Below are 57,671 nucleotides of genomic sequence, written 5' to 3'. Positions count from 1 at the left end.
GCTGGCAGCCCCTGCTCTGGCGCCGGCTGGTTGAGGATGTGGGCGCAGACGCTCATACCAGCCGCTCGCAGATCCATACCCGGTTCATGGAACAGGGCCAGCGACTTCAGGCGCCGGCCAACCCGTTCCGGCTGCCGACCCGCATTGTCGTCTTTGGCGTCTCCTCATTGCCCCGGCAAGCGCTGGAAGCCCTGTACGTCCTGAGCCGGTTCAGTCAGGTGGTGCTGTGTGTTCACAACCCCTGCCAGTTCTACTGGGCCGACATCATCAGCGACCGGGAGCTGCTCACCGCCGAACGCAAACGTGGCAGGACCCATCCGGCACTTTCCGCCATTGAGGATCCGGACCAGCTGCACCAGCACGCCAATCCGCTGCTGGCCGCCTGGGGCAAGCAGGGCCGGGACTACATCCGGCTGCTGGACGAGTTCGACAACCCGGACCAGTACCGTGGCAGCTTCCAGACTCCGGACCAGAAAATCGATATTTTTTCGGACCATGGCAACGAGGACGCACCGCGCCTGCTGCATCAGCTGCAGAACGATATCCACAACCTGACGCCCCTCCAGGAAATCCGCCAGCAACAACGACAACTGGATATTCAGCGGGATCATTCCCTGGCGTTCCACGAGGCCCACAGCCCGCAGCGGGAAGTGGAAATTCTGCACGATCAGCTTCTCGCCGCCTTCAACGTCGATCCCACGCTGCGGCCCCGGGACGTCATCGTGATGGTGCCCGATATCAACGTGTACGCGCCCCACATCCAGGCCGTATTCGGCCGCTACCAGCCGGGCCGGAAGCGCCACATTCCCTTCACCATTTCCGACCAGGGCCAGCGCCACCACGAGCCGGTTCTGATTGCCCTGGAAACCCTGATGTCACTGCCCCGCAGCCGTTTTTCGGTGAGTGAGATCATCAGCCTGCTGGAAGTACCTGGCATACGGGACCGTTTCGGAATCAATGAAGACGAGATCCCCCTGGCTCGTCGCTGGGTCGAGGGCGCCAATATCCGCTGGGGTCTGCACGGCCAGCACCGGGAAAGCCTGGACCTGCCCTCCGAGCTGGAGCGCAACACCTGGCAATCCGGGCTGCGCTCAATGCTGCTGGGCTATGGTATGGGCGACGATGAGCCCTGGGCCGGTGTGGAACCCTTCGGCGAGATCGGCGGTCTGCAGGCCAGTCTTGCCGGCCGCCTGAACGACTTTGTGCATCAGCTGGAAACCCTCTGGCAGGCGCTTCAGACCCATCGCACACCGGGCGAATGGGAACGCCTGTTTTCAGAGATGCTCGGGCAGTTCTTCCACAAGGTCGAAGGCAGCGACCTGTTGCTGCTGAACCGTTTCCGCCGCCAGTTGGAGCAGTGGCTGGAAGACGCCCTGGCAGCAGGCCTTGAGGACCAGACCCTGCCCCTGAACATCGTCAAGGATGTGCTGCTGGAGGGGCTGGATGAAGGCGGCCTGAACCAGCGTTTCCTGGCCGGCAAGGTCAATTTCGCCACCCTGATGCCCATGCGTGCCATACCCTTCCGGAAAGTGTGCCTGCTGGGCATGAACGACGGCGACTATCCCCGCTCCGGGCCGCCGGTGGATTTCGATCTCATGGCCCAGGATTACCGCCCGGGGGACCGCTCCCGCCGGGAAGACGATCGCTACCTGTTCCTGGAAGCCCTGTTGTCTGCCCGGGAGCAGCTTTACATCAGCTGGGTCGGCCGCAGCATCAAGGACGATTCGGAACGGCCGCCGTCGGTTCTGGTGGGGCAGCTTCAGGATCATCTGGACAGTCTCTGGTCTGTGTCAGGGCAACCCGAAACCAGGGTCATCGAGGCACTGACGACCCAACACCCGTTGCAGCCGTTCAGCCGGAGCTATTTCCCGAAAGCCAACGGGCTGGAGGAGGGTGGAAAGGGGGAAAACAGTTCGCCCCATCCCCTGGCCGAGGTGTTGGAGGCACGCCGGTTATTCACCTACGAGCGGGAATGGCGCAGTGCCCATGGTGGTGAGGCTGCCGCGCAGACACAGTCGGCACTACCTTACCAGGCGCCCGAAGAGCCCATCAGTCTGAACGATCTGGCGGCTTTCCTGAAAAAGCCCATCGATACCTTTTACCAGCGCCGGCTGCAGGTGCGCTTCGAGGATGTCGAAGACGACGACACCGACAACGAGAATTTCGAGCTGGACGGCTTGGACCGCTGGCGCCTGGACAACGAGCTGATCCAGGACGGGCTATTGAAAGCCAGCAGCGAAGAGGAACTGCACGATCGGTTGCAGGCAACTCTGGACCGCATGGCGCGACGCGGCGACCTGGGTATGGGCGTGACCGAACACCGCCTGCGTTCCGAGCTGGCGGGGCGCTTGCCCGATCTGTTCGAGCGTTACCAGAACGCACTGGCTGACTGGCCGGAAGCGGTTGCTGAACCGCTGCCCTTTGATTACCGGTTTGAAAGCGCCCTGGGTTCGGTGGAAATCGCGGATCTGATCGACAACCTGCGCTGCAATGCCCAGGGAGAGCTGTGCCGGCTGGTGGTGGCGAGTTCCAGCCTGCTGACCGGTTCAGGATCCAGCAAGAAAGTACGCTATGCCAATCTGATGCGGGACTGGCTGATCCATCTGGCAGGCCAGCTCGGCGGTCAACCTTTTGAGACCCTGGTTCTGGGCAAGGAGGAGGGACGGAAATTCCGCTTTGCTCCATTGCATCCAGAGCGGGCCAGACCGTTGTTCGAAACGGTGCTCAGCGGATGGATGGACGCCACCACCCGGGCGCTGCCCATTCACTGCGAGGCCGGCTTTGCCTGGATCACCAGTTTCTACGGCAGCAAAAAGTACGTCGGTGACCATGAACGAGCCATATCAGAGGCGCAGCAGGCCTATTCCATTGCTCTGGAGCGGGATACGGGTTACCTGAGAGGAGCCTTTGAAACACCGGAGCTGCTGATGGCCAGCGGTGAATTCGAAGCCCTGCTGCATCAGCTCTACGTGCCGGTTTGGGAAGCCGAGCAGGACAAATCGGCTGCAGATCAGATCGGAGGCCTGGAATGACCGAGCAGATGACCAACCGGAATCCGAACCTGGATCCCCTGGCACTGGCCCTCAACGGCAGTGCTCTGATCGAGGCCAGTGCCGGCACCGGCAAAACCTTTACCATTGCTATTCTGTACGTACGCCTGGTGCTTGGCCACGGCCAGTCGCCCGACAGCCCTCTGCAGAACCTGCTGCCTCCCAACCTGCTGGTGGTCACTTTTACCGAGGCCGCCACCAAGGAACTGCGTGACCGTATCCGCACCCGGCTCACCCAGGCCGCCGAGGTGTTTTCTGACGCGCCCGACGAGCCCAATCCACCCGCGGAGACGGCACTGATCTACCAGCTACGGGATGAAAGCTACCCGGATCCGGCCAGCTGGCCGGAATGCCGAAAGAAGCTGCTATTGGCCGCCGAATGGATGGACGAGGCGGCGGTATCGACCATCCACAGTTTCTGCAACCGCATGCTCAGCGAGCACGCCTTCGACAGCGGCAGCCTGTTCAAACTCACCCTCGAAACCGACCAGAGCGAATTGCTGGACGAGGTCGCCCGGGATTACTGGCGCACCTTTGTCTATCCTCTGCCGCCGGCGCTGATGGACGAGGCCCTGAGCCACTGGAAAACCCCCGGGGACCTGCGCCAGGGTGTTCGCAATCTGATTGACGATCCCCTGAGCCTGGGCACACCCCCGGAGAGCGTTCATAAAGCCATCGATCAGGTGGTCCGCCGGCGTCTGGAACAGTCACAGTCTCTGAAAGCCCACCCCTGGAGCCAGTGGCGCGATGACGTCATCGAGCTGCTGAGCGATCTGAACAAGAGCAAGCGACTCCATGGCGCCAGCAAGAATGCCATGATCAAGGTCTGGGATTTGCTGGTTGCCTGGGCGGAATCGGACGACCTTTTGCCCGAAAAGATCGATAGCGCCGCGGGCTTCAAGAATCAGACGCCCGAAGGGCTCGACAAGATTCTCAAGGGCGATGATCCTGCCCCTCATCACCCGGCCTTTGATGCCATCGGAGCGCTGCTGGATTTCAGCCAGAACCAGCCCAACGCCAAATCCGACATTCTGCGCCACGCCAGCCACTGGATTGCCGAGCGGCTGGAGTCAGAAAAGCAGAAACGCTCGGAAATGGGCTTTGACGATCTGCTCACCCGGCTGGACGATGCGCTGCACGGCCCCCGGGGCGACCAGCTGGCCGCGACGATCCGTCGCCAGTTTCCCGTTGCTCTGATTGACGAATTCCAGGACACCGACCCGGTGCAGTACCGGATCTTCGACCGCATCTATGATGTGGCTGGCAGCGATTCCGGTACCTGCCTGCTGATGATCGGGGATCCCAAGCAGGCCATCTACGGCTTTCGGGGGGCCGATATCTACACCTACCTGCAGGCCCGGCAGGGTGTGAAAGAGCGCACCTACACACTGGGTAAAAACTTCCGCTCCGCCAAAACCATGGTGGCGGCGGTTAACCGGGTCTTTGAACACAGTGACCAGAACAGCCGGGACGGCGCCTTCCTGTTCGGCAAGGGCGATACGTCACCGCTGCCGTTCCAGGGTGTGGACGCCAATGGCACCAAACGAGTCTGGGCGATTAACGGGGAAGCGCAGCCCAGCCTGGTGTTCTGGACCCATGAATCCGGGGAAGAGGACAGGGATGGCAATCCGAAAGGTATGGCCAAGGGCACTGCCACGGCCGATGTGGTGGAAACCTGCGCCAGTGAGATCGCCCAATTGCTGACCCTGGGCCAGGCCGGGCAGGCGGGTTTTGCTTTGCACGATAATTCAGAGAATCTGGAGCCGGTTGCCCCCAAAGACATCGCGATACTGGTCAACAACCGCAACGAGGCCAGCGCAGTGCGGGACGCCCTGGGCCAGCGGCGTATCAAGAGTGTGTACCTGTCAGACCGCGATTCGGTGCTGACCTCCCGGGAATCACAGGAAATGCTCTGCTGGCTTCGGGCATTTGCCGAGCCCCGGCAGCTGGCCTATATCCGCGCGGCCCTGGCTACACCCACCCTCGGTCAGTCCTGGCATGCCATGAATCAGCTGCTGACCGACGAGCTCGTGCTGGAACGGGAAATCGAGCGCTTTATTGGTTACCAGCAGCAATGGCAGAAACAGGGTGTACTGCCCATGCTGCGAACCTTCCTGATGGATTTCGAGGTGCCAGGCCGGTTACTGCAACGCCCTGACGGCGAACGGCGGTTGACCGACATTCTGCACATTGCCGAATTGCTGCAGCAGGACAGCCTGCAACTGGACGGCGAACATGCCCTGGTGCACCACTACACCCAGATTCTGCGTGTAGCCGACGAGGAAGATGAACACCGTACCCTGCGGCTGGAGAGTGATGCCGGCCTGGTGAAGGTCATCACCGTGCACAAGTCCAAGGGCCTGGAGTACCCGCTGGTGTTTCTGCCCTTTGGCACAGCTTTTCGCGCCCAGAGTGAAAAGCAGGCCTTCGTGCGCTATCACAATGAGCAGGGCAGGCTGGTCACGGTATTCGACCCGTCGCCGGACGACGTGGCCAGGGCTGACCGGGAGCGCCTAGGTGAGGATATCCGCAAGTTCTACGTAGCCCTGACCCGGGCCCGCTTCGCCACCTGGGTCGGCACGGCGGCCCTGGACAACTGGCAGCAAAGCGGACTGGGCTACCTGATTGGAAGCGAAGGGCAAAGCCGTATCAGCGACTGCCTGGGGAAACTGGCAGAGGGCAGAGCAGAGATCCGGATAACCCCGTTACCGGATCCGGACGACACGCACTACCACGAACCGGCGCCGGAAGCGCTTGGCCCGGCCATGGTCTCTTCCCGCGAGGCCAGAGAGGACTGGTGGATTGCCAGCTACTCCTCCATCGAATACACCGGCATGACCGGCACCGGGATCGCGTTTACCGGTGAGGTGGAAGATGCCCAGACCCAGAACCTGCTGGAAGAAAGTACCCTGGACGAAGAGGAAAACCCGGCTCAAATGGCCAACCAGCGCAACCAGCATAACTTCCCGAAAGGCGCCGGACCCGGCACCTTCCTGCACGAATTGCTGGAATGGTGCACGCAGCAGGGGTTCCAGCGGGTTGTGGATAACCCGCCGCTGCTTCATGAGCAGCTGACCCGGCGCTGCGGCACTCGTGGTTGGAACGAATGGGTGGAGCCGCTGGTGCGCTGGTTGCTGGCATTGATCAGCAAACCATTGAGCCTCGACCGGGCCGGTGCAGAAACCGTCTGCCTGTCGGACCTGACCACCCTGCGCCCGGAACTGGAGTTCTGGTTTGAAAGCCGCAATGTCAGTATCCGGAAACTGGACCAGCTGGTAACCGCGCACACTCTGAATCGCGCGGACCGTCCCCGAGTCGAAGAGACCCGATTCAACGGGATGCTCAAGGGGTTTATCGATCTGGTGTTCGAACACAACGGGCGCTATTACGTGCTGGACTACAAATCCAATACCCTGGGCGAAGACAACAGCGCCTATACCGATCAGGCAATGGGCAACGCCATCCTGGATAAACGCTACGATCTGCAATACGTGCTCTACCTGCTGGCCCTGCACCGGCTGCTTAAAGCCCGTTTGCCGGATTACGACTACGACCGACACATTGGCGGCGCGGTGTATCTGTTCCTGCGAGGCATTGATTCCAGCACAGGTGGCGCCTTCACCGACAAACCGCCCAGAGCCCTGATTGAACAACTGGATGCCCTGTTTGATGGCGAGTCGGTTGCGGAGGTGGCCGCATGAGCCGTTCCCGCTCCCAAACCGGAAAGTCCGACCACCAGATTGATCTGTTCGCGGAGGACATCGCTGCGGAAACGCCGACCGTACCCGCTGCCGGTGATACCACCTTCGATATCAACGATCTGCTCTCGAGCCCGGATAGAACCGAGACCCTGCTGCTGCACTGGCAGCAGGCGGAGTGGATCCGCGCGCTGGATGTGGGGTTTGCCCGGCTGATCCGGGAGCTCTCGGAAGAGCAGGGCGAACGCCCGGACCCACTGCTCCTGCTGCTGGCGGCACTGGTCTCCCATCAGGTGGGGCGTGGCCATGTCTGCGTCGATCTGGGCAATCTCCTGGCCGATGCCGGGCATACCCTGTCACTGCCGCCAGAGGAGTCGGTCCAGGAGCCGCTCACCGATTCCGGCACCAGCGAGCCGGACCGGCCCAAGCCCGCCGACGTGCTTGCACTTGTAACGCTGCCGGAATGCTTGATCATACTGGAAGGCGCCTGCGCCGTAAGTGATGGCTCACATACAACACCCCTGGTGCTGAACGGAACCCGGCTCTATCTGCGCAGATTCTGGCGCTACGAACAACGCATTGCGGCGGGTATCCGGCACCGCCTGGCTTTGCCATCACCCCTGGCAGATCCGGAATCCGGTCCGGCCCGCACCCTGTCTCTCGCTCTGGATACGCTGTTCCGGTCGTCAGAACCGGTGGATTACCAGAAACTGGCCTGTGCCCTGGCGGCCCGCAACCATTTCGCCGTGATCACCGGCGGGCCGGGCTCCGGCAAGACCACCACCGTGGTCAACCTGCTGGCGGCCCTGCAGGCCGTCGCCGGGGAATCCCCCGAACGGGCCGGTCGGAAATACCGGATCCGCCTGGCAGCCCCGACCGGCAAGGCGGCAGCCCGACTGAACGAATCCATCGGTGGTGCGGTGAGCCGTTTACCCCTTGCCGAACTGCCGGGCAACGTGGACCTGAATGATATCCCCACCAGGGTCACTACCCTGCACCGGTTACTGGGCAGCCGGCCGGATACCCGCAAATTCCGCCATAACCGGGACAACCCTTTGCTGGTGGATATCCTGGTGATCGACGAGGCCTCGATGGTGGACGTGGATCTTATGGCGTCGGTGTTTGATGCCCTGCCCGCCAACGCCCAGCTGATCCTGTTGGGCGACAAGGACCAGCTGGCCTCGGTGGACGCCGGTGCGGTACTGGGGGAGCTGTGCCAGCGGGCGTTGCTGGCGCATTACACTCCGGAAACTGCCCGGTGGCTGGCCGCCTTGGCCGGAGGCGAGATACCGGAGTCACTGGTGGACGAAACCGGCCAACCCATGGATCAGGCCGTGGCCATGCTGCGCAAGAGCTACCGGTTCCGGGAGGACAGCGGTATCCGCGCCTTTGCCGAAGCTGTGAATACCAATGCGCTTGATAACGCCATGTTGCGCCAGATCCGGCAAGCAGAATTCGACGATGTCATTTTGCTTAACAGCCGGTCGAAAAGTGGGGATACGGAAGACACCCTGGACCTGGTGTGTCGACATGCCATCACCGGCTCACCAGAGGCATTCCGAAATGCCGGGCAGGGCCGGCAAGTGAATGGTCAGAGCCTGCCACCACCCGTTGGTTACCGCCATTACCTCGAACGCTTGCAGAATCATGGCCTGAACGAAAACAGCCCCCGCGAAGACTGGGATGCGATGGCGGTGCAGCTCCTTGAAGCCTTCAGTGACTTTCAGGTGCTCTGTGCCCTGCGCAAGGGCCCCTGGGGCGTAGAAGGCCTCAACGACCGGATCGCAAAGCAGTTACTGGCTGAAAAACTGATCCCGCGGGCCGAGGGCTGGTATGAGGGCCGGCCTGTGCTGATTACCGGCAACGACTACAACCTGGGCCTGATGAACGGCGACATTGGCATTGCCGTCAACGTGCCCTGGGATCGGACCGACACCGGTGAGCCCCGCTATACCCTGCGGGTGGCGTTTCCGGATAGCGACACCGCTGGCGGTATTCGCTGGATCTCGCCCAGTCGTCTACAGCAGCTGGAAACCGTGTACGCCATGACGGTGCACAAATCCCAGGGTTCGGAGTTCAACCACACCTGCCTGGTCTTGCCGGACCGTTTGAGCCCGGTCCTGACAAAAGAGCTGGTCTATACCGGCATCACCCGCGCCAGAAACTGGTTCAGCCTGATTGTTGGGGACATTCCGGTGCTCAGGGAGGCCGTCTCGCAGCAGGTCTCCAGGGCCTCAGGTTTGGCGCTCGCACTTGTGGAATCTACTGACTAATGGGTATCGCCTCCAGCTACATGTTCTTATATGATCGCCGGGAACTCTCTGACATGCAGTACGTGGAATGCCCTCTCATTCTTTTTATCTTCAGCAAGACGAAGCCTCACGTCTAAAAACCATTCTGGAAGGGACCGGCGCCGGAACCTGGGAATGGAACGTCCAGACGGGGGAGACGATTTTTAATGAGCGCTGGGCGGAAATCATCGGGTATTCGCTGGAAGAACTTCAACCGGTGTCCATTGACACCTGGATGAAGCACGCCCATCCGGACGATCTGGCTCTCTCAGAGCAGAAGTTAACGGCTCATTTCCGCGGCGACTCCGAGTATTACGAGTGTGAAGCCCGCATGCGTCATCGCGACGGCTATTGGGTTTGGGTCCGAGATTATGGTCGCCTCGTCAGTCGGACACTTGAAGGTGAGCCCGAGTGGATTTCCGGAACGCACATAGAGATCTCCAGCAGCAAGCAGTACGAACAGAGGCTGGAGCAAATCAAGGCTGAGCAACAGCAAACGATCCAGCGTTTTGAAAAAATGGCGTCGCTCTTGCCGGGTGTGGTGTTCCAGTTCGAGATCAAACCGGACGGAACCATGACGTTTCCCTATGCCAGTGCCGGCATTGAACGGGTCTATGGCGTGACGCCTGAGCAGGCGCTCGCCGATGGGACTATTGTATTCCAGGCCATTCATCCAGAAGACCGCGGCTTTGTTGAACAGACCATTAACCACTCGAAGAAAAGCGGCGAAAACTGGATCTGTGAATATCGGGTTATAAACGAGGGCGTGGTCAGCTGGGTTCTGGGCCGTTCCAAACCGGAATTCAAGCCGGACGGTACGGTCATCTGGCACGGCGCGATCCTGGATATCACCTCCCAGAAAACGCTTGAAGAAGAGCTCCGACAGACATCAACCACTGACGATCTCACAGGTGCAGCCAATCGGCGTCGCTTCACCGAGGTGCTGTCCTGGGAGTTTGAGAGGCTGAAACGGAACGGCGCCGGCTATGCGGTCGTACTCTTCGATTTTGACTGGTTCAAGAGAGTGAATGATCATTACGGGCACCACGTTGGTGACCTTGTCCTGAGGGAGACTGCCCACCGCATCAAAAATGAACTGCGTACGGGCGACACGCTGGGGCGAATCGGTGGCGAGGAGTTTGCCGTGCTCTTGCCTCAGTGCGACGAGAACAGTGCCAGGCAATTTGCAGAACGCCTTCGCCGATCCGTTGAACAATTGCGGTTCATTGGCTTTGATGAACTGCGGGGCACCATAACCTGCGGCGTTGCCATTTCCGACCGGACTGACGAAAAACCCAGCCAGATTCTGGTACGTGCGGACCAGGCGATGTACCGGGGCAAGGCTCAAGGCCGCAATCAAGTGGTCGTGTTTGACTACAACGATCAGGATTCCGGCTGAATTTCGGTATCCCCGCCATCAGACTGGTGTTGCTGGAACCACAGCCGGGCGTAGTGCCCGTTCCGGGCCAACAAATCCTGATGGTGTCCGCTCTCCACGATTTTTCCGCCCTCCATCACAAGGATGCTGTCCGCATCCATAACAGTCGACAGCCTGTGGGCAATCACCAGTGTTGTGCGCCTCTGGCTGACTTCCTTGAGCGCCGTAAGGATGGCCTGCTCCGAAAGTGAATCGAGGGAGGACGTGGCCTCATCCAGGATCAGCAACGGCGGGTTCTTCAGGATCACCCGGGCAATGGCCACCCGTTGTTTTTCACCACCGGAGAGCTTGAGGCCCCGTTCGCCGACTTTGGTTTCATAACCCTCCGGCAAGCTGTGGATAAAGTCTTCCAGGTGAGCCATTCGAGCTGCCCGGTACACCTCTTCTTCCGTGGCTTCCGGCCGGCCATAGGCCAGGTTCTGGTAAAGGGTATCGTTGAACAGCACCGTATCCTGAGGCACCACACCAATCGCCGAGCGCAGGCTGTCCTGGGTCACCTGCCGAATGTCCTGGCCGTCGATCCTTATGGCGCCCTGATCGACGTCGTAAAAGCGGAACAGCAGGCGGGCGAGGGTGGACTTGCCGGCGCCACTGGCTCCCACCACGGCAATCTTGTGGCCGGACGGGATGGAAAAATTCACATCCTTCAGAATCGGGCGGTCCGGTCGGTAAGCAAAGTGGATGTGGTCAAACTGCACTTCGCCCCTATTCACGGCCAGCTCGGTAGCATCCGGAGCATCTTCAATCGCCGGTTTGTCCGCCAGCAGTTTGAACAGGCGCTCGACATTCACCAGTGCCTGCCGGATTTCGCGATAGACAAACCCCAGGGCGTTCAGGGGAATGAACAACTGGAGCAGGTAGGCGTTGATCATGGTGAAGTCACCGAGGGTGATCTCACCACTGGCCACTTCCCGGACCGCCATGGCCATGATCACGATCATCGCCAAACCGATAATCAATGCCTGACCGGAGTTAAGCGCGGCCAGGGACAGGCGGTTTTTCAGACGGGCCTGTTCCCAGTCGTCCAGATCCCGATCATAAACCTCGGCCTCGTACCGCTCGTTATTGAAATATTTGACGGTTTCATAGTTCAACAGGCTGTCTATGGCCCGCGAGTTGGACTGGTTATCCCGGGCATTGGCTTCGCGCACGAATTTCGTCCGCCATTCCGTGATCTTGATGGAAAAGACCACATACACCACCACGGCTACCAGGATCGCCAGCACATAACTCACGTTAAACACCACGAAAAGAATGCCGGCGACCATCAGGATCTCCAGCAGGGTGGGCACAATGTTGAACAGGGTAAAACGCAGCAGGAAGCTGATGCCGTTGGTACCCCGCTCGATATCCCGGGCCAGGCCACCGGTCTTTCGATCCAGGTGGAAGGCCAGTTCCCTCTGGTGCAGGTTCTCGAACACTCGCAGGGACACCCGGCGCATGGCCCGTTCAGCTACCCGGGCAAATACCGCATCCCGAAGCTCATTGAACAGGGTGGCGCCAAAGCGCAACGCGCCGTAAGCCACCACAAGGATCACCGGGATCCAAAGCAGCATGTCCGCGCCGCGGTTCTGGTCGAGGTAGTCGACGATGTATTTCAGGGCAATGGGCGTGGCAACGGTCGCCAGCTTGGCCAACACCAGCAAAACCAGGGACAGGACTACCCGGCCGCGGAATTCGGCCAGATAGGGCCAGAGGCCTGAAATGATTTTCCAGTCCGGTTTATGATCTGCCGGGTAATCGTTGTCGGCGTAGGCTCTCAATTCATGTTCCTTCCGCTTCGGAGTAGTCGAGCGCGCGGGTGGAGCAGCTTGCCAGGACACGCTGTAAATACGTCCCTGTACGCTCGGCGAAAGCCATCCCTGGCTTTCGACGGTCCTGGCAAGCTGCTCCACCCGCACGCTCTTGCGTAGCTGTATGATAGGTCTTGTATGGAGTACAAACCGTATTGTTAGCGGAGTCTACAGCACCCCGTATCCAGGAGGCACATCATTAACACTCGTCACCGCAAGGCCCTGAGACTGGTCATCGACTTTATCAGCCCCTATCGCCGGGCTGTCGCCGGTGCCCTGGTGGCGCTGATTTTTACGGCCGGAATTACACTCGGGTTAGGACAGGGTCTACGTATTCTTGTCGATCAGGGATTAGCCACCGAGTCGCCGGAGAACCTGGCCAGGGCCATCGGTCTGTTTTTCATACTGGTATTGGGGCTCGCATTTGGCTCGTTTGCCCGGTTCTATCTGGTGTCCTGGATCGGCGAACGGGTGGTGGCGGATATCCGCAAAAAAGTCTTCAACCACCTGATTGATCTTCATCCGGGCTTTTTCGAGCAGAACCGGGCCCTGGAAATCCAGTCCCGGTTTACCGCTGATACCACGGTTCTGCAGTCGGTGATTGGCTCCACGGTTTCCATTGCGCTGCGCAATGCCCTGATGCTGGTCGGCGGGTTGCTGCTGCTGTTCATTACCAACGCCAAGCTGGCGAGTATCATTCTACTGGGCTTTCCACTGGTGATTGCCCCCATCCTGTTCTTTGGCCGGAGAGTTCGCGCGCTGTCCCGGCTCAGCCAGGACCGGGTGGCCGATGTTGGCAGTTATGTGGGCGAGAACCTTACCCAGATCAAGACCGTGCAGGCCTTTAACCATCAGCCCCACGACCGTCGGTATTTTTCCGAGGTGTCGGAACGGGCCTTCGACATAGCCCGGCAGCGTATCCGGCAGCGGGCCTGGCTGACCACGCTGGCTATTTCCCTGGTGATGGGCGCTGTGGGCATCGTTATCTGGATAGGGGGCCTGGACGTTATTCACGGCCGGATCAGCCCGGGTGAGCTGGCGGCCTTTGTCTTCTACAGTCTGCTGGTGGGTGTTGCTGCCGGCGCCATCAGCGAGGTCATCGGCGAGTTGCAGAGGGCTGCAGGCTCGGCGGCGCGGCTGTTTGAACTGTTACAGACTGAGCCGGCGTTTGAACGCAAGGAGTCGACACTGACACTCCCTGAACACGTTCAGGGGGCAATCCGGATTGAGCGGCTGAGCTTCAGTTACCCGGGGCGGCTGGAACAGCCCGCGCTGACAGATCTTTCGCTGGAGGTCAGGGCCGGCGAGACCCTGGCCCTGGTGGGGCCGTCCGGAGCCGGAAAATCCACGCTGTTCGATTTGCTGCTGCACTTCTATCAGCCGACAGAGGGCCGAATTCTACTCGATGGCGTCGACACTGCCGATCTGTCTCTCGATGCGCTGCGCCGGTGTTTTTCCCTGGTGCCCCAGAATCCAGCCCTGTTCCATGGCACGGTGGCCGACAACATCCGTTACGCCCGGCCTGATGCCAGCCAGCAGGATGTCGAGCAGGCTGCGAAGGTCGCCCATGCCCATGATTTCATCCAGAGCCTCCCAAAGGGCTACGGCACGCTGCTCGGAGATGCCGGCCTGGGGCTGTCCGGTGGCCAGAAGCAGCGTCTTGCCATCGCCCGGGCGCTGCTGGCCGATGCGCCAGTGCTGTTGCTGGATGAGGCCACCAGCGCACTGGATGCAGAGAGCGAGAATCTGATCCAGCAAGCGATGCCAGCTCTCACTGCCGGGCGTACCACCCTGGTGATTGCCCATCGCCTGGCCACGGTCCGGGACGCGGACCGGATTGCCGTTATGGACCAGGGACGCCTGCTGGCGGTGGGCACCCATGATGAACTGATGCGCCATAACGCCCTCTATCAACGCCTGGCAAAACTGCAATTCCGGGACAATGCGGCCTGAGGGCGACAATAGTCGGTTTGTTTCCTGTGACCGTACTACTTACACTGTTAGGTGAAACTTTCGAACCTGAACCCAGGGAGAATGGCAAAGTGAGCAATAAAGAATTGCAGGCACTCAAAGAACGCTACGTTGCGGCGGGCGCGGCAAGTCCCAATGAACAGTTTGCCGACCATGCAACGAATGCAGAGCTGTGGGATGCAGACGGCAAGCGCATGATCGATTTCGCCGGCGGCATCGGCGTACTGAACATCGGCCATCGCCACCCGAAGGTGGTAGAAGCGGTCAAGGCACAGCTGGACAAGCTGATGCATACCTGCCAGACGGTTATGCCCTATGAGGGCTACGTGAAACTGGCGGAGAAGCTCAGCGGTGTGGTTCCTGTGCGTGGCCACGCCAAGGTAATGCTGGCCAACTCCGGTGCCGAGGCCCTGGAAAACGCCATGAAGATCGCCCGTGCAGCGACTGGCAAGACCAACGTCATCTGCTTCGACGGTGGTTATCACGGCCGGACCTTCTACACCATGGCCATGAACGGTAAGGCAGCGCCGTACCAGACGGATTTCGGCCCCATGCCCGGCACCGTTTATCGCGCGCCTTATCCGGTTCCGTACCACGGCGTCAGTGAAGATGAAGCACTGCGTGGCCTGAAAATGGCCATGAAAGCCGATTCCCCGGCCCACAACACCGCAGCGATCGTTATCGAGCCGGTGCTGGGTGAGGGCGGCTTCTACGCGGCTCCGACCAGCTTCCTCAAGGAAATCCGCAAGATCTGCGACGAGAACGATATCCTGATGATCGCAGACGAAGTGCAGAGCGGCTTTGGCCGGACCGGCAAGATGTTTGCCATCGAGCACAGTGGCGTTGAGCCGGATCTGATGACCATGGCCAAGAGTATGGCTGATGGCATGCCGATTTCCGCCATCGTCGGTACCGACAAGTATATGGACGCGTCCGGTCCGAACTCTCTGGGCGGCACCTACACGGGCAGCCCGACCGCCTGTGCAGCAGCCCTGGCCGTATTCGACGTGTTCAAGGAAGAGGACATTCTCGGCAAGTCCCAGGCGCTGGGCGAAAAACTGAAGCAGCGCTTCAGCCAGTGGCAGGAACAGTTTGCCCACGTCGACAATGTGCGCAACCTCGGTCCCATGGCTGCGTTTGAGCTGGTGGAAAGCAAGGAAAGCCGTACGCCCAAGCCGGAACTGGCAGCGGTGGTAACCAAGAAGGCGAAGGAGAAGGGTCTGATTCTCCTGAGCTGTGGTATGTACGGCAACACCTTGCGGTTCCTGATGCCGGTCACCATCGAAGACGAGGTGCTGGAAGAAGGGCTGGCGATTGTGGAAGAAAGCCTCAAGGAAGTGGGTGCCTGATCGGCGCTGACGTTCAAGAAGAAACAGAAAAGCCGGGCATAAGCCCGGTTTTTTTATGCCCGTTTGGAAAGCGTCTATTCAGTCAACCCGCCGCTTCTGTGTGCGGTGACGGCGGTTACGTCCACACTTGGATTCATCGTATACTGCCCAGACTACTCCGGCAGTGCCTTCCGGCCTGCTCCAGTTTCACCAATCAGGCTAGAACATGACGTCTCCGAGCTCCGCCAACGTTCCGGACCACAAACCAAGGCCCTGGGTCGACTTGCTGGTCAGCATTATCATTCCATCCGTTATCCTGATGAAGTTCAGTGGCGAAGAACATCTGGGCAGCGTGAACGCACTGGTCATCGGCCTGGCGTTTCCACTGGGCTGGGGGTTGTTCGAACTGATCAAGTACCGCAAGAAAAACTTCATTGCGGTACTCGGTCTGGTCAGTGTCGGGCTGACAGGCGGCATTGGCCTGCTTGAGCTGGATGCGGGTTGGTTAGCCATCAAGGAAGCCGCGATTCCCGCGATCATAGGTCTGGCGGTACTGGCTTCCACACGAACCAAGTACCCTCTGGTACGCACCCTTCTGTATAACCCGAGTGTTCTGGATGTCGATAAGATCCACAAAACCCTTGAAGAACACAATCGGGTTGAGGAATTCGAGGCCCGCCTGCTAAAGGCGAGTTACTTCTTTGCGGGCACCTTCCTGTTTTCATCCATCATGAACTACGTGATTGCTAAATGGATCGTGGTCAGCCCGTCCGGTACCGAGGCGTTCAATGAGGAGCTTGGTCGGATGACCCTGGTGAGCTATCCCATGATCGCCATTCCTTCCATGATTATGATGATGTTGATCTTTTATTATCTCTGGCGCACCATCCGCCGGCTGACCGGGTACACGCTGGAAGAGGTGATGGCACCGCATCTGGCGGAGAAAGAGAGGGAGCGAAACGAATCGTCGGAATCGAGCACCGGTAAATAAAACCTCCGGTGGATCGTTGTCGCACGGGATCGAAAACAAAAAAAGCGGCGAAGGTTTGAAGCCTTCGCCGCTTTTTTTTGTGCCTTTTGGACGGTTGTGATCAGACGTCCAGGTTGGTCACTTCCAGGGCATTGGTCTGAATGAAGTTACGACGCGGTTCGACATCGTCGCCCATCAGGGTTGTGAAGATCTGGTCTGCCGCAATGGCGTCTTCGATCGTCACTTTCATCATTCGGCGGGTCTCCGGATCCATGGTGGTTTCCCACAACTGCTCTGGATTCATCTCGCCAAGACCCTTATAGCGCTGGATATTCAGACCACGCTGGGCCTCTTTCATCAACCAGTCCAGGGCACCTTCGAACGACAGCACCGGCTGCTTGCGCTCGCCACGTTGGATATAGGCGCCGTCTTCAATAAGGCCATCCAGGGTTTCACCCATGCGGGCGATCGCCGCGTACGAGGATGATTCAAAGAACTCATGGCTGAATACATGCTCGTAGGGAATGCCATGCACGTAGATGGTTACCTTCGGCAGGTACAGCGCCCGCTCGGTATCCTTGGTGACCGAGAAGGTGTATTTGGTACCGGTGCGGGTATCCAGGTCCAGGCCATCGCCGAGACGCGCAACCCAGCGAGCCACGGAAGCTTCTTCCTTCAGATGCTCAGGCTTGAGCGTGACGTTCTGGAGCATCTGCTCCAGCACCTTGGCCGGGTAGGCCCGGGACAGTCGCCCAATCATGTTCATGACCGCCTGGTAGTCCTTGACCATGGTTTCCAGAGCGGAATCCTTGATCGCCGGGGCTTCCGGGTTCACATAGAGCTGGGCACCTTCCAGAGCGGTCTGGGTGAGGTAAGCTTCCTTGGCCTTCTCGTCCTTCAGGTACTGCTCCTGCTTGCCACGCTTGACCTTGTAAAGCGGCGGCATGGCGATAAAGACATGGCCACGCTCGATGATTTCGCGCATCTGACGGAACAGGAAGGTCAGCAGCAGCGTCCGGATGTGGGAACCGTCCACGTCCGCATCGGTCATGATGATAATGGAGTGGTAACGCAGTTTATCGGGATTGAATTCTTCCCGGCCGATACCACAGCCCAGAGCCGTGATCAGGGTGCCCACTTCTGCAGAGGACAGCATCTTGTCAAAGCGGGCTTTTTCCACGTTCAGGATCTTACCTTTCAGCGGAAGGATTGCCTGGGTCTTGCGGTCACGGCCCTGTTTGGCGCTACCACCGGCCGAGTCACCCTCCACAATGTAAAGTTCGGAAAGGGCGGGGTCCTTCTCCTGGCAGTCCGCCAGTTTGCCGGGCAGACCAGCGATATCCAGGGCGCCTTTGCGGCGAGTCATGTCACGCGCCTTTCGAGCGGCTTCACGAGCCCTGGCGGCTTCCAGCATTTTGTTGACGATGAGCTTGGCTTCGTTCGGCTGCTCCTGCAGGTACTCCGCAAAACTCTGGTACAGCTCCTGCTCAACCGCAGTCTTCACCTCGGAGGAGACCAGCTTGTCCTTGGTCTGTGAGGAGAACTTCGGGTCCGGAACCTTAACGCTGATGATGGCAGTCAGGCCTTCCCGGGCATCGTCACCGGAGGTCGCAACTTTCGCCTTCTTGCCCAGACCTTCCTGCTCGATATAGTTATTGAGGGAACGGGTCAGGGCCGCCCGGAAGCCCGCCAGGTGTGTGCCGCCATCGCGCTGGGGGATGTTGTTGGTGAAGCAGTAGATGTTCTCCTGAAAAGCATCGTTCCACTGCATGGACACTTCCACCGCGATACCGTCTTCGCGCTCGCGATTAAAATGGAAAACGCGGTTGATCGGGGTCTTGTTGGAATTCAGATGCTCGACAAAGGCGCGCAAGCCACCTTCGTACTCGAAGACTTCTTCCTTGCCAGAGCGCTCGTCGGTCAGACGAATGCGCACGCCACTGTTCAGGAACGCGAGCTCACGCAGACGCTTGGCGAGAATGTCGTAGTGGAATTCAATGTGGGTAAAGGTTTCCGGCGAGGGAATGAAATGCACCTTGGTACCCGATGCGTCGGTCTCGCCGACGGCTGCCAGAGGTGCATTGGGAACACCGTGGGTGTAGGTCTGCTCGTAAACCTTGTTGTCTCTACGAATGGTCAGGGTGAGGGTAGAGGACAATGCGTTCACGACCGAGACGCCCACGCCGTGAAGACCGCCGGACACCTTGTAGGAGTTATCGTCGAACTTACCGCCGGCGTGCAGCACGGTCATGATAACTTCCGCAGCCGAAACGCCTTCCTCTTCGTGGAGGTCCACCGGGATGCCACGTCCGTTGTCTTTCACGGTTACCGATTCGTCCGGGTGGATAATCACACCAATCTCTGAGCAGTAGCCCGCAAGCGCTTCGTCGATGGAGTTATCCACCAATTCAAAAACCATGTGGTGCAGGCCAGTGCCATCATCGGTATCCCCGATGTACATGCCTGGCCGCTTTCGCACCGCATCCAGCCCTTTCAAGACTTTGATACTGGAGGAATTATAGTTCGATTCACTCATTCGGAAACTCCTGAAGCGTGATAGGCCGGAGCATTCTTTGCTCTTCGCACCGGTCTTATTCTTCCGTCAATTTGCCATGTTCCACGTGGAACAATCTGTAATCCGGTGCATTACCCTCGGGCCAGAGCTGATCCACCATAGGACGCTCAATCGACGTGATAAACACCTGACAACGTAATGCCTGTAACCTGATAGCCAGCATGGCGCGATGGCCCTCATCCAACTCGGCGTTAATATCGTCGAGCAAAAAGGTCACCTGCTTGCCCATGGCACTCAACACCATGCCTTGGGCAATCTTCATCAAAATCACCAGGGTTTTCTGCTGGCCCCGGGAGAACGTTTCGGCAACAGGCCTGCCCTGAAACTTCAACCGGATGTCTGCGCGATTCGGACCATACAATGTGTGCCCGACTTTTCGCTCCTGATCCCGATGGTCTACCAGTAATTCTGCCAGCGGCCGACTGACATCCCAGCCCGGGTAATACTCGAGCTTCAGACCTTCGGTCCAGGGTACCTCTACTTCCCGAACCAGCTTTTCAAAAGCCAACTTGAACCGGCCAAAGGTGCCGGCACGGGCCTCAGTAATGCGCTCACTCAGGGTAGCGTACTGATGATCCCAGACACGCAACAAAGCTTCGTCTAGTCTACCATTTCTTAGCGTTTGATTCCGCTGTGATGTCACTCTCTGGCATTGTTGCCAGAGAGATCCAAAGGAAGGTTCCACGTGGAACACTAACCAGTCCAGAAACTGACGCCGCTTGCCGGGTCCACCTGCCACCACATCAAAAACACCAGGATCGATCACAGATACCGGCAGATGCTTGGCAAGGGCAGAAAGACTCCTGACCGCCTCACCATCCACCCGTAACATCGTTTCCTTCTGACCCACATCCCGGGATATTCCCAGGCGATGCACCAGATCGGTCTCGCTGCCATGCCTGCGTGAGTCCAACCCATGATCGAGACCACCAAACACTGTCAGCCGTTGTTCGCCATGACTAACCACTGCCTGGTGTCTGTTCACCCGAAACGAACGGCCCAATCCCAGATAACCGATGGCTTCCAGCACGCTTGTTTTGCCGCTTCCATTTTCTCCGTAAAGCAGATTAAACGACGATGAAAAGCTGACCGGCGCCGACGACAGGTTACGGAAGTTCTCAGTCTGGAATTTTACAAGCGCCATAGAAAAGCAGACTCGAAGGGGACGAGGGCAGGAAACAACACAAAACCCTTTAACGAAAAAGGCAGCGTTACCTTCCCGTCGGTAACGCTGCCCTAGTGTACAAAAGCCAATCGCTCAAGGCGACAGCCTCAGTGGAGCATGTTCAACCGTTCGTCCATGAACACATCCATTTCTGGTGCAAGGATGTGAACATAGCGATCGAAATACAGGAACTGTTTCAGTAGCAAAGCGAATTCCCTTGGAAAATGCAGGCCATGGCTTTCGCCGATCTTAACCATATCCATCAGGATATGATTAACATCGTCTTCTGCCTGCTCCGCCTCATAGGGAACCTCGTCGGGCACCATTCGGTCCATCTGCTGGTAGAGCCGTCTCAAATCGCTGGCCAGATCATCTACCCGAACCGTCTGGCGGGTAATACCGATGCGGATCATCGCGTCGGCCATTCCCTCGAAATTCCCAACCATAACGGCTGAAATAAAATCGCTCACCGCCTGCCAGGTATCCGGCTTGATACGACCAACAATTCCGAAGTCAATAAAACCAACCCGACCGTCCTTGAGAACCATCAGGTTGCCGGCGTGCACATCCGCGTGGAAAAACTCACATTGGGTCAAACTGGAAAACCAGGTGTTCATGGCGGTGATCAGGGTACGCTCCGGATCACGGGCGTAACCGCGGATACTTTCCAGATCGGTCAGGGACACACCGTGGAACCGCTCCATGGTCAGGATCCGCCGGGTGCTGCAGTGTTCGAACACCCTCGGTACTGCCGCATCTTCATTATGGGTATCGTGCAGAAACTCCCGGAACACCTTCAGGTTGCTCGCTTCCTTGATGAAATCGCACTCTTCCATCATGGTCCGCTGGATTTCCTCGACGATACCGGACATGGAGGTCCAGGACAGTTTTGGCGCCAGAATTTCCAGAATACGGGCAGACAGGTACAGGAAGTTAAGATCGGTTAAGAGAATGTTTTCCACACCCGGCTTCTGAACCTTGATCACCACTTCTTCACCGGAGACCAGACGCGCGGCGTGAACCTGGGCAATCGATGCCGACGCCAGGGCCACCGGATCGATTTCCGAATAGACTTCCTCCAGGGGCCGACCAAGCTCTTCCCGGATAATTCTCTTGATCACACCAAAGGGCAGGTTGGGTGTTCTGTCCAGGCAGTGCTGGAACTCCTCGACATACTCCTTAGGGAAAAACGTCGGGGAGCTGGCAATGAACTGTCCCAGTTTGATGTAGGTTGCACCGAGGGATTCAAACGTCTGCCTCAGCAAGCGCGGCGTTGGAGGGCGATCCCCCCGAAGCCAGTTGATCCCGGTGCGCCCGAGTACCGACACAGTCTGGCCAATCCTGAAGGCGCCTTTGATTCCATTCGTTACGGTACTCATCAATCTCATCTCCTCCTACAGCCTCATGGGCATGACAACATAGAGGCAACGGTTATCGTTTTGCGCCTCTATCAACGCACTGCTGTTCGGATTCGACAGGGTTATTTTTACCTGGTCCTCATCCAGCGCGTTCATGACATCCACCAGATAGCCTACATTAAAACCGATTTGCAGGGATTCGCCCTGATAGTCCACCGGCAGCGCGTCTTCGGCCTGTTCCTGATCCGGGTTGTTGGCAAATACCTGGAGTTCATTGGATGCCAGGTTCAGGCGCACGCCGCGGATGTTCTCGTGGGACAGGATGCCCGCCCGTTGCAGGGTGTTCTTCAAGGTGGCGCGGTCCGCCAGGACGATCTTGTCGCCCCCGCGCGGAATCACGCGATTGTAGTCGGGGAATTTGCCTTCAATCAGTTTCGAGGTGAAGGTATAAGACCCCACCGTCGCTCGCAGGTGGTTATCGCCAATAACCAGGGTCACCGGTGTTTCCACATCATCGAGCAACCGGGCCAGTTCCAGTACCCCTTTGCGCGGAACAATAACCTGACGCAGCTCCGGGCAATTGGTGGCCAGTTCCAGATGTGCCATGGCCAATCGATGGCCGTCGGTAGCTACCGTCCGCACATGGTCCTTGTCCACTTCCAGCAACAGTCCGTTCAGGTAATAGCGCACGTCCTGCTGAGCCATGGCGAACGCCGTGGCATCGAGCATCCGGCCGAGTTCTTTCTGGGGCAATTCCAGACGGAAGCTCTCGTCTTCGTCTTCCACGTTCGGAAAGTGCTCCGCCGGCAGGGTCGACAGGGTAAAGTGGCTGGCGCCACACCGCAGGTGCAACCGATCGCCTTCAAGCGACAACTCCATCGGCGCCTCGTCACCCAGGGCCCGGGAGATATCCGACAGCTTGCGGGCCGGGACGGTAATCCGGCCGGGCTGATCTACATGCACCGGTGTTACCCGCGCCACCAGTTCCACTTCCATATTGGTACCGGTCAGGGTCAGGGTATTGTCCTCGGCCACCAGCAACACGTTGGAGAGCACGGGCATGGTCTGTTTCTTTTCCACCACGCCAGCAATGCTTTGCAGCGGGGTAAGCAGGGATTCACGGCTGATCGTCAGTTTCATGGCACTCAGCTTTCTTTATGTTGGAAGGGTGAATGTTGTTCGCCAACGCCCGGCATCAGGTGGTCAGCAGTCTCATAAAATTCTGATAATCCTCGCGGATGCCCGGATCAGTCTCCTGCAACTCCACGATTTTCTTGCACGCATGCAATACGGTGGTGTGGTCACGCCCGCCAAAGGCATCACCAATCTCCGGCAAGCTGTGATTGGTCAGCTCCTTCGACAACGCCATGGCGACCTGCCTTGGCCGGGTCACCGTTCGAGTCCGGCGCTTGGATAGCAGATCGGCCACCTTGATCTTGTAATATTCCGCCACCGTGCGCTGAATGTTGTCGATGCTCACCTGTTTCTCGTGCAGCGCCAACAGGTCTTTCAGGCTCTCCCGGATAAACGGCGGAGTGATTTCAGAGCCGGTGAAGTGAGCATTGGCTATCACCAGACGAAGCGCGCCTTCAAGCTCCCGAACGTTTGAACGAATCTTCTGGGCAATAAAAAAGGCCGCTTCGCTGCTGAGCTTAACGTTGGCCTGATCGGCCTTTTTCATCAAAATTGCAACCCGCGTTTCCAGTTCGGGCGGCTCTACCATCACCGTCAGGCCCCAGCCAAACCGCGATTTGAGTCGCTCTTCCATATCCACAATTTCTTTCGGAAACCGATCGCAGGTAACGATTACCTGCTGCCCGCCTTCCAACAACGCATTAAAGGTATGGAAGAACTCTTCCTGAGAACGCTCCTTGCGGGCGAAGAACTGGATATCATCAATCAACAGCGCGTCCACTGAACGGTAATAGCGCTTGAACTCGTTGATGGCGTTAAGCTGCAATGCCTTCACCATATCGGCAACAAAACGCTCCGAACGGAGATAGGCCACCTTCGCCTTGGGGTTACGACGGACAATTTCGTTGCCGATCGCATGCATCAGGTGTGTTTTACCAAGACCAACCCCGCCGTACAAAAACAGAGGGTTGTAGGCTCCACCCGGATTCTCGGCCACCTGCATGGATGCGGCACGGGCGAGCTGGTTGGATTTGCCTTCCACAAAGGTTTCGAAGGTGAACCCCTCGTTGAGGAAGCTCTGGTGTTTGATGTCACCTTCAACCTGAACCGGACGCCGCTGGGTGTCACTCTTCGGGCGCACGGATGGTGTGGATGCAACGGTGGCGGCCACGCCTTTTTCTTCTTCGGTTACCCGGCTGCCGGCCTCTTCCTGAACCTGACCGTTGACGCGGGCAGGTGCTTCCGACCGTTTGACCGGTTCGCCTTCACGGGGTGCGGAACCCACTTTCATATTGACCCGGGGCGCCTGCCCACCGTTCAGATCCTTGAGCACCTCTTCGATACGTCGCAGGTACTTTTCGTTTACCCAATCCATGACAAAACGGTTTGGGGCGAACAGCATCAGCTGCCCCTCCCGGTGATCGGACTGCAGGGGCCTGAGCCAGGTATTGAACTGTTGTGCGGGAAACTCGTCCCGGAGTACTTCAAGACATTGATGCCACATACTGTTTGGCACGACAGCCTGCTCCCGATAACCCTGAAATGTCTCTGAACGGACAAGGGACTTCCTGTCCTGTGAGATGACCCCGAATTCTAACCCGACCGGCCCTCCAGTGAAAGGGCTAAAGCCAGTTCATGAACAGCCTGTGGAAATTTATTTCTTTATATTTCAATTTTTTACGAACTTACCTACAACCTTGTGTACAGAAAATTCCTGCAATGAAAGTTACCCACAGCCCTGTGTGTACAGCCCGGGTTTAACCCTGTTAGGAACCACGGGATGCAACCGGGGATAACTTTGAACCTCCCTTCGAAAACGACTTACCCACATTTCACCCTGCCATCGTCCACAGATCTCAGGGTGCCTTATCAATACCCTTATAAACCGCCCAACGAACTGTTTTTCTGATCTTTTCTTCGCTTATCCACAGAAACCTACGGTACTAATAACAGTAATAATTAATCCTTAAAAGAATTCTAAAAAGACTTACTGAATTTATTAGCTGACCTGGCTGATTCCGAATTTCGGGCATGCGCATAACCCCCTAGCAATAAGCATTGAATTCCCCCCGGTATTTGCATAGAATGCCGCTCCTGTTTTGGCTGTTCATTTTCCAGCCAGTTACTGAATTTCCAACTTACGAATTGTGAGATCATCACCATGAAAAGAACGTTTCAACCAAGCGTCCTGAAGCGTAAGCGCGTTCACGGTTTCCGTGCCCGTATGGCCACTGCCAACGGTCGCAAGGTTATTTCCCGTCGTCGTGCCAAGGGCCGCGCACGTCTGTCCGCGTAAGCTCTGATTGCCTCATGAAGGCTTTGAGTTTCCCGAAATCACATCGTCTCTTGCGACCTGCTGATTACGGCAAAGTCTTCAACGACGTGCAGCTGAAAGTTCCACACCGGAATTTTCTGATCCTGGCGACACCGAATAATCTCGGTCACGCCAGGATCGGTTTGATCTTCTCGAAGAAAAACCTGAAGCTTGCAGTCCAGAGAAACCGGGTAAAGCGCCAGGTCAGGGAAAGTTTCCGTCACCAGACGGACCTGCCCGGCCTGGATCTTGTGGTTCTGGGACGCCAGGGGCTGGTTTCCCTGGACAACCACTCGGTTCGGGCATCCATGGATGACCTCTGGCGACGTCTCAGGAAAAAGTACGCTCAATCTCAGCCATCCCGGGCAGCATCATCGGAATCTGCCAATCGAGGAACGGGTTAATGCGCAAGCTTCTGCTTCTGCCCATCCGCTTCTACCAGTATGCAATCAGCCCGCTGATGGCCAGTCACTGCCGCCACTACCCCACCTGCTCACAATACGCCGTTGAAGCCATTAACCACCATGGCGCGCTTAAAGGATTATTTCTCGCAATCCGGCGTCTGTTAAGGTGTCATCCCTGGGCGGAAGGCGGTTATGATCCTGTACCGGGAACGGCAGAACCCCGGGCTCCGGAAACCGCAACAGCCTGCGTACACGCTGATCACTCCCATACAACAACCCAGACCAGACAGTAACTCTATGGATATTCAACGCATCGTATTATTTGCCGGCCTGGCTATTGTCAGTTATCTGATGGTGCTTGCCTGGAATGAGGACTACCATCAGCCGCCCGAGACGGCTCAGGTCGCTGAATCCCAGCCTTCGCAAACCGCTGGCAACATGGGCAATTCCGACAATATGGTGCTTCCGGAGGACAGCTCCGCTCAGGTTGATGGTGATGGCGAGTTCACCACTCCGGAGACTGGTCAGGCTGTCATCAGCTCAACCGAAACCACCACCGCGGTCAGCGATCAGTTCATCACAGTTCGCACCGATGTCTACGATCTGCAAATCGATCGGGTCAGCGGTAACCTGGTAAAAGCACGGCTGCTTGATTACGACGATACCCTGAACAGCGAAAAGCCGTTGACGCTCCTGAACAACACGCAGAATCGCCTGTACGTTCTGGAAAGTGGGCTGATTGGTCGTGATGGCCCGGATAGTCGCAAAAACGGTTCGGCTCCGGTCTACAGTGCTGACGCTGCAAGCTATGAACTGGCGGAAGGCGACAATCAGCTTCAGGTAGATCTGACTTACACCTCTGATAATGGCGTCCAGATCACCAAGCGTTATGAATTTGAACGCAACAGCTACGAAATTGGCGTCAAATATCTGGTTGAAAACCAGTCGAGTGAAGAATGGCAGGCCAATTTCACCGGCAAGATCGTCCGGGATCAGTCCCCGGACCCGACCTCCCAGACCAGCATGGGTATCCAGGCCTTCCTGGGTCTGGTCATCAGCTCTCCGGAAGATCCCTACGAGAAGTTTGATTTCGGAGATCTCCAGGAAAACCAGATCAATCAGTCTGTTACTAACGGCTGGCTGGCCTTTCTGCAGCACTACTTCCTGTCGGCATGGGTACCGGAGCGCGATATTCCCGCCCAGTACCAGACCACGCGCCGTGGCCCGAACTATGTAATGGGCTTTGTTTATCCGGCTACCAGTGTGGCGCCGGGCGAAACCGCAGAGATCGGTGCCCGGGCCTACGTTGGGCCAAAGATCATTGAACGCCTGGAAGAAATGGCACCGAACATGGACCGTACCGTTGATTTCGGCTGGCTGTTCTTCATTTCGCTGCCGCTGTTCATCATTCTGGACTGGTTCCATAGCCTGGTTGGCAACTGGGGCGTGTCCATCATCCTGCTGACGGTTCTGGTCAAGGCGGTGTTTTTCCATCTGTCGGCTACCAGCTACAAGTCCATGGCCAAGATGCGGGCCGTTGCGCCTCAGCTGACCCGGCTGAAAGAACTGTACGGAGACGATCGGCAGCGCATGTCCCAGGAAATGATGGCGTTGTACAAGCGGGAGAAGATCAATCCGCTGGGTGGCTGTCTGCCCATACTGGTGCAGATGCCGGTGTTCATCTCCCTGTACTGGGTTCTGTTCGAGAGTGTTCAGCTTCGTCACGCGCCATTCATGCTGTGGATTCAGGATCTGTCGGTCATGGACCCGTACTTCATCCTGCCGATTCTGATGGGCGCCAGCATGTTCCTGCAGATGAGTCTGAACCCGACTCCGCCGGATCCGATGCAGGCCAAGATCATGAAGATGATGCCGTTGATCTTTACGGTCTTCTTCCTGTGGTTCCCGGCAGGTCTGGTTCTGTACTGGCTGGTGAACAATATTCTGTCCATTGCCCAGCAGTGGTACATTACCCGCAAGATCGAAGCAGAAATGGCCGGCAAGAAGCACTGACCGGTGCCCGAACCGACCCGGCAAAGGCTCCTGTATGGAGCCTTTGTTGTTTTCAGCCTGTGGAAAAAGCATGAGCCAGAGTTCTGACACCATCGCAGCCATCGCCACCGCACCGGGACAGGCCGGAGTTGGCATTGTTCGTATCTCTGGGCCCAAGTCCCTCGCCATTGCAAAAAAGATGCTGGGGTTTGAGCCGAAACCGCGATATGCCCATTACGGCCCCTTCCATGACAGCCATGGCGAGTTAATAGACGAGGGCATCGGCCTGTTTTTCCCCAACCCCCACTCGTTCACCGGCGAAGATGTGTTCGAGCTTCAGGGGCACGGTGGTACGGTGATTCTCGATCTTCTGCTCCGTGAGGTGTGCAGCCAAGGTGCAAGGCTCGCCCGGCCCGGCGAGTTTTCCGAGCGGGCGTTTCTGAACGACAAACTGGACCTGGCCCAGGCGGAAGCGATTGCTGACCTGATTGAAAGCAGTTCGGAACAGGCGGCCCGCTGCGCGGTTCGTTCGATGCAGGGTGTGTTCTCCAGGCAGATCGAGGATCTGGTGGAGGCGGTCACTCATCTACGGATCTACGTGGAGGCGGCGATCGATTTTCCAGAGGAGGAGATCGACTTCCTCGCCGACGGCAAGGTAGCCAGTGACCTTCAAAACCTCCTGGAGCGGCTCGGGAAAATCCTGGCCGAAGCCCAGCAGGGGACCATTCTGCGGGACGGCATGAAAGTGGTCATTGGCGGCAGGCCAAATGCCGGGAAATCCAGTCTGCTCAATGCCCTGGCTGGTCGCGAAGCGGCCATTGTTACGGCGATTGAGGGCACAACCCGTGATGTCCTGCGGGAGCATATCCACATCGATGGGATGCCCCTGCACATTATCGATACCGCCGGCCTGCGGGACAGCCCGGACGAAGTGGAACAGATCGGTATTGCCCGGGCCTGGGAGGAAATCCGTCAGGCCGATCGCATTCTTCTGATGGTGGATGCGACTACCACCGAGAAAACCAGTCCCCATGAAATCTGGCCGGATTTCATCGACCAGCTACCGGCCAACGCCCCGGTGACGGTGATACGGAATAAGGTGGACCTCTCTGGTGAACCGGTCGGTATCAGTGTCGAAGACCACCAGAGTGCTCCGGTTATCCGTCTGGCCGCCAAGTCTGCCCAAGGTTTGGAGATTCTCCGGGACCACCTCAAGCAGTGCATGGGCTTTGCAAGCACTACCGAAGGCGGTTTCCTCGCCCGGCGCCGCCATCTGGATGCTCTGGAGCGGGCCCAAGCACTGTTGATCGAGGGGCAGGGCCAGTTGGAAGGGTTCGGTGCAGGTGAACTTCTGGCCGAGGATTTGCGCGCCGCCCAGGATGCCCTTGGAGAAATCACCGGACACCTGACGCCTGATGAGTTGCTGGGCAAGATCTTCAGCAGCTTCTGCATCGGAAAGTAATCAGAACGTTTGTAATGAATCTGATTGTCCTCAAGGATTTTCTGAATGCTTTATTGAGCGATCACTCAATAAAAGCTAGAGTACTGGATAGGATAAAAAACCAACGCAAACGTCCAGGACCTATAAACAATGAATCCCGAGATTGATTACTACTTCACCTGCATTTCCCCGTTTACTTATCTTGGTCATCGGGCCTTTCTGGAGACGGCCCGTAATACGGGTGCCAAGGTCAATTTCAAACCCGTCAAGCTGGCAAAAGTGTTTGCCAATTCCGGCGCGAAGCCCGTTCCGGATCGTCCGGTCTGCCGTCAGGAATACCGTCTGCTCGAAATTGAACGGTGGGCGAGGAAACGGGATTTGCCCGTGAATCTGAAGCCTGCGCATTTTCCGACAGATCCCGGGCTAGCCGACCGTTGTGTTATCGCTCTTCAGGAAGCCGGTGAAGATCCCGGGGAATTTGTGCAGCGCGCCTTGGCAGCGTGTTGGGCCGAGGAAAGAAACATTGCCGAAGAAGCGGTGATCCGTGACATCCTGACCAGCCTGCAATTTGATGCCGAAGTCGTGTTCCGGTCGGCGGATTCATCCGGCGTGGCTGGCCAGTATGATCTCAACAGTGACGAGGCCGTTGAACGGGGCGTACTGGGTGTTCCGGCCTACCTTTTGAACGGCGAGCAGTTCTGGGGGCAAGACAGGATTGAGCTGTTGGCGGAGACTATCGACTCGCAACCCGGTGCCCAGTAATGATTGATCTCTATTACTGGCCGACACCCAATGGCCACAAGATCACGATATTTCTGGAAGAGGCCGGGTTGGACTACCGTATTCACCCGGTGGATATCAGTGCTGGCGATCAGTTTAAACCAGCCTTTCTCGCTTTCTCACCGAACAATCGAATGCCCGCCATCATTGACCAGGATCCGGGCGACGACCTTGGACCCGTTACCGTGTTCGAGTCTGGCGCCATACTCCTGTATCTCGCAGAAAAGACGGAGCAACTGATCCCTTCCGATCTGCGCAAGCGGAAGACAGTGTTGGAATGGCTGATGTGGCAGATGGGAGGACTGGGACCGATGGCCGGCCAGAACCATCATTTCGTTCAGTACGCACCTGAAAAGATCCCGTACGCAATCAATCGTTACGTTAATGAAACCAACCGTTTGTATGGTGTACTCGATCGTCGCCTGAAAGATCGAGATTGGGTAGCGGATGATTACTCCATTGCTGATATAGCCATTTATCCCTGGATTGTGCCTCACGAGCGACAGCAGCAATCTCTGTCTGACTTTCCAAACCTTGAGCGGTGGTTCCTTGCGATGAGGCAACGACCTGCTGTGCTAGCTGCCTACAAAAGAGGAAAGCCCTGGGCCAGCCGCCCGGCGGTCACTGAAGAAGGAAAGAAACTGCTGTTTGGTCAAAAGGCAACGCTCGACAGGAAAGAATAGGCGAGCAATGTCGAAATCAAGGGAAGCGAGGTGGCTTCCCTTGTCGGTTTCACATGCAGGACAACGTTAACCGGTTCTCCGCCAGTCTCCCTGCCCAACGGGTTTCAATGCGTCCATGTTAGTGCGATTGCCCAGGAAATCTGGCCGTGGTTTGTTGCCGCAGAAAGGCGCCTGGAGCTGGTTTTCAACACTGTTGTAAACGAAGAACAAATTGCTGCGCGGCCAGGGCGACATATTGGCATTGGAGGCGTGGAGCGTGTTGCACTCGAATATGATCAGCGAGCCGGCAGGGCCGGTTGGCGCTTTGATACCGTAGTCATCCGCCATGACTGCCAGGTCCCGATTGTTGGGAACACCAAGTTCCTGTTTTTTCAGCGACGACTGGTAGTTATCCTCCGGTGTGCGGCCAACGCAGGGCACAAAGGTCTTGTGGGAACCGGGAATGAGCATCAGGGGGCCGTTGAAAGGCGTGTTGTCGGTGAGGGCGATGGAGAAGCTGACTGCCCGCATCCGTGGCATGCCGTCCTCGGCGTGCCAAGTTTCAAAATCCGAGTGCCAGTCAAAACCCTTGCCGTGGAAACCGGGTTTGAAGTTGATCCGGGACTGGTGGATATACGCCTCACTACCCAGAAGCTGTCGTACCATCGCCAGAATCCTCGGATCCCGGGTCAGCCGGTCGAAGCGATCAGACAGCTCGTGAATGCCGAAAATCGAGCGGATTTCCTGCTTGCCGGGCTCGGTAATCGTCCCTTCGGACCGAAGGATACTCTCATCGTCTTCGTAGGCCCGCAGATCCTCCCTGAACTGGCGAACGGTGGCCTGGTCGAGATAGTTGTTGAAGACGAGAAAGCCGTCGCGCTCATACTGTGCCAGCTCGGTTTCACTCAGTGGTCCGTCGGTTCGATCCGAACCTTCGCTGTGTACCACGGGGTCATGGCGTTCAAAACTTCTGGTGGGACGCTCCAGGCGGGTGGGATAAAAGTCGTCAGCACGAGTCTCCATATTCGAACGTCCTTCTTTTATACTTAGGAAATTACTAATTATCTCAAATAGTTAAATTCCAAAGACTGGATATTCGCCGGTAGAATTGGGGACAGGCCCGGAATTTTCAAGGGTAATAGAACCGTCCTGTCCCAGGTCAGATGCTAGTGCCCTTCACAGCACTTCAGCTTGCGATGCACCCGGCGGGTTATCCCGGTAAACAGGGTGTAGGAGATGGTGTCGCACCAGGGTGCGACTTCATTGGCCAACAGATTTTTTCCCCAGAGTTCCACGGCAGAACCGAGGCCTGCGTCCAGGCCGGTCAGGTCTACCGTCAGCATGTCCATGGACACCCGGCCGATCAGTTGGGTGCGCTGGCCATTCACCAGCACTGGCGTGCCGTTTTTAGCCTGACGCGGATAGCCGTCGGCATAGCCCATCGCGACCGTACCGATTCGGGTTGGCCGTTCGCAGACCCAGGTACCGTTATAGCCGATGGCCTCCCCGGGTTGCAGCTCATGCACGGCAATAACCTCTGAAGTCAGAGTCATCGCCGGCTTCAACCGGGCCTGGATCTCATCCTTGCCGGTGAACGGTGAGGAGCCATAGAGAATGATACCCGGGCGTTGCCAGTCCTGGAGCGCCGTGGGGTGCTTCATGGTGCCGGCGGAATTGGCAATGCTCCGGGGAGTGGGGCAGTCACGATAGACGCTGTTGAACCGTTCGACCTGTCGCCGGGTCTCGATACTGGTCAGATTATCCGCTGATGTAAGGTGGCTCATCAGGGTAATGCCACTGACCTGCGGATGATCCTTCAACTTCTGATAGGCCAGCCGGTATGCGTCCGGGCTGAAGCCCAGTCGGTTCATACCGGTATTCAGCTTCAGCCAGACATTCACCGGTTCGGCCAGATTGGCTGACGTAATGGCGTCGAGTTGGAAATCATTGTGTACTGCGGTCCAGATATTGTGGCGGCAGATGTAATCCAGTTCGTCAGCGGTGAAGAACCCCTCGAGCAGGAGAATCGGTTTGCGAACACCGGCATCGCGCAGCTCAACGGCTTCTTCAATGCAGGCCACTGCAAACCCGGGCACGTCAGGTTCGAGCTTTCTCGCCACATCAATCGCGCCATGGCCATAGGCGTTGGCTTTTACTACCGCCAGGGCCTGTTGCGCTGGCGCCCTGGCTTTCGCGATCTGGTAGTTGTGGGCAATGGCATCCAGATCTATCGTCAAGGTTGTTGCTCGGGCCATGGTCGATCCCTTTTTCGTTACTCTATGGGTGAAAATCAGTGATAACGGGCCATGGAGAGCCCCTCAGGATCAAGGTCCGGGCTTTTTCCGTTGACCACATCGGCGACGTATCGGGATGCGCCCAGCGACATGGTCCAGCCCAGAGTACCGTGACCGCTGTTGAGGACCAGATTGTCATACTGGGTGTTGCCCAGAATGGGCACACTGTCCGGGGTCATGGGACGCAGCCCGGTCCAGAATTCGGCACCATCAACATCACCGGCGCCCGGGAACAGGTCCTTGACCGTAAATTCGATGGCGCCCCGGCGTTTCGGATTCAGTTCCTTGTTGAAGTTGGCGATCTCGGCGATACCGCCGACCCGGATACGGTCATCAAAACGTGTCACCGCGACCTTGTATTTCTGATCCATCACGGTCGAGACCGGCGCCTTGCTTTCGTCAACAATCGGCATGGTCAGGGAGTAACCTTTCAGCGGATAGATCGGCAGATGGATCCCGATTTTGCGGGTCAGGTACGGCGCATAGCTGCCAAGCGCTATCACGTACTTGTCGGCTTTGAGTTCTCCGGCACTGGTTTTCAGCGAGCTGACCTTGCCCTTCGAGGTTTCGATCGAGTGAATTTCGGTTCCCATCAAGAACTGCACACCCAGTTTCCGGCATTCCTGCGCCAGACCGTTTGTGAATTTATGGCAGTCACCGGTTCCGTCGCCAGGCAGATAGAGGCCTCCGACGATCTTGTCTTTCACATTGGCCAGGGCAGGTTCCTGGTGGATGCAGCTTTGTACATCGACCATTTGGTGGGGAACATTGCAGCGTTCCAGAATCGCCACGTCACTGGCTGCACCATCTAGTTCTTTCTGGCTCCGGAAGACTTCCAGAGTCCCTTTCATTCGCACGTCGTAGTCCAGTTCCAGCTCAGAGTTCAGCTCCCGGAAACATTCGGCACTGTAGCGGGCCACGCGGAGCATACGTTCCTTGTTTACATCAAATGCCTGCGACGAACATTGCGCCAGCATCTTCATCATCCAGCTAATGGTGTTGGCATCGAAACGTCTGACGTCGAAGTAGAGAGGGGAAATATCCTGCATCATCCATTTGATGGCTTTCAGCGGAACCCCCGGGGCACCCCAGGGCGTTGAATAATCGAAAGACAGCATGCCTGCGTTGGCATAGCTTGTTTCGGTGGCCGGAGTGTCCAGGCGGTCGACCACGGTGACCTCATTGCCCGCTTTTGCCAGATACCAGGCGGTCGTCACGCCGATAACCCCGCTACCTAAAACCAGCACTTTCATAGTCTGTCTCCAGCCAGATCCAAATAATTTGATATCACCAGTTTATTATCAAAAGACCATTAATAAACTTTGATTTTTGACATAATACAGGAATAAACTTCAATTAAAGTGATAAATATGGTGGAAAACTCGAATTATGAATGAAGGAAAAAAGCGATCTCTCGACAAACTGGATATCCGTATCCTCAAGGCGCTGCAAAAGGAAGGAAGAATCAGCTACGTCGACCTTGCCGATAAGGTTGGCCTGAGTTCGACGCCCTGCATCGAACGGGTGAGACGTCTGGAAAAAGAGGGCTATATCGAGGGTTATCACGCCCGACTGAATCCCGAGCTGCTTGGTTATACCATGCTGGTGTTTGTCGAGATTTCCTTGTCTTACCAGTCGCCGGATTCGTTCCAGAAATTCAGTGATGCGGTCGAAGAGTTGCCCTATATCCTGGAATGTCATCTGGTATCAGGGGACTCTGATTACCTGATCAAGGCACGGATCAGCGGTATATCCGAATACCGCGAGTTGCTCGGCGACATGCTGCTGACACTGCCGGGGGTCAAGAATTCCAAAAGCTACATTGTCATGGAAGAAGTGAAGGAGAGCCTTTCACTGCCCCTGGACTAGAACAGCAGTGCGAGCTTGGACAATCGGCCTGGGTTTGACTCATGGTGATGATCAACGAAAAAGGGCGCTTTGAAGCGCCCTTTCCGGTTTTGCTGTATTAGCAGTGATTTGCACTATTTGCCTTTCCAGGGCACCAGGGTTTTTTCTGCATAACGCATCAGCATGTCAAAGAGATAGGCGATGATGCCGATCATGACAATACCCATGATAACCACGTCGGTTACCAGAAACTCAGCAGCGTTCAGCACCATGAACCCCAGACCTGCCTGGGCAGCGACCATCTCTGCGGCGACCAGGGTGGTCCATCCGAAGCCGATTCCGATACGCATGCCGGTCAGAATTTCCGGAAGAGCGTTCTTGAGAATGATGTAACGGATGACCTGCCATCTGGAGGCACCCATGGAGTAGGCGGCGTGAATCTGTTCAATAGCTACAGAGCGGACCCCGGCCCGGGCGCTCAGTGCCATGGGTGCAAAGATCGCCAAGTAGATCAGTACGATTTTCGAGGTTTCACCGATGCCCAGCCAGATGATCACGAGTGGCAGATAAGCCAGCGGTGGCAGTGGCCGATAGAATTCAATGATCGGGTCAAACAGCCCGCGGGCGACGCGGTTGACTCCCATCAGGATGCCGATGGGAATGGCAGTGGCCATTGCCAGGGTAAAGGCTCCGAAAACCCGCAGCATGCTCCACCCGGTGTGCTCCATGAGCGACGCACCTGCAAAGCCTTCGGTCAGTATTTCCCAGAAGCGGGCGACCACCGCCAGTGGCGAAGGCAGGAACAGTGGACCGATCCAGCCGGCAGCGGTGACCAAATACCAGAGCAGTAGCAGGCTTGTTGCCGTGACCACGCTGATCGCCAGGCTTTTACCGCGACCGGGTGCTCCGTAGGATTCTCCCGGCATGACAGGGCCTGCCGAAAAGAGGTTTCGAATTCGCGGCATCGGGTTCAGGGAAGGTTGTCCGTCAGCGACGAGGGCTTTTCTGGTAACCGGTTGGTTCCGTTCCTGCTGGTTAACAGCCGTTTTCGGGTTCAGTGTTTTCGTGGCCATCATCAGTGCAATCCTCCGACCACTTCGTCGCCGTGGATAATGCTCAGGACTTCCTCTCGCATGGCGATGAAATCTGGCATGGACTTTACCTTGCGCGCGTCACGGCACTCGAGAAAGCGTTCATTGAAGTCGAGTTTAAATTCATGGGTGATGCGGCCTGGTCGCGGAGACATGATGATCAGCCGGGACGCCATGAACAGCGCTTCCTCGACACTGTGGGTGATGAAGAACATCATTTTCTGGGTTTCTTTCCAGACATCCAGCAGCAGTTCCTGCAGCACTTCCCGGGTGAGGGCATCCAGGGCTCCCAGGGGTTCATCCAGCAGGAGCATTTTCGGATCGTTGGTCAGGGCGCGAGCGATCCCCACACGCTGCTGCATACCACCGGACAACTGGTAGACGGGGTGATTGTGAAATTCTTCAAGACCGACGAGCTTCAGAAAATGTGTCGCCCGCTCTCGTCGTTCTGTCTTGCCCACTCCCTGCAGCTTCAGACCGAACTCGGTATTTTCGATAACGTTAAGCCAGGGCAGAAGGGCGTGTTTCTGGAACACGACACCGCGCTCCTTGCCGGGGCCGTCGATTTTGTCATGCAGGTCAATACCGCAGGCCACTCGCGGCAGTCCGCTGATCTGACTCTCACCCAGGGTCAGATAGCCCTCGGTCGGCGAGATAAAACCGGCCATCAGGCTGAGCAGGGTGGTTTTGCCGCATCCGGAAGCACCGAGTGCGACGACAAATTCGCCCGGGTCGATGGTGAAATTGATATCCGATAGCGCGCGAACCTGCTCACCGCCGTTCAGGCCCGGGTAGACCACTGAGACATCATGAATCTGCAGTTTGCTCATGGAGATAGCTCCTGTATTCGATCGGTGCCCCAGCGGGGCACCTGGACAAAGTGTGTTCAGAGTTCCAGCGCCTTTCGGGCATAGGAGGGGTTCACGAAAACACTGTAATCATCCTTCAGTGCCGGAATTTTGCCCTGGTCTTCCAGGAACTCGGACGTGAAACGCAATGCACGCGCCGCCCCACCTTCTTCTCCGCATTCCAGCCACGCGCAAGTCAGTTGCTCTTCCAGGGGCACAAATTCATACAGGGCCAGCACATCGAGGACGTTTTCGGCGTTGCCTCCAGTCATCTTGGCGATGCTTGCAACCATGGGGGAATCCGCGCTCAGGCTGTCTTTGTTACTGCGGTAGGCTTCGTCGGCATCGCTCATCAGCTTGATAACCTGGGTCACCACTTCCGGGTTTTCTTCCGCGAATTCCTTGCTAGCAACTACACCGTCGAACGTTGCTTTACCCCAGCGACTGAGATCACCGGAACTGAGCAGTACTTTGCCATCCTGTTTAAGCTCGCTGAGGACCGGGTCCCAGATAAATGCAGCATCGATATCGCCCCGCGTCCAGGCAGCGGAGATGGCATTCGGCTGCATGTTCAGGACCTTCAGATCGGACTCATCCAGTCCAAACTGTTCAAGCGCAAAAAGGGTGTGGAAGTGGGTGGTGGAAACGAAAGGGACACCAAGGGTTTTTCCTTTCAGATCCTGTGGTGCCAGGATGCCGGTCCCGTCGCGCACGACCAGGGCTTCGGCGTTGTTGATGTTTTCCAGAATCCACACCAGCTCGATATCAACGCCCCGACTTATGGCAGCTGCGATCGGGCTGGAGCCAGCTGAGGCGATATCGATATCGCCAGAGGCCATGGCGGTAATCACCTTGGCACCAGAATCGAAACGTCGCCATTCAACTTCAAGGCCGGTTGCCTTCTCCAGAGCATCACTATCGATAACGGATTTCCAGGGATTCATCATGCCCTGATACCCGATGGTGACGGTGTCCGCCGTAGCAGTGGTGCTCAGAATGAAGCTTGTACCCAAGCCTGCCAGCAGGTATTTGAAGCCTTTTTTAACTGTCACGTTGTTCATAGTTTTCTCCCGAAAGGGTCATGTGCCGAGGTTGATCTTGTGTTCTGTGTCTACATTAGATTTGGCATCGGTCCAGCATGTAGATCCAGTTCCGCGGTAATATGGGGCCAGTACAATCTGTGGCATATCAATTGCATCATTCTGAAGCATTGACGTCTTTTTTAGGTGCAAACGCCCCATGAATGAGCACTACTTGAATATTCCTTTCGAAGAGGGTCGTCCCCTTCAGCAGCAGATTCAGGAGCGGCTGGTGGATGCAATTTTGGGTGGGCATCTGCCGGTTGCTGAGCCTTTGCCTTCTTCGAGAAAGCTGGCGGAGCAGTTGAAAGTTTCACGCAATACCATTGTTTTGGTGTATGAGCGCATGGTGGATGCTGGTTATCTGCAGTCCAGCAAACGCCGTGGCTACTTCATTTCGCCGGCCTTTCACGACCCGGACCAGATCAATGTGCAGGAGATATCTTCACGTGACGGTGATTCCCAGAAATGGAGCGACCGGTTCAAGCTCCAACCGAGCAAGTATCAGACCATCGTCAAGCCGAACCAATGGCAGCAGTATGAGTACCCGTTTATCTATGGCCAGATCCAGCAGGAGTATTTTCCGATAGAGCACTGGCGCGAATGCGCCCGTCGCACCTTGAGCACTACCGGGCTTACCGACTGGCTGCATGATCGCGTCGATATTGATGATCCCATGCTGGTGGAGCAGCTGCGCACACGAATATTGCCAAAACGGGGCATCTATGCAGGTCCGGGAGAAATATTGGTCACCATGGGGACCCAGAATTCCTTGTACCTGCTGGCCAATTTGCTTTTCGATCGCCATACCCGTGTGGCGCTGGAAAATCCTGGTTACCGCGAAGCCCACAGCATTTTCCGGAGCTTCAACGCAGACCTGGTGCTGCAACCGTTGGATCAGGAAGGGATCATGGTCGATGAAAAACTGAGAACCTGTGATTACATCTACATCACACCTGGCCACCAGGTGCCCACCGGGGTGGAAATGAGTCGTCGTCGTCGTGCCGAATTGGTGGAACTGGCACGGAGCAGCAATACGATTCTTATTGAGGATGACTATGATGCCGAGATCAGTATGCAGGAAAACCCAATACCGGCCATGAAAGCAGATGACCGGGACAATCGCATTATCTATCTGGGCAGTTTATCCAAGTCCATGTCGCCGGGTCTCCGTATTGGCTTTATGGTTGCTGACGAACAGCTAATTGCTGAAGCCCGGGTTTTGAGACGTTTGATGTATCGACACCCGGCCAGCAACAATCAACGACAGACGGCTCTGTTTTTGTCACTGGGGTATTATGATGCCTACCTGCGAAAGCTAAGGACTCTGTACGTCAACAAGCTGGTGAGGATGGAACGTGCCTTGAACCAACATCTACCAGATCTGATGACCCACGATGTTCATAGCGGTGCCTCTTCATTCTGGTTGAGAGTAGCGGATGGAATTGATACCGAACACTTGGCCTGGGTTGCGTCTCGCGAGGGAGTCCTGATAGAGCCTGGTGCCGTTCATTTTCTCCACCCGTCGCCACCTTGCAATTACCTCCGCCTAGGGTTTTCCACCATACCTGGCCACAAGATCGAACCTGGGATTGCGCAACTGAAGACCGTTCTCGAGCGGTTTAATGACTCCTAAAACCCCTCTGGCTCTATAAAGTCCTTCAACTGGATCTATAGGGTTATCCGCAAGCCCTCCTAACGTGTCACCCCAGTGGTGTTGTTTTTGACACCTCCGGAAGGGGAAAAGGACTTGGCGGATAACCTGGCACAATATATCAACGCAGATCTTGGCTGGGCGGTATTGCTGATCCTTGGCGCGGCACTGGTTCGGGGTTACACCGGCTTTGGGTTTGCAGCTATTGCCATTACGGGCCTAAACCTCGTTTGGCCGCCCCAGATCAGTGTTCCTGTCATAATCCTGCTGGATCTGATCGGGTCTGTTGGTCTGCTCCGTCCGTCCTGGCCGGAGGCTGATCGTGCCCTGATCGGGCGCCTGGCCTCTGGAGCCCTTCTCGGCATCCCACTGGGGCTGACCTTATTGATAGAACTGCCGGAAAGCTTTCTAAAGCTTGCCATTAATGCCGGTGTCCTGATTCTGACCCTGATACTTTTTTTCCGGCCGAGAAGGGCGGAACGCGAATATTCCTGGCTTACCCGTATCGTTGGGGGTATATCCGGTGCCTTCACGGCTGCAGCCTCTATCGGCGGTCTCCCTATCGTTTGCTATTTGATGAGCACGCCGCTGAATGCCAGAAGCCAACGAGCGTCAATGGTTATCTTTCTGTCGGCCAGTGATCTGGTGGTTCTGATTCTGCTTGCCGTCAGTGGATTGCTGGGGCTGCACCTTCTGCTACCGACCCTACTTCTACTTTTGCCAACCCTGTTAGGGGTCCACTTCGGCAAGCTCGCCTTTTACCGTTTCAGGCCCACCTCCTTTCACCCGGTAGCTTTGCCGATTCTGGCAGTTCTGTCAGTTGGGGGCCTCTGGGCGGGTCTGAAAACGTTTTTCCTCACCACGGCTACAGGAGTCTGAACCATGCAGAAAACTGCATTTATCACCGGCGCTACCTCCGGTTTCGGGCGCGCCTGCGCACTTCGCCTTGCCCAGGCAGGCTGGAACTTGATCCTTACAGGACGTCGTCAGGAACGACTTGATCATTTGCAGCAAGAGTTGGGCAGTCAGTGCCAGGTAGTGACATGGAAACTGGATGTGCGTGATGCAGAAGCTGTCCAGGCGTGTATCGACAATCTTGCACCGCCGTTTGCCGAGATCGATCTGCTACTCAACAACGCCGGCCTGGCCCTGGGCACAGAGCCTGCCCAGGACTGTGATCCGCAGGACTGGAAGCAGATGATCGACACCAACATCCTGGGCCTGACCAACGTAACCCATGCCCTGTTGCCAAAACTTATCCACAAGGGTGCCGGCGCCAGCATTATCAACCTCGGCTCCATTGCCGGCCACTGGCCCTATCCGGGCGGCAACGTGTATTGCGGTACCAAGGCGTTTGTTGAGCAGTTTTCTTATGCGCTGCGCTGTGATCTATCCGGAACCGGCGTGCGTGTCAGCAACCTGGCCCCCGGTCTTTCGGAGAGCGAGTTCACACTGGTTCGCACGGGCGGGGATAAAGCGGCTTATGACCAACTCTACCAGGGCAGCGATCCGATTCAGCCAGAAGACATCGCTGAAACGGTGTTCTGGCTCGCCAGCCTGCCACCGCACCTGAATGTAAACCAGCTGGAACTTATGCCGGTCTCGCAGGCCTGGTCACCTTTTTCTATCCATCGTAACTAATTGAAAAAAGGACTTAATCCAATGAACAGCCACGTGAATTACAATCATACTGTTGCCATGCTGGACCGCGATCATGTCTGGCACCATCTGACCCCGGGCGCCGCCGCTGCCAAGGGCGTTCCCATGTTTGTGCAAGGCGAAGGACTCTCGATCTGGGACTCTGCCGGCAAGGAATATCTTGATGCCTCCGCGGGCGGTGTTTGGGTTGTCAATGCCGGTTATGGCCGCACCGAAATTGCAGATGCAATCCGCGACCAGCTGGTTCGGCTCAATTTCTTTGCCAGCTCAATGGGCAACGAACCCGCGGCCGTGTTTGCCGGAAAACTGCTGGAAAAGATGCCGGGCATGAGTCGGGTCTTTTACTCAAGCTCTGGCTCTGAGGCCAACGAGAAGGCCTATAAAATGGTTCGCCAGATTGCCCACAAGCATTTTGGCGGCAAGAAGCACAAGATCCTGTATCGGGAGCGGGACTATCATGGCACCACCATTTCTGCGTTGAGTTCCACCGGCCAGGCGGAACGTCGGGCCCAATTCGGTCCCTTTACACCGGGATTTGTGGAAGTCCCTCACTGCTGCGAGTACCGCAACCAGTATGGTGATGTGGATAACTATGGCCTGCGTGCCGCCGAAGCCATTGAAGAGGTGATCCTGCGAGAGGGTCCGGACACCGTGGGCGGCATCATTCTGGAACCAATCACTGCCGGTGGCGGTGTCATTCTTCCGCCGGAAGGTTATCTGCAAAAAGTCCGGGAAATCTGCAACCGCTACGATATCCTGCTGATCATTGACGAAGTGGTCTGTGGACTGGGCAGAACCGGCAAATGGTTCGGCTACCAGCACTTCGGCATTCAGCCTGATATCGTTACCATGGCAAAGGGGGTTGCTTCCGGCTACGCGGCGATTTCATGCACCGTCACCACAGAACGGGTCTATCAGCTGCTTCAGGAAGATGAAGGCGATTCGCTGGGTTTTTTCCGGGACATCTCCACCTATGCGGGTAACCTGGCCGGGCCGGCAGCCGCGCTCGCCAACATGGAGATTCTCGAGCGGGAAGGCCTGGTGGATAACAGCGCGATACTCGGGGAGAGGCTTCTGGAGGGTTTCCGGGCGCTGCAAGAGAAACATCCGATCCTTGGTGACGTACGTGGCAAAGGCCTGTTTGCCGGACTGGAGTTGGTACAGAACCGCGAGAGCAAAGAGCCGGTGCATGAATCAGTGGCGATTGCCGTGGCCGGCAAATGCAAGGAACTGGGGGTGCTAATCGGTCGCACCAACCGCAGCCTGACCGGCCACAACAACATCCTCAATTTCAGCCCGGCACTGATTGTCACTGCAGAGCAGATCGACCGGATTGTCGATGTGGTCGATCGAGCCCTGACTGAAATTGCTGACCGCTAACGGGATTTATCCGGTGAAGGCCATGTGGTCGGTTTCCAGTTGCATCAGATTCCTGCTGGGACTGAGCATGCTGGCCGCGTGGCTCTGGGTACGGGGCAGCAATCGCTCGAAATAGAACTCGGCGGTGGCCAGCTTGGCCCGGTAGAAGTCGGCCGACTCTTCGCCGCCGCTATCAAGCTTGTCCACAGCCACCGCAGCCTGACGCAGCCAGATATAGGCCATGGTGACGTAGCCGCTATACATCAGAAAATCGTAGGATGCGGAACTCACCACATCGCGATCCTTGCGCGCCGCGAGCATGATACGGACGGTCAGCAGGTTCCATTGCCCGGTCAGCTTGAGCAGTTCCAGAGCCCAGGGCCGTAGCCGTTTATCGGTGAGATGCTTACGGGCAAAATTGGCAATGTTCAGGGTGAACTCGCGCACCGCGCCGCCCTGGGTCATCAGCAATACTTTTCGTCCTAGCAGGTCCAGCGCCTGGATACCGGTAGTGCCCTCGTACAGGGTGGCGATGCGGGTATCCCTGACAATCTGCTCCATGCCGTGTTCGCGGATGTAACCGTGGCCGCCGAAAACCTGGACCCCCAGGTTAGCCGCTTCGCAGCCGAGTTCAGTGAGAAAGCCCTTCAAAATTGGCGTCAGGAAGCCGAGTTTGTCATCGTACTTTTCCGCCTTTTTATCGTCACCTTCGGTGAATCCCTCGACCATGTGATCGGCCAGCCGGGCCGCGTAATACAGCATGGCCCGACCGCCTTCGGCGATGGCCTTCTGGGTCAGTAACATCCGGCGCACATCAGCATGATGGATCAGGCTGTCGGCGACCTGGTCCGGCTCTTTCTTGCCTGAGAGTGCCCGCATGGAGCGCCGATCTTTTGCATAGGCCAATGCCCACTGATAGGACAGCTCCGCCGGACCGACGCCCTGAATGGCGGTGCCGATGCGGGCGGTGTTCATGAAAGTGAACATGCAATTGAGCCCTTCATTCTCGGGGCCAATGAGAAAACCGGTGGCGCCATCGAAATTCAGTACACAGGTGGCCGAGGCCTTGATGCCCATTTTCTTTTCCAGGCTGCCGCAGACGACACCGTTGCGCTCACCGACATCGCCGTTACCGTCGGGCAGGAACTTGGGTACGATAAAAAGGCTGATGCCCCGGGTGCCCTTGGGGGCGTCGGGCAGACGGGCCAGCACAATATGGATAATGTTCTCGGTCAGGTCGTGGTCGCCAGAGGAGATGAAGATCTTGGTTCCGGTAAGCCGGTAGCTGCCGTCGGCCTGTGGTTCGGCTTTGGTCTTTACCTGGCCCAGATCGGTGCCACACTGGGGCTCGGTCAGGCACATGGTGCCGGCCCAGCGGCCGTCGGTCAGTGGCGCAAGGTAGGTCTGTTTCTGGTCTTCCGTACCATGAAGGAAAATTGTGTTCATGGCCCCCAGGGACAGCCCCGGATACATGGAGAAAGGCCAGTTGGCAGTACCCATCATTTCCTGTTTCAGCAGTCCCATGGACGCGGGAAGGCCCTGGCCGCCGTATTCCTCGGGCGCTGAGAGTCCCTGCCAGCCCCCCATGGCGTAATGCTGGTAGGCGTCCCGGTAACCGGCGGGTGTGGTGACTTCACCGTTGTCCAGTTTGCAACCTTCTTCGTCGCCAGAGAGGTAAAGTGGGCTCAGCACCTCTTCACAAAACTTTCCGCATTCGCCGAGTATCGCGTCCACGATATCGGGCGTGGCGTTTTCACCGCTGGTCAGGGTGGCGTAATGACCCGGGTAATCGAACACCTCGTTCAGCAGGAATTTCATGTCGCGCAAGGGTGCTTTGTAAACCGGCATAGCGGAATCCTCTGTGTCTTTCTCAACAATCTTGGGTGGGCAACCACCGTTCGTTGCCTTGTGTTTTACGCCAATACCCGGGCACTGCCATTGACGAAAAGCACCGGGCAGACTGTCAGAATGGACAATTGGCCGAGATGACGTAGCAGAGATCGTGGATTCCGGGTAATGATCGTTAAAGAGGCTTTCGGCGTATTTCCTTGCGCCGAGGACCCCCACATATTCCTGTTCAGAGAGTGTAAAAGTCATGCAAAGCCTGTTTACCGAGATATCGAAACGCCTCTCGACACCTATACTCTGGGTATTGTTTTCGACACTGCTGCTCAGTGGCTGTGCCAGTCCCTCGCTCGAGGACTACGCCGACCGCACGCCAGAACTGGTCCCTGAAGAGTTCTTTACCGGCGAACTTTCCGCCCGGGGGGTGGTCAAGAATTTTTCCGGTGAGGTGATTCGCACCTTTGATGCGGATATTAGCGCGTCGTGGGATGACGAGGGCGTAGGCACTCTGGATGAGGTGTTCCGTTTCGATGACGGCGAAGTGCAGACCCGCGTCTGGACCCTGACTCCCGCGGAAGACGGCTACCATGCTGACGCCGGTGACGTGGTTGAACCCGGAACCATGCGTTGGAGTGGCAATGCAATTCACATGAATTATGTGCTCCAGGTGGCCTATGGCGACGGTACCCTGGACGTACGCATGGATGACTGGATGTACCTGATTACGCCTGACACGTTGATCAATCAGACCACCATGAGCAAGTGGGGAATCGACGTGGGCGAGGTGGTTCTGGTCATCCAGAAAAAGTAACAGACGACTAACCTGACCCCGAAATACCTGGAAATCCTATGTGGAAACAGTGGTTGATTGCGTTGGTACTGGTGGCTGTCGCTATCGGCGGCGCCTTTGTGTATCAGAACTTCGATGATGGGACCGCCGCCCAGAGCGGCCGCGAACGTCCCGCCAGCGCCGTTAACACCATGCTTCCGCAGATGGAGGCAGTACGGGATGTGGTCAACGCCGTTGGCAGTCTCAAAGCCCTGAACGCGGTGGAACTGACCACGGAAGTCAGTGGCCGGGTGGTGGAATTGAATCTGGAAACCGGCCGCCGGGTGGGGCAGGGCGACGTCCTGTTGCGGCTTGATGATCGCCAGGCCCGGGCAGACCTGCAGGTGATCGAGGCGCAACTGGCGGATGCCCGCCGACAGCTTGAAAGGGCACAGCGGTTGCGTTCGAACAACAGTATTTCCCAGTCCCAGGTGGATCAACTGAGAACGTCAGTCGATGTCGCCGAGGCTCAGCGCCAGTCAGCTCAAGTTCGTCTGGAAAACCACCGGATCGAGGCGCCGTTTGCCGGTGTGGTCGGGCTGAGTGACATCAGCGTCGGCGCCTATATCACTACCGGAACCTCGGTGACTACCCTGGATAACACCGACCGTATGGAACTGGGCTTTTCGATCCCGGAGCGTTTCCTGGGGCAGGTGAGTCTCGGGCAAGAGGTAAGGGGCGCATCGCCGGCCTATCCGGACCAGACCTTTTCCGGCCAGCTGGTGGAGTTGGGTTCCAGGGTCAGTGAGTTGAGCCGTTCGCTGCCTGTCCGGGCACTGATCGATAACCCGGATGGTCTGCTCCGGCCGGGACAGTTCATGTCTGCGACGCTAACACTCCGGCAACGGCAGGCGCTGGTAATCCCCGAGCAGGCGGTGATGATCCGGGGTGATGAACAATATGTGTTTGTGGCTGAAGACGGTGTGGCCCGGCGGGTTTCGGTGAGCCTGGGCTCGCGCATGCCCGGTTTTGTGGAAGTTTCGAACGGTCTGAGCCAGGAAGACCCGGTGATCGTGACCGGTCAGGACCGACTCAGCAGTGGGGACCGGGTTCGGGTATTGGAAGACGACAAAGCCATTCCCGAGAACCGTTTTATTACGGCCAGGGAGTCGTAACCGGTGGTCCTCTCTGACGTCTCCATCAAGCGGCCGGTGTTCGCTACGGTCCTCAGTCTTCTGATCGTTGTGTTCGGTCTGGCAGCCCTGATGGGCCTGCCGGTGCGCGAGTACCCGGATATTGACCCACCCGTTGTTTCCATCTCCACCGACTACACCGGCGCGGCGGCCGAGGTGGTAGACACCCAGATTACCCAGGTGATCGAGGGTGCCATCAGTGGCATTGAGGGTATTCGGTCGATCGAATCATCCACCGAGCAGGGCGAGTCCCGAACCAGTATTGAATTTACCACGGCGCGCGATGTGGATATTGCCGCCAATGATGTCCGCGATGCGGTGTCCCGGGTGGCGAACCAGCTGCCAGACGAAGCCGATCCACCGGTGGTGCGCAAGGCGGATTCCGATGCACGCCCGATGATGTGGGTGACCCTGCGCAGTGATGTCTGGGACAGTGCCGAATTGAGTGACTTTGCCGACCGGGTCCTGGCGGACAGGTTGTCGGTACTTGATGGTGTTGCCGACGTGCGTATTGGCGGCGAACGGCGCTATGCCATCCGGGTCTGGCTGGACCGCGAACGTCTTGCGGCCCGGGATATCACCGTGGCGGAAGTCGAACGGGCCCTGCGTGCCAACAACGTGGAGCTGCCGGCAGGATCGGTGGATTCGTCCACCCGGAATTTCACCGTGCGGGCCGAGGGCCGGCTGTCGAACGTGGAACAGTTCCGGGAGCTTGTGGTTCGCCGGGATGGTAATGATCTGTTGCGCCTGGGTGAGGTGGCCAATGTCCAGATGGGTGTGGAGTCGGATGTGAGCCGCCTGCGCGCCAATGGCCAGACCGCCATCGGCATGGGGATTATCCGCCAGTCCAAGGCCAACACCGTTGCGGTTTCCGATGCCGTCCGCGCCGAGCTGGAGAAGATCCGGGAGACACTGCCACCGGAAGTCACCATCGCGGAAAGCTACGACGAATCCATTTTCATCCGGGCTTCCATCAAGGAAGTGGTCACCACGCTCGCCATTGCGGTGTCCCTGGTTATCCTGGTTATCTTCCTGTTCCTGCGCTCCTGGCGGGCGACTCTCATTCCCGCGGTGACCATTCCGGTTGCGGTGATTGGTGCCTTTATCGGTCTGGGCTTCCTGGGTTTTTCCATCAACGTACTGACCCTGCTGGCGGTGATTCTTGCCATCGGCCTGGTGGTGGACGATGCCATCGTGATGCTGGAAAACATCCAGCGCCGGATTGACGAGGGCGAGCCCCCGTTGCTTGCCGCCTACCGGGGCGCGAAGCAGGTTGCCTTCGCCGTGATTGCGACCACTCTGACCCTGGTGGCGGTGTTCGTTCCCATCTCCTTCATGGGCGGCAACATTGGCCGATTGTTTGCCGAATTCGGCTTTACCCTGGCGGCGGCAGTGGTGTTTTCGAGCCTCGTGGCCCTGACCCTGGCGCCGATGCTGTGTTCCAAGTGGCTCAGGCACAGCCCCGAATCGGCAGAAGGTCATCGTTTCTGGGCCGCCAGTGAAAAGGTCCTGAATGGCCTGACCAATGGTTACCGCAGGCTGTTGGAGTTTTCCCTGAGGCAGCCGGGCTTGTTACTGGGCCTTGGACTTGTCGGGCTGGTCATTGCCGCCGTGGTGTATCCGAAATTGCCTCAGGAGCTGGCGCCTACCGAAGACCGTGCCGTGATTATCATGCCCACCAGCGCGCCCCGTGGCTCAACGGTGGAATACACCGACCACTACGTTCGGCAGGTGGAAGAAACACTGCTCCCGTATCTGGACGAGGGGATAGCCAACCGTTTGCTTGCTATCGTCGGATTCCGCAATGAAGAGGACAACGCGTTCATGATCATGGGCCTGGTACCCTGGGAAGAGCGGGATATCAAGCAGCAGGAGGTGACCAGCGAAATCCGCAGGAAGTTGGCTGATGTGTCCGGCATCCGGACCGTGGCCGTCAATCCGGCGGGTCTGGGCCAAAGGGGTTTCAGCCAGGCGATCGAGTTCGTGGTGGCTGGTCCGGACTATGAGTCGGTTCAGGCCTGGAGCCAGGAGATCGTGGAGCGCGCCAAGGAAAACCCGAATCTCCAGAACCTGGATACTGATTTCGAGCTGACCCGGCCGGAACTTCGGGTGAACATCGACCGGGAACGGGCCGCGGATCTGGATATCACGGTAGAAGACGTGGGCCTCACCTTGCAGACCATGCTGGCTTCCCGGCAGGTAACGACTTACATCGATCGAGGCCGCGAATACGATGTAATCATTCAGGCGGAAGATGCCAACCGGGCAACGCCCGAAGACCTCGGCCAGATTTTCCTGCGGCCCCGGGAGGGCGGTAACCTGATCCCATTGCAGGCACTGGTTTCCGTGCAGGAGATCGGCGCCAACCCGGACCTCCGCCGCATCGACCGCCTGCCCGCTGTGGTGATCAGTGCGTCTATGGCGGATGGTTACGACCTGGGTTCGGCATTGACCTACCTGAACAATCTGGCTGTGGATAACCTGCCGCCGGAAGCCCGCATTAGTTACAAAGGCCTGAGCCGGGAATTCCAGGAATCCTCGGCGGCAATCTACGTTACCTTTGCGCTGGCTTTCGTCATCGTGTTCCTGGTGTTGGCAGCCCAGTTTGAAAGCTGGATCCATCCGCTGATCATCATGTTGTCGGTGCCGCTGGCGGTAACCGGGGCTCTCCTGGCGCTCTGGTGGACGGGTATCAGTCTGAACATCTACAGCCAGATCGGCATCATCATGTTGCTGGGGTTGATGGCGAAGAACGGGATACTGATCGTGGAGTTCGCCAATCAGCTCCGGGACAAAGGCTACGAGGTGCGAGAGGCGATTCTCGAAGGCGCCTGTCTGCGTTTCCGTCCGGTACTGATGACCACCATATCAACGATTTTCGGTGCCGTGCCCCTGGTGATTGCCACCGGCGCCGGAGCCGAGAGCCGGGAGTCGATTGGTATGGTCATTCTGGGCGGGCTGATCTTCGCCACCACGCTGACCCTGTTCATCATTCCGGTGCTCTACAACCTGTTGGCCCGGTTTGCCAAGTCTTCCAATGCGGTGGAAAAAGAACTGGAACGTCAGGCGTCCGGACAGGCGGGTGGCACTGGATTGGCCGCCGCGCCACAGAAACGCGCCGACGATTTCTGACTGACCGGATGATTACAGGGTGGCCGGGAACTCCAGCTGGCCGCCAAATATCTCATCCGGATGTATGTCGACGCAGAAGACCTGTTGCCCCGGCAGCATTGTTGAGAGGGTGACGGTACGTTTTGCATCCGGCAGACCGACATAGGGCCGACAGCTGCTGATGTGCTGGGGCCGTTCCAGGGCATTCCGGAAGTACTCCCGGTGGGTCCATTGAGCGCCGGCGGAATGATACAGCGGATTGAACTTTCCGCGATGAATGTCCGGATTGGCGCGGGCAAGGTTGCCTTGCTGAATGCCCTGGGGATTCAGCAGGAAGCAGCGTTTCACGCCATCCACTTCCAACAGCTTGTTGCAGGCGGTGCTGAACGGCAACTCCCGGCTCAGGGAATGGCAGGCTTCGAGAATTTCGAAACGCAGAAGGCGGAAATAACTCTCCTGATCCCGTATGTCCTGGGCTGATGACTCGCTGGAATCGGCAATGATGCGTTTTAGCGCCTGTTCGGTCAGCTCCGGCTCGTGTTGTTTCAGGTTGGACGGCCTTGCGAACAGGAAGCCCTGCAGAAGATCGGCCTCCGTTTGCAGGGCAATGTGAGCCTGGGTGTGGTTCTCGATCCCTTCCAAAAGCACGAGGCTGCCGCTTTCGCGGATCATCTTTACCAGACTCTCCAGCAGCATTCGGGCGCGACTGTTGTTCTCGGCGTTTACCAATAGGCTCCGGTCGAGTTTCACAATGAGCGGATTGATACGCCACAGGCGCTCAAAATTGGAATCGCCCATACCGAAATCGTCGATAGCGATCTGAAAGCCGTGTGCTTTGGCCTTGAGGATGAATTCCAGAAGTGCGGTCGGGTTGTCGGACGCGGTTTCGACCAGTTCCAGAACCACTTTCTCGGGATCGATTCCGCTACGCTGGCATTGCAGAGCAAGCTTTTCCAGGGAGGCTTCCGGATGGATGCAGGTACCGGGATTGATATTCAGGAACAGCCAGACGGCCTGGGAGCTGGCCGCAAAGTTGTCCAGATGGAGCTGCAACAGGTGCCGATCCAGCTCCGGTGTCTGGTTGTTTTTTTCGGCCTGTTCGAAAAGCGTAAACGGAGAGATGCTCTCATTGTTCTTTCTGACCCGGACCAATGCCTCGTAGCCAACCAGTTTTCGATGGGTTGGGCTCAGGATAGGCTGGTAAACAGAACTGAAATCATAGTCGTCGATGATCTTTGGAGTCCTGGATATTTCGGCTCCGCGATAGATGCGCCGTGGAAGTCGGACTACGCTGCTCATGGTCAGGAACCTTTATAGTGCCAATAATCCAGCCATCCTGGCCTGATAAAATAGTGTCTGAACAAGGAGATCAAGCGAATTGCGTACCAGACGGCCAAAAATCAAGCGTTTAACTAAGCTTAACCCCGTCAAATAAATGAACATGATTGCCGCTTTCTACGCTACCGCACCGGATCCGGGCAGATTTTCGGTCGCAATGCCGGCAACGCACCAAAACAGGGTTTCTTGATGCCATCGAAAAGTCAGTTCCGTTTGCTTGGCCAACGCCGGTTCCTGCCGTTTTATCTGACCCAGTTCTCTGGCGCCTTCAACGACAATCTGTTCAAGAACGCGCTGCTGCTGCTGATCACCTACAGTGCCGGCGGTCTGATGGGGTTGTCGGTGAATGTGGTGGTTAACCTGGCCGCTTTCCTCTTCATACTGCCGTTTTTCCTGTTTTCGGGTATTGCCGGCGAGATGGCGGATCGTTACGAAAAATCCCGGATTATCCGGAATGTGAAGCTGGCGGAAATTGTCATCATGGCCGTTGCCGCACTCGGACTGTGGTTCGGCTGGTACGAGTTGTTGCTGGTTCTGCTGTTCCTGATGGGTACCCAGTCCACGTTCTTCGGTCCGGTGAAATACGCGATCCTGCCCCAGGTGTTGGCGGACGATGAGCTGGTGGGCGGCAATGGCCTGGTTGGTATGGGCACGTTTGTGGCCATTCTTCTCGGCACCATAGCTGCGGGTTTATTGATGGGGTTTGAGACTGCGGCCCGGTTAACGTCGATTGCGGTCGTCGCCATGGCGGTCCTTGGCTATCTGGCGGCGCGACAGGTTCCGGCGACGGATTCCGATGGTTCCGGTGTCAATGTCCGGTTTCGCCCGGTGCTCGAAACCTGGAAACTGATGGCTCTGGCGGCCGAGCGCCGGCAGGTGTTGCTGGCGGTGCTGACGATCTCCTGGTTCTGGTTCCTCGGAGCCGCCTATCTGACCCAGTTTCCCAATTTTGCCCGCACCAACCTCCTGGGTGACGAGACCGTGGTGACCCTGTTATTGGCCATGTTCACGATCGGCATTTCCATCGGCTCCATGATGTGCGAGCGACTCACCAAACACCGCATTACCCTGTCACCCGTGCCCTGGGGCGCCCTGGGGCTGAGCCTGTTCGGAATAGACCTGTATTTTGCGGTGCCGGATGATCCCATGGCGTCGACCTGGTGGACCCTGTTGACTGATCCTGTCTATCTGAGGGTTTTGATGGATCTGGTCGGTATCGGGATTTGCGGCGGTCTTTTCATCGTGCCTCTGTACGCCTTTATCCAGCACGAAACGCCACGGACCAAACGTGCCCGTATTATTGCTGCGCTGAATGTCATTAATGCGTTGTTCATGGTGGTGAGTGCCCTGGCCGGAATTGTGGTGCTTGGTGTATTGGAGGTAAGCATTCCGGGGTTTTTCCTCCTGCTCTCGCTCCTGAACGGGTTGGTGTTGCTGGTGGTCTGGCGGCTTCGTCGCAAGACCACCTCACATTCTGTGGATAATTAGTTGGAAAACCTGCGGAAACACTCCGGATGAATTCCAGAATAACTATTAAAACCAAATAGTTAAATCATTTTTTAGGGTGTTTAACAAGTAGCCTTGCATGTGGATAACTTTCTTGAAAACTTTTCTGAGAAGACTGATCCAAGCTTCTGAAAAGCCATGAATTTCGGTTTTCCACTATACGCTGAATACGACCACCGAAGCCTATTCCCCCGGTGCATGTGAGCAATCAGCTTTCAACCCGGGCTGCCTCTGGTTAAAATTTGCACATCCTGACTGCAATTTCCCGGGTGAAGCGTTATACTCGCCGCCCGATTTTATCCCCCGATTTCCGAGGTGAGCTGTGGATTTTCCGACCCGTTTCGATGTCATTGTCATTGGTGGTGGCCATGCCGGTACCGAGGCCGCGCTGGCGGCTGCGCGCATGGGTTCCCAGACCCTGCTGCTGACCCACAACATTGAGACCCTGGGCCAGATGTCCTGCAACCCGGCCATCGGCGGTATTGGTAAAAGCCATCTAGTGAAAGAAATCGATGCGCTTGGCGGTGCCATGGCCGAGGCCACGGACAAGGCTGGCATCCAGTTCCGGGTCCTTAACAGTCGCAAGGGACCGGCCGTGCGCGCCACCCGTGCCCAGGCTGACCGTGTGCTTTACAAAGCCGCCATCCGCCATACCCTGGAAAGCCAGCCAAACCTGACACTGTTCCAGCAGGCGGCGGACGATCTGATTGTGGAAAACGACCAGGTGACCGGTGTCGTGACCCAGACCGGTATTCGCTTCAACGCCAGGACCGTGGTGCTTACCACCGGTACTTTCCTGGGCGGTGTTATTCACATTGGTATGCAGCACCATGCCGGCGGCCGTGCCGGTGATGCGCCGGCCAATGCCCTGGCACAGCGCTTGCGGGAACTTCCTTTCAACGTTGGTCGCCTGAAAACCGGCACGCCGCCTCGCATCGACGCCCGGTCTGTGGATTTCTCGGTGATGCAGGAGCAGTGGGGGGATGACCCCACCCCGGTGATGTCCTTCATCGGCAGCCGTAGCCAGCATCCGGAACAGGTTTGCTGCTACGTGACCCGGACTACCGAACAGACCCACGATATTATCCGCAGCGGTTTCGACCGTTCGCCGATGTTTGCCGGCAGCATCGAAGGTGTGGGCCCCCGCTACTGCCCGTCGATTGAGGATAAGGTAAACCGCTTTGCCGACAAGGATTCACACCAGATCTTTGTAGAACCGGAAGGCCTGACCACCAACGAGCTCTACCCGAACGGGATTTCCACCAGCCTGCCGTTTGATATCCAGTTGGCGGCGGTGCGTTCGATTCCCGGTTTTGAAAATGCCCATATCACCCGGCCGGGTTACGCCATCGAATACGACTACCTGAATCCGCAGGACCTGCGCCATACCCTGGAAACCAAGTTTATCCAGGGCCTGTATTTTGCCGGCCAGATCAACGGCACCACCGGCTATGAAGAAGCGGGCGCCCAGGGCCTGCTGGCCGGGATCAACGCTGCCCTGCGGTCGCAGGAAAAAGACGAGTGGTACCCGCGCCGGGACGAGGCTTACCTGGGTGTGCTGGTGGATGACCTGATCACCATGGGCACGTCCGAGCCCTATCGCATGTTTACCAGCCGCGCCGAGTATCGCCTCATCCTGCGCGAGGACAATGCCGATCTGCGTCTGACCGAAACCGGTCGTAAGCTCGGCCTGGTTAATGATGAGCGCTGGCAGAAGTTCAATGACAAGCGCGAGGCGATCGCTACCGAGCGTAGCCGCCTCGAGGTCACCCGGATTCATCCGAATACCGAGGCCGGTGAGCGCGCCAACGGCTTTCTCAAGCAGCCGATGACCCGTGATCAGTCCCTGGCAGAGCTGCTGCGCCGGCCCGAGATTGTCTACAGCCACATTGCCGAGATCGGTGCCGAGAAAGCGGAAGATCCGGTGGTCGCGGATCAGGTGGAAATCGAGATCAAGTACGAGGGTTATATTTCCCGTCAGACGGACGAGATTGAGCGGCTCCGTAAAAACGAGAACACCGCCCTGCCGGTGGATCTGGATTATGACGTCATCGGCGGCCTGTCCAACGAGATCAAGCAGAAGCTCAAGACCGTGCGGCCGGAAACCGTGGCTCAGGCCTCACGTATCCAGGGTGTGACCCCGGCGGCGGTGAGCCAGATCCTGGTGCACCTGAAAAAGCGCGACCTGCTGCGCAAACAGTCGGCCTGATCCGCGCCCATGACCAAGTCACTCTGGCACGGCCAACTCCGGGATGGACTGGCCACGATGGGCCTGTCCCTGGATGAGGATCGGCAGGAAAAGCTGCTGGCTTTTCTGGGCCTGCTTAACAAGTGGAACCGGGCTTACAACCTCACTGCTGTACGTGATGAGCGTGTGATGGTGTCCCGGCAACTGCTCGACAGCCTGAGCATTCTGCCGTGGGTAACGACGGACCATCTTCTGGATGTGGGCGCCGGCGGCGGTCTGCCCGGTATTCCCCTGGCGATCGCCCTGCCCGAGAAGCGCTTTACCCTGCTCGACAGCAACGGCAAGAAGACCCGCTTTCTCAACCAGTGTGTGCTGGAGCTCGGCCTGAAAAATGTCGAGGTTGTCCACGGGCGCGCGGAAGATTGCAATCCTCCGGAACCCTTCAGCCAGATCAGCAGCCGAGCCTTTACCGCGCTCGAGAATCTGGTGAGCTGGTGCGGTGATCTGTTGGCAAATGAGGGTGAGTTCCTTGCCATGAAAGGTCAGTTTCCGGATGATGAAGTGTCTGCCCTTCCGGCTGGCTGGCAGGTAACATCCAGCCATTCCCTGGACGTACCGGGCGCCGATGGCGACCGCCATCTGCTGGTGATCGCCCGGACCGTGAATTCCCGGTAGTTTGGCAGTCCGATTTCTGAACCGGTAACCCATAAACAAGGAGGCAGGACATGGCGCGCGTGATTGCAGTGACCAATCAGAAAGGCGGTGTGGGCAAAACCACCACCTGCGTCAACCTTGCTGCCTCCCTGGCCGCCACCAAGCGTCGGGTGCTGCTGGTGGATATGGATCCCCAGGGCAACGCCACCATGGGCAGCGGTGTGGATAAAAACGCCCTGGAACTGTCTGGCTACGACATGCTGACCAAGCGCGCCAGCGCCGCCGAGGTGATCATTCCCGCCGAGGCTTCCGGCTTCGATATCCTTCCGGCCAACGGTGACCTGACGGCGGCCGAAGTGGAACTGATGAACGAGATCGGTCGCGAACACCGCCTGAGACTGGCGTTGAACACCGTTCGTGATAATTACGATTATATCCTCATCGATTGCCCGCCGTCGCTCAGCCTGTTGACGGTGAATGCCCTGTCGGCGGCAGACTCTGTGCTGATTCCAATGCAGTGCGAGTACTACGCCCTTGAGGGGTTAGCGGCGCTGATGAACACCGTTGAGCAGATTCAGGAAACGGTCAATCCGAATCTGCAGGTGGAAGGCATTCTGCGCACCATGTACGACCCTCGCAACAGCCTTACCCTGGACGTTTCCGGCCAGCTGAGCGAGTACTTTGGCGACAAGGTGTATCGTGCAGTGATTCCCCGCAATGTCCGTCTGGCCGAGGCCCCCAGCTATGGGGTTCCGGCCCTGAAATACGACCGCGCCTCAAAGGGTGCGATCGCCTACCTGGCCCTGGCCGGTGAAATGGTACGCCGCCACGGTTCAAAAAAGACATCCGCGCCGGTTGCGGTGTAACATACCGCCCTGTCACTCACTTAAGCACAACGATATTCAACGGGAAGAATGACTGACACCATGGCGGCGAAGAAACGAGGTTTGGGTGAACGCGGACTGGGCGCCCTGCTGGCGGGCTCCAAGGTCAATCTTGACCAGGAGCTGAAAGACCACGACGGTGAGCTCCGCGAAGTTCCCATTGATCTGATCCAGCGCGGCCGGTACCAACCCCGGCGCGACATGGACCCCGCCGCCCTGCAGGAACTGGCGGATTCCATCCGCCAACAAGGCGTGATGCAGCCGGTGGTGGTTCGTCCCATCGCTGAAGGACGTTACGAGCTGATCGCCGGTGAGCGCCGCTGGCGGGCCACCCAGATGGCCGGCCTGGACAGCATCCCTGCCATCATCCGGGATGTCCCCGATGAAGCCGCCATCGCCATGGCGCTGATCGAGAACATCCAGCGTGAGAACCTCAATCCTATTGAGGAAGCTTTCGCTCTTCAGCGCCTGCAGGACGAGTTTGGCCTGACCCAGGCCCAGGTGGCCGAAGCCGTGGGCAAATCCCGTACGACTATTACCAACCTGCTTCGACTGATCGGTTTGTCCGAAGACGTTCGTATTATGCTCGAGCATGGCGATCTGGAAATGGGCCACGGCCGGGCAATGCTGACCCTGGCGCCAGAACTGCAGATGCAGGTGGCCAAACAGGTGGTGGCCAAATCCCTGTCGGTTCGCCAGACTGAAGCCCTGGTTCGGCGGGTGCAACAGGAAACACCGGACAGCAAATCCCGGAAAAAGGGAGTGGTGGACCCCAACATTCGCGCGCTTCAGGATGATCTGGCGGAGCGATTGGGTGCACGAGTGTCGATCGATCATGGCCAGCGTGGCAAAGGCAAGCTGGTGATCGAGTACAGTTCCCTTGACGAACTCGACGGCATACTGGGCCACATCAAATAAAATCGTCGGGGTTTTGTGCGTCGTCCGACCCCCCTACGAAAGTTCGTATCTGGTTACGTACACAACATGTAGTGGTGAAAAACTGAACGGCCGTCTATTTGTGACGAAAATTGCCAAAACCCAGTTATTACGCCGCTTTTGACGGATCAGCCGGTTCCCGGTTTTGTTGATTCGTGCACATTGAACACATATAATCTGCGGCGCTCGTGTCGGTGTATTTGCTTACTTTTTAAACGACATCGACCGAAAAGCACCGTACTTCCGGAACGAACATGACGAAGGCAGCTTCAGGCGGCATTGGCCGTCCACCCATCGCACGATGGTTTGTTATAGAGAGTGTGGTACTTGTCTTCGTCAGCCTGGCGTTTCTCTTGCGAGGCGAGGTTTCCGGTTATTCAGCGCTGCTGGGTGGACTTATCTTTCTGATCCCCCATGGTTATTTTGCGCTCAAGGCATTCCGCTACGCCGGCGCGCGGTCTGCCAAGAAGATCATGACGTCTTTTTATCAGGGTGAGGCCGGCAAGCTCATCCTGTGCGCCATCCTCTTCACGATGGTGTTCAAATGGATTCAGCCGCTTGATATTGCGGCACTTTTTTTAACATTTGCGATCATGCTGGTCACCAACTGGTTGACACCGCTTCTGGCGGGCAGCAATACGCAGCAAAGCTAACTGGACCTGGGAAACCGTTATGGCAGGAAGTGCATCCGAATATATCCAGCATCACCTCCAGAACCTCACCTACGGTAAACTTCCGGCAGGCTATGAGCGTGCCGACGGTACCGTACTTCAAGATGCAACCTGGACGCTGGCTCACACCGGCAGGGAAGCATCCGACATGGGCTTCTGGGCTCTGCACATCGATTCACTGGGCTGGGCAGTCGCCCTCGGTGCCCTGTTCCTGTTTATTTTCCGCTTGGCCGCCAAGCGCGCCACCTCAGACCAGCCCGGCGGGCTCCAGAACTTTGTTGAAGTGATGGTTGAGTTTGTCGATCAGAGCGTCAAGGAAACCTTCCACGGCAAGAACAAGGTGATTGCGCCGCTGTCGCTGACCATCTTCTGCTGGGTAT

At 57.3% G+C, this 57,671-nt stretch carries 43 protein-coding genes (2 of these 43 running past the window's edge); 29 read left to right on the top strand and 14 right to left on the bottom strand.

Going from position 1 to position 57,671, the window contains the following annotated elements; genetic code table 11:
* The 4 genes from recC to ACGK9W_RS16745 form a co-directional block, all read left to right on the top strand.
* On the top strand, positions 1-3,032 hold the 3' portion of the coding sequence (gene recC / locus ACGK9W_RS16760; protein ID WP_405417725.1) for an exodeoxyribonuclease V subunit gamma. 595 nt of this gene lie to the left of the window's left edge; 3,032 of the gene's 3,627 nt are visible here — the last part of the coding sequence; its start codon lies beyond the left edge, outside the window; it ends in the stop codon at positions 3,030-3,032.
* Complete coding sequence (gene recB / locus ACGK9W_RS16755; protein WP_405417723.1) at positions 3,029-6,751, top strand: exodeoxyribonuclease V subunit beta; 3,723 nt, start codon at positions 3,029-3,031, stop codon at positions 6,749-6,751. The genes recC and recB overlap by 4 nt, the downstream gene beginning before the upstream one ends.
* The gene (gene recD / locus ACGK9W_RS16750; protein ID WP_104270976.1) at positions 6,748-9,021 is read left to right on the top strand and encodes an exodeoxyribonuclease V subunit alpha; all 2,274 of its coding nucleotides are present in this window, start codon (positions 6,748-6,750) and stop codon (positions 9,019-9,021) included. Before recB ends, recD begins: the two co-directional genes overlap by 4 nt.
* Before the next feature lie 67 nt (positions 9,022-9,088).
* Entirely contained in the window at positions 9,089-10,438 is a 1,350-nt protein-coding gene (locus ACGK9W_RS16745; protein WP_104270975.1) for a sensor domain-containing diguanylate cyclase, read from the top strand.
* Here the strand turns inward: ACGK9W_RS16745 and ACGK9W_RS16740 are convergent.
* A complete protein-coding gene (locus ACGK9W_RS16740) occupies positions 10,423-12,240 on the bottom strand; it encodes an ABCB family ABC transporter ATP-binding protein/permease (protein WP_405417721.1) in 1,818 nt (605 codons plus the stop codon). The genes ACGK9W_RS16745 and ACGK9W_RS16740 overlap by 16 nt on opposite strands.
* A 252-nt stretch (positions 12,241-12,492) precedes the next feature.
* On the opposite strand from ACGK9W_RS16740, the gene ACGK9W_RS16735 reads away from it, so the two are divergent.
* From ACGK9W_RS16735 to ACGK9W_RS16725, 3 genes are all read left to right on the top strand, one after another.
* On the top strand, positions 12,493-14,223 hold the full coding sequence (locus tag ACGK9W_RS16735; RefSeq protein WP_039882150.1) for an ABC transporter transmembrane domain-containing protein: 1,731 nt from the start codon (positions 12,493-12,495) through the stop codon (positions 14,221-14,223).
* A gap of 89 nt (positions 14,224-14,312) precedes the next feature.
* Positions 14,313-15,590: a 4-aminobutyrate--2-oxoglutarate transaminase gene (gene gabT, locus ACGK9W_RS16730; protein WP_008176599.1), complete on the top strand. Its 1,278-nt coding sequence runs from the start codon at positions 14,313-14,315 to the stop codon at positions 15,588-15,590.
* 205 nt (positions 15,591-15,795) lie between these two features.
* A complete protein-coding gene (locus tag ACGK9W_RS16725) occupies positions 15,796-16,560 on the top strand; it encodes a VC0807 family protein (protein WP_008176596.1) in 765 nt (254 codons plus the stop codon).
* 100 nt (positions 16,561-16,660) lie between these two features.
* On the opposite strand, the gene gyrB is transcribed toward ACGK9W_RS16725, so the two are convergent.
* The 5 genes from gyrB to dnaA form a co-directional block, all read right to left on the bottom strand.
* Positions 16,661-19,075, bottom strand: coding sequence for a DNA topoisomerase (ATP-hydrolyzing) subunit B (gyrB, locus tag ACGK9W_RS16720; protein ID WP_008172535.1), 2,415 nt, complete (start codon positions 19,073-19,075; stop codon positions 16,661-16,663).
* A gap of 55 nt (positions 19,076-19,130) precedes the next feature.
* The gene (gene recF / locus ACGK9W_RS16715; protein ID WP_008172536.1) at positions 19,131-20,258 is read right to left on the bottom strand and encodes a DNA replication/repair protein RecF; all 1,128 of its coding nucleotides are present in this window, start codon (positions 20,256-20,258) and stop codon (positions 19,131-19,133) included.
* A gap of 128 nt (positions 20,259-20,386) precedes the next feature.
* The gene (locus ACGK9W_RS16710; protein WP_008172537.1) at positions 20,387-21,658 is read right to left on the bottom strand and encodes an AarF/ABC1/UbiB kinase family protein; all 1,272 of its coding nucleotides are present in this window, start codon (positions 21,656-21,658) and stop codon (positions 20,387-20,389) included.
* Between the two features lie 15 nt (positions 21,659-21,673).
* Positions 21,674-22,777 carry a DNA polymerase III subunit beta gene (gene dnaN, locus ACGK9W_RS16705; RefSeq protein WP_008172539.1) on the bottom strand — a complete coding sequence of 368 codons (1,104 nt, stop codon included), beginning with the start codon at positions 22,775-22,777 and terminating at the stop codon, positions 21,674-21,676.
* 55 nt (positions 22,778-22,832) lie between these two features.
* Entirely contained in the window at positions 22,833-24,275 is a 1,443-nt protein-coding gene (dnaA, locus tag ACGK9W_RS16700) for a chromosomal replication initiator protein DnaA (protein ID WP_014578837.1), read from the bottom strand.
* Positions 24,276-24,932: 657 nt separating this feature from the next.
* Here dnaA and rpmH point away from each other — a divergent pair.
* From rpmH to ACGK9W_RS16665, 7 genes are all read left to right on the top strand, one after another.
* The gene (rpmH, locus tag ACGK9W_RS16695) at positions 24,933-25,067 is read left to right on the top strand and encodes a 50S ribosomal protein L34 (protein ID WP_008172542.1); all 135 of its coding nucleotides are present in this window, start codon (positions 24,933-24,935) and stop codon (positions 25,065-25,067) included.
* A 14-nt stretch (positions 25,068-25,081) separates the two neighbouring features.
* Positions 25,082-25,489, top strand: a complete 408-nt coding sequence (gene rnpA, locus ACGK9W_RS16690; protein WP_008172544.1) for a ribonuclease P protein component — start codon at positions 25,082-25,084, stop codon at positions 25,487-25,489.
* A complete protein-coding gene (yidD, locus tag ACGK9W_RS16685; RefSeq protein WP_008172546.1) occupies positions 25,489-25,782 on the top strand; it encodes a membrane protein insertion efficiency factor YidD in 294 nt (97 codons plus the stop codon). The genes rnpA and yidD overlap by 1 nt, the downstream gene beginning before the upstream one ends.
* A 4-nt stretch (positions 25,783-25,786) precedes the next feature.
* Positions 25,787-27,502, top strand: coding sequence for a membrane protein insertase YidC (gene yidC, locus ACGK9W_RS16680; RefSeq protein WP_405417713.1), 1,716 nt, complete (start codon positions 25,787-25,789; stop codon positions 27,500-27,502).
* A 70-nt stretch (positions 27,503-27,572) separates the two neighbouring features.
* A complete protein-coding gene (gene mnmE / locus ACGK9W_RS16675; protein ID WP_405417710.1) occupies positions 27,573-28,943 on the top strand; it encodes a tRNA uridine-5-carboxymethylaminomethyl(34) synthesis GTPase MnmE in 1,371 nt (456 codons plus the stop codon).
* 129 nt (positions 28,944-29,072) lie between these two features.
* Positions 29,073-29,684, top strand: coding sequence for a 2-hydroxychromene-2-carboxylate isomerase (locus tag ACGK9W_RS16670; RefSeq protein WP_405417707.1), 612 nt, complete (start codon positions 29,073-29,075; stop codon positions 29,682-29,684).
* Positions 29,684-30,385, top strand: a complete 702-nt coding sequence (locus ACGK9W_RS16665) for a glutathione binding-like protein (protein ID WP_405417703.1) — start codon at positions 29,684-29,686, stop codon at positions 30,383-30,385. Before ACGK9W_RS16670 ends, ACGK9W_RS16665 begins: the two co-directional genes overlap by 1 nt.
* A 66-nt stretch (positions 30,386-30,451) precedes the next feature.
* Here ACGK9W_RS16665 and thpD read toward each other — a convergent pair whose 3' ends face one another.
* The 3 genes from thpD to ACGK9W_RS16650 form a co-directional block, all read right to left on the bottom strand.
* Positions 30,452-31,387, bottom strand: coding sequence for an ectoine hydroxylase (gene thpD / locus ACGK9W_RS16660; RefSeq protein ID WP_405417700.1), 936 nt, complete (start codon positions 31,385-31,387; stop codon positions 30,452-30,454).
* Positions 31,388-31,530: 143 nt separating this feature from the next.
* Positions 31,531-32,619, bottom strand: coding sequence for an alanine racemase (alr, locus tag ACGK9W_RS16655; RefSeq protein WP_405417699.1), 1,089 nt, complete (start codon positions 32,617-32,619; stop codon positions 31,531-31,533).
* A 35-nt stretch (positions 32,620-32,654) separates the two neighbouring features.
* Positions 32,655-33,911, bottom strand: a complete 1,257-nt coding sequence (locus ACGK9W_RS16650) for a D-amino acid dehydrogenase (RefSeq protein ID WP_405417697.1) — start codon at positions 33,909-33,911, stop codon at positions 32,655-32,657.
* A gap of 136 nt (positions 33,912-34,047) precedes the next feature.
* On the opposite strand from ACGK9W_RS16650, the gene ACGK9W_RS16645 reads away from it, so the two are divergent.
* Positions 34,048-34,527, top strand: a complete 480-nt coding sequence (locus tag ACGK9W_RS16645; protein ID WP_405417695.1) for a winged helix-turn-helix transcriptional regulator — start codon at positions 34,048-34,050, stop codon at positions 34,525-34,527.
* Positions 34,528-34,640: 113 nt separating this feature from the next.
* Here ACGK9W_RS16645 and ACGK9W_RS16640 read toward each other — a convergent pair whose 3' ends face one another.
* The 3 genes from ACGK9W_RS16640 to tauA form a co-directional block, all read right to left on the bottom strand.
* On the bottom strand, positions 34,641-35,471 hold the full coding sequence (locus tag ACGK9W_RS16640) for an ABC transporter permease subunit (protein ID WP_405421087.1): 831 nt from the start codon (positions 35,469-35,471) through the stop codon (positions 34,641-34,643).
* Between the two features lie 110 nt (positions 35,472-35,581).
* On the bottom strand, positions 35,582-36,427 hold the full coding sequence (locus ACGK9W_RS16635; protein ID WP_405417692.1) for a taurine ABC transporter ATP-binding protein: 846 nt from the start codon (positions 36,425-36,427) through the stop codon (positions 35,582-35,584).
* 56 nt (positions 36,428-36,483) lie between these two features.
* Positions 36,484-37,506, bottom strand: a complete 1,023-nt coding sequence (gene tauA, locus ACGK9W_RS16630; RefSeq protein ID WP_405417689.1) for a taurine ABC transporter substrate-binding protein — start codon at positions 37,504-37,506, stop codon at positions 36,484-36,486.
* A gap of 178 nt (positions 37,507-37,684) precedes the next feature.
* On the opposite strand from tauA, the gene ACGK9W_RS16625 reads away from it, so the two are divergent.
* From ACGK9W_RS16625 to ACGK9W_RS16610, 4 genes are all read left to right on the top strand, one after another.
* Complete coding sequence (locus ACGK9W_RS16625; RefSeq protein WP_405417687.1) at positions 37,685-39,160, top strand: PLP-dependent aminotransferase family protein; 1,476 nt, start codon at positions 37,685-37,687, stop codon at positions 39,158-39,160.
* A gap of 114 nt (positions 39,161-39,274) precedes the next feature.
* Positions 39,275-40,057 (top strand): sulfite exporter TauE/SafE family protein, encoded by a 783-nt coding sequence (locus ACGK9W_RS16620; RefSeq protein ID WP_405417684.1) that lies wholly within the window; start codon positions 39,275-39,277, stop codon positions 40,055-40,057.
* Positions 40,058-40,060: 3 nt separating this feature from the next.
* A complete protein-coding gene (locus ACGK9W_RS16615) occupies positions 40,061-40,819 on the top strand; it encodes an SDR family NAD(P)-dependent oxidoreductase (protein ID WP_405417682.1) in 759 nt (252 codons plus the stop codon).
* A 21-nt stretch (positions 40,820-40,840) separates the two neighbouring features.
* Positions 40,841-42,217 (top strand): aspartate aminotransferase family protein, encoded by a 1,377-nt coding sequence (locus ACGK9W_RS16610; RefSeq protein ID WP_405417680.1) that lies wholly within the window; start codon positions 40,841-40,843, stop codon positions 42,215-42,217.
* Between the two features lie 6 nt (positions 42,218-42,223).
* On the opposite strand, the gene ACGK9W_RS16605 is transcribed toward ACGK9W_RS16610, so the two are convergent.
* The gene (locus ACGK9W_RS16605) at positions 42,224-44,044 is read right to left on the bottom strand and encodes an acyl-CoA dehydrogenase C-terminal domain-containing protein (RefSeq protein ID WP_405421084.1); all 1,821 of its coding nucleotides are present in this window, start codon (positions 44,042-44,044) and stop codon (positions 42,224-42,226) included.
* A gap of 247 nt (positions 44,045-44,291) precedes the next feature.
* On the opposite strand from ACGK9W_RS16605, the gene ACGK9W_RS16600 reads away from it, so the two are divergent.
* The 3 genes from ACGK9W_RS16600 to ACGK9W_RS16590 are packed head-to-tail and all read left to right on the top strand — an operon-like array spanning position 44,292 to position 49,135.
* Positions 44,292-44,852, top strand: a complete 561-nt coding sequence (locus ACGK9W_RS16600) for a DUF3833 domain-containing protein (RefSeq protein ID WP_092030651.1) — start codon at positions 44,292-44,294, stop codon at positions 44,850-44,852.
* Between the two features lie 38 nt (positions 44,853-44,890).
* Positions 44,891-45,985, top strand: coding sequence for an efflux RND transporter periplasmic adaptor subunit (locus ACGK9W_RS16595; RefSeq protein WP_053113392.1), 1,095 nt, complete (start codon positions 44,891-44,893; stop codon positions 45,983-45,985).
* Positions 45,986-45,988: 3 nt separating this feature from the next.
* Positions 45,989-49,135: an efflux RND transporter permease subunit gene (locus ACGK9W_RS16590; RefSeq protein WP_405417677.1), complete on the top strand. Its 3,147-nt coding sequence runs from the start codon at positions 45,989-45,991 to the stop codon at positions 49,133-49,135.
* Between the two features lie 12 nt (positions 49,136-49,147).
* On the opposite strand, the gene ACGK9W_RS16585 is transcribed toward ACGK9W_RS16590, so the two are convergent.
* A complete protein-coding gene (locus ACGK9W_RS16585; RefSeq protein WP_405417674.1) occupies positions 49,148-50,413 on the bottom strand; it encodes an EAL domain-containing protein in 1,266 nt (421 codons plus the stop codon).
* A 228-nt stretch (positions 50,414-50,641) separates the two neighbouring features.
* Here ACGK9W_RS16585 and ACGK9W_RS16580 point away from each other — a divergent pair, with 228 nt between their 5' ends.
* The 7 genes from ACGK9W_RS16580 to atpB all read left to right on the top strand — a co-directional run.
* Positions 50,642-51,940 carry an MFS transporter gene (locus tag ACGK9W_RS16580; RefSeq protein ID WP_405417671.1) on the top strand — a complete coding sequence of 433 codons (1,299 nt, stop codon included), beginning with the start codon at positions 50,642-50,644 and terminating at the stop codon, positions 51,938-51,940.
* Between the two features lie 340 nt (positions 51,941-52,280).
* Positions 52,281-54,167, top strand: a complete 1,887-nt coding sequence (mnmG, locus tag ACGK9W_RS16575) for a tRNA uridine-5-carboxymethylaminomethyl(34) synthesis enzyme MnmG (protein ID WP_092030658.1) — start codon at positions 52,281-52,283, stop codon at positions 54,165-54,167.
* A gap of 9 nt (positions 54,168-54,176) precedes the next feature.
* Positions 54,177-54,821, top strand: coding sequence for a 16S rRNA (guanine(527)-N(7))-methyltransferase RsmG (gene rsmG / locus ACGK9W_RS16570; RefSeq protein WP_008172570.1), 645 nt, complete (start codon positions 54,177-54,179; stop codon positions 54,819-54,821).
* A gap of 50 nt (positions 54,822-54,871) precedes the next feature.
* On the top strand, positions 54,872-55,666 hold the full coding sequence (locus ACGK9W_RS16565; RefSeq protein WP_008172572.1) for a ParA family protein: 795 nt from the start codon (positions 54,872-54,874) through the stop codon (positions 55,664-55,666).
* Positions 55,667-55,726: 60 nt separating this feature from the next.
* Positions 55,727-56,602, top strand: coding sequence for a ParB/RepB/Spo0J family partition protein (locus ACGK9W_RS16560; RefSeq protein ID WP_039881967.1), 876 nt, complete (start codon positions 55,727-55,729; stop codon positions 56,600-56,602).
* Between the two features lie 272 nt (positions 56,603-56,874).
* Positions 56,875-57,273: a F0F1 ATP synthase subunit I gene (locus ACGK9W_RS16555; RefSeq protein ID WP_008172578.1), complete on the top strand. Its 399-nt coding sequence runs from the start codon at positions 56,875-56,877 to the stop codon at positions 57,271-57,273.
* 19 nt (positions 57,274-57,292) lie between these two features.
* Positions 57,293-57,671, top strand: the 5' end (the start) of a protein-coding gene (atpB, locus tag ACGK9W_RS16550; protein WP_008172580.1) for a F0F1 ATP synthase subunit A. It continues 494 nt past the right edge of the window; the window shows 379 of its 873 coding nt (coding positions 1-379); it begins with the start codon at positions 57,293-57,295; its stop codon lies beyond the right edge, outside the window.

The sequence above is a fragment of the Marinobacter flavimaris genome (assembly GCF_045057155.1).
Taxonomy (GTDB): domain Bacteria; phylum Pseudomonadota; class Gammaproteobacteria; order Pseudomonadales; family Oleiphilaceae; genus Marinobacter; species Marinobacter manganoxydans.
This window is presented reverse-complemented; position numbering and strand designations above follow the sequence as displayed.

Bases quoted from the DNA above. Each gene is read 5' to 3' on its own strand.
- recB (WP_405417723.1), top strand. From the start codon at position 3,029: ATGACCGAGCAGATGACCAACCGGAATCCGAACCTGGATCCCCTGGCA.
- recD (WP_104270976.1), top strand. From the start codon at position 6,748: ATGAGCCGTTCCCGCTCCCAAACCGGAAAGTCCGACCACCAGATTGAT.
- ACGK9W_RS16745 (WP_104270975.1), top strand. From the start codon at position 9,089: ATGCCCTCTCATTCTTTTTATCTTCAGCAAGACGAAGCCTCACGTCTA.
- ACGK9W_RS16725 (WP_008176596.1), top strand. From the start codon at position 15,796: ATGACGTCTCCGAGCTCCGCCAACGTTCCGGACCACAAACCAAGGCCC.
- gyrB (WP_008172535.1), bottom strand. From the start codon at position 19,075: ATGAGTGAATCGAACTATAATTCCTCCAGTATCAAAGTCTTGAAAGGG.
- recF (WP_008172536.1), bottom strand. From the start codon at position 20,258: ATGGCGCTTGTAAAATTCCAGACTGAGAACTTCCGTAACCTGTCGTCG.
- ACGK9W_RS16710 (WP_008172537.1), bottom strand. From the start codon at position 21,658: ATGAGTACCGTAACGAATGGAATCAAAGGCGCCTTCAGGATTGGCCAG.
- dnaN (WP_008172539.1), bottom strand. From the start codon at position 22,777: ATGAAACTGACGATCAGCCGTGAATCCCTGCTTACCCCGCTGCAAAGC.
- dnaA (WP_014578837.1), bottom strand. From the start codon at position 24,275: ATGTGGCATCAATGTCTTGAAGTACTCCGGGACGAGTTTCCCGCACAA.
- rpmH (WP_008172542.1), top strand. From the start codon at position 24,933: ATGAAAAGAACGTTTCAACCAAGCGTCCTGAAGCGTAAGCGCGTTCAC.
- rnpA (WP_008172544.1), top strand. From the start codon at position 25,082: ATGAAGGCTTTGAGTTTCCCGAAATCACATCGTCTCTTGCGACCTGCT.
- yidD (WP_008172546.1), top strand. From the start codon at position 25,489: ATGCGCAAGCTTCTGCTTCTGCCCATCCGCTTCTACCAGTATGCAATC.
- yidC (WP_405417713.1), top strand. From the start codon at position 25,787: ATGGATATTCAACGCATCGTATTATTTGCCGGCCTGGCTATTGTCAGT.
- mnmE (WP_405417710.1), top strand. From the start codon at position 27,573: ATGAGCCAGAGTTCTGACACCATCGCAGCCATCGCCACCGCACCGGGA.
- ACGK9W_RS16670 (WP_405417707.1), top strand. From the start codon at position 29,073: ATGAATCCCGAGATTGATTACTACTTCACCTGCATTTCCCCGTTTACT.
- ACGK9W_RS16665 (WP_405417703.1), top strand. From the start codon at position 29,684: ATGATTGATCTCTATTACTGGCCGACACCCAATGGCCACAAGATCACG.
- thpD (WP_405417700.1), bottom strand. From the start codon at position 31,387: ATGGAGACTCGTGCTGACGACTTTTATCCCACCCGCCTGGAGCGTCCC.
- alr (WP_405417699.1), bottom strand. From the start codon at position 32,619: ATGGCCCGAGCAACAACCTTGACGATAGATCTGGATGCCATTGCCCAC.
- ACGK9W_RS16650 (WP_405417697.1), bottom strand. From the start codon at position 33,911: ATGAAAGTGCTGGTTTTAGGTAGCGGGGTTATCGGCGTGACGACCGCC.
- ACGK9W_RS16645 (WP_405417695.1), top strand. From the start codon at position 34,048: ATGAATGAAGGAAAAAAGCGATCTCTCGACAAACTGGATATCCGTATC.
- ACGK9W_RS16640 (WP_405421087.1), bottom strand. From the start codon at position 35,471: ATGCCGCGAATTCGAAACCTCTTTTCGGCAGGCCCTGTCATGCCGGGA.
- ACGK9W_RS16635 (WP_405417692.1), bottom strand. From the start codon at position 36,427: ATGAGCAAACTGCAGATTCATGATGTCTCAGTGGTCTACCCGGGCCTG.
- tauA (WP_405417689.1), bottom strand. From the start codon at position 37,506: ATGAACAACGTGACAGTTAAAAAAGGCTTCAAATACCTGCTGGCAGGC.
- ACGK9W_RS16625 (WP_405417687.1), top strand. From the start codon at position 37,685: ATGAATGAGCACTACTTGAATATTCCTTTCGAAGAGGGTCGTCCCCTT.
- ACGK9W_RS16615 (WP_405417682.1), top strand. From the start codon at position 40,061: ATGCAGAAAACTGCATTTATCACCGGCGCTACCTCCGGTTTCGGGCGC.
- ACGK9W_RS16610 (WP_405417680.1), top strand. From the start codon at position 40,841: ATGAACAGCCACGTGAATTACAATCATACTGTTGCCATGCTGGACCGC.
- ACGK9W_RS16605 (WP_405421084.1), bottom strand. From the start codon at position 44,044: ATGCCGGTTTACAAAGCACCCTTGCGCGACATGAAATTCCTGCTGAAC.
- ACGK9W_RS16600 (WP_092030651.1), top strand. From the start codon at position 44,292: ATGCAAAGCCTGTTTACCGAGATATCGAAACGCCTCTCGACACCTATA.
- ACGK9W_RS16595 (WP_053113392.1), top strand. From the start codon at position 44,891: ATGTGGAAACAGTGGTTGATTGCGTTGGTACTGGTGGCTGTCGCTATC.
- ACGK9W_RS16585 (WP_405417674.1), bottom strand. From the start codon at position 50,413: ATGAGCAGCGTAGTCCGACTTCCACGGCGCATCTATCGCGGAGCCGAA.
- ACGK9W_RS16580 (WP_405417671.1), top strand. From the start codon at position 50,642: ATGCCATCGAAAAGTCAGTTCCGTTTGCTTGGCCAACGCCGGTTCCTG.
- rsmG (WP_008172570.1), top strand. From the start codon at position 54,177: ATGACCAAGTCACTCTGGCACGGCCAACTCCGGGATGGACTGGCCACG.
- ACGK9W_RS16565 (WP_008172572.1), top strand. From the start codon at position 54,872: ATGGCGCGCGTGATTGCAGTGACCAATCAGAAAGGCGGTGTGGGCAAA.
- ACGK9W_RS16560 (WP_039881967.1), top strand. From the start codon at position 55,727: ATGGCGGCGAAGAAACGAGGTTTGGGTGAACGCGGACTGGGCGCCCTG.
- ACGK9W_RS16555 (WP_008172578.1), top strand. From the start codon at position 56,875: ATGACGAAGGCAGCTTCAGGCGGCATTGGCCGTCCACCCATCGCACGA.